This is a genomic window from Pseudomonas sp. 58 R 3, from assembly GCF_900006605.1.
In the GTDB taxonomy this organism is placed as follows: Bacteria; Pseudomonadota; Gammaproteobacteria; order Pseudomonadales; family Pseudomonadaceae; genus Aquipseudomonas; species Aquipseudomonas salomonii.
The window spans coordinates 1-56617 of the sequence record NZ_CVTT01000088.1; the positions used below are offsets into that span (position 1 = coordinate 1).

The 56617-nt window shown below is 59.9% G+C and carries 53 protein-coding genes and 1 pseudogene (1 of these 54 cut by a window edge); 31 read left to right on the forward strand and 23 right to left on the reverse strand.

The window, feature by feature from the left end; all coding sequences use genetic code 11:
- Positions 1-241: 241 nt before the first annotated feature.
- Positions 242-1141, reverse strand: a complete 900-nt coding sequence (gene lpxO, locus BFP92_RS29550; RefSeq protein ID WP_065911666.1) for a lipid A hydroxylase LpxO — start codon at positions 1139-1141, stop codon at positions 242-244.
- Between the two features lie 364 nt (positions 1142-1505).
- Between lpxO and BFP92_RS29555 the strand changes: the two genes are divergently transcribed.
- Positions 1506-1892, forward strand: a complete 387-nt coding sequence (locus tag BFP92_RS29555) for a TIGR03067 domain-containing protein (RefSeq protein WP_065911668.1) — start codon at positions 1506-1508, stop codon at positions 1890-1892.
- A 138-nt stretch (positions 1893-2030) separates the two neighbouring features.
- Here the strand turns inward: BFP92_RS29555 and BFP92_RS29560 are convergent, their stop codons facing one another.
- Positions 2031-2843, reverse strand: coding sequence for a class I SAM-dependent methyltransferase (locus tag BFP92_RS29560; RefSeq protein WP_065911669.1), 813 nt, complete (start codon positions 2841-2843; stop codon positions 2031-2033).
- Between the two features lie 154 nt (positions 2844-2997).
- Here BFP92_RS29560 and BFP92_RS29565 point away from each other — a divergent pair, with 154 nt between their 5' ends.
- The 3 genes from BFP92_RS29565 to BFP92_RS29575 all read left to right on the forward strand — a co-directional run bounded on the left by BFP92_RS29565 (position 2998) and on the right by BFP92_RS29575 (position 7429).
- Positions 2998-4236 carry an MFS transporter gene (locus BFP92_RS29565; protein WP_065911671.1) on the forward strand — a complete coding sequence of 413 codons (1239 nt, stop codon included), beginning with the start codon at positions 2998-3000 and terminating at the stop codon, positions 4234-4236.
- A 142-nt stretch (positions 4237-4378) separates the two neighbouring features.
- The gene (locus tag BFP92_RS29570) at positions 4379-5965 is read left to right on the forward strand and encodes an ABC-F family ATPase (protein ID WP_074854431.1); all 1587 of its coding nucleotides are present in this window, start codon (positions 4379-4381) and stop codon (positions 5963-5965) included.
- A gap of 288 nt (positions 5966-6253) precedes the next feature.
- Entirely contained in the window at positions 6254-7429 is a 1176-nt protein-coding gene (locus BFP92_RS29575; protein ID WP_065911673.1) for an MFS transporter, read from the forward strand.
- On the opposite strand, the gene BFP92_RS29580 is transcribed toward BFP92_RS29575, so the two are convergent.
- From BFP92_RS29580 to BFP92_RS29590, 3 genes are all read right to left on the reverse strand, one after another.
- Entirely contained in the window at positions 7423-8460 is a 1038-nt protein-coding gene (locus BFP92_RS29580; protein WP_065911674.1) for an alpha/beta hydrolase family protein, read from the reverse strand. The genes BFP92_RS29575 and BFP92_RS29580 overlap by 7 nt on opposite strands.
- Positions 8461-8701: 241 nt before the next feature.
- On the reverse strand, positions 8702-9313 hold the full coding sequence (locus BFP92_RS29585; RefSeq protein WP_065911675.1) for an FMN-dependent NADH-azoreductase: 612 nt from the start codon (positions 9311-9313) through the stop codon (positions 8702-8704).
- 129 nt (positions 9314-9442) lie between these two features.
- The gene (locus tag BFP92_RS29590; RefSeq protein WP_065911676.1) at positions 9443-10369 is read right to left on the reverse strand and encodes an AraC family transcriptional regulator; all 927 of its coding nucleotides are present in this window, start codon (positions 10367-10369) and stop codon (positions 9443-9445) included.
- A 157-nt stretch (positions 10370-10526) separates the two neighbouring features.
- Between BFP92_RS29590 and BFP92_RS29595 the strand changes: the two genes are divergently transcribed.
- From BFP92_RS29595 to BFP92_RS29605, 3 genes are all read left to right on the forward strand, one after another.
- Positions 10527-11906 (forward strand): NAD-dependent succinate-semialdehyde dehydrogenase, encoded by a 1380-nt coding sequence (locus tag BFP92_RS29595; RefSeq protein WP_065911677.1) that lies wholly within the window; start codon positions 10527-10529, stop codon positions 11904-11906.
- Positions 11907-12018: 112 nt separating this feature from the next.
- Complete coding sequence (locus BFP92_RS29600; protein WP_065911679.1) at positions 12019-12927, forward strand: LysR substrate-binding domain-containing protein; 909 nt, start codon at positions 12019-12021, stop codon at positions 12925-12927.
- Positions 12924-13280 (forward strand): MmcQ/YjbR family DNA-binding protein, encoded by a 357-nt coding sequence (locus tag BFP92_RS29605; protein ID WP_065911681.1) that lies wholly within the window; start codon positions 12924-12926, stop codon positions 13278-13280. The genes BFP92_RS29600 and BFP92_RS29605 overlap by 4 nt, the downstream gene beginning before the upstream one ends.
- Here the strand turns inward: BFP92_RS29605 and BFP92_RS29610 are convergent.
- Both BFP92_RS29610 and BFP92_RS29615 read right to left on the reverse strand, forming a co-directional pair.
- Positions 13269-13652, reverse strand: a complete 384-nt coding sequence (locus BFP92_RS29610) for a DUF1294 domain-containing protein (protein WP_065911685.1) — start codon at positions 13650-13652, stop codon at positions 13269-13271. The genes BFP92_RS29605 and BFP92_RS29610 overlap by 12 nt on opposite strands.
- Positions 13649-14479: an undecaprenyl-diphosphate phosphatase gene (locus BFP92_RS29615; protein WP_058419678.1), complete on the reverse strand. Its 831-nt coding sequence runs from the start codon at positions 14477-14479 to the stop codon at positions 13649-13651. The genes BFP92_RS29610 and BFP92_RS29615 overlap by 4 nt, the downstream gene beginning before the upstream one ends.
- Before the next feature lie 224 nt (positions 14480-14703).
- On the opposite strand from BFP92_RS29615, the gene BFP92_RS29620 reads away from it, so the two are divergent.
- From BFP92_RS29620 to BFP92_RS29630, 3 genes are all read left to right on the forward strand, one after another.
- Complete coding sequence (locus tag BFP92_RS29620) at positions 14704-16338, forward strand: methyl-accepting chemotaxis protein (protein ID WP_065911686.1); 1635 nt, start codon at positions 14704-14706, stop codon at positions 16336-16338.
- Positions 16339-16513: 175 nt separating this feature from the next.
- Positions 16514-17077 (forward strand): nicotinamide riboside transporter PnuC, encoded by a 564-nt coding sequence (pnuC, locus tag BFP92_RS29625; protein WP_056859884.1) that lies wholly within the window; start codon positions 16514-16516, stop codon positions 17075-17077.
- The gene (locus BFP92_RS29630) at positions 17074-17628 is read left to right on the forward strand and encodes an AAA family ATPase (RefSeq protein ID WP_065911688.1); all 555 of its coding nucleotides are present in this window, start codon (positions 17074-17076) and stop codon (positions 17626-17628) included. Before pnuC ends, BFP92_RS29630 begins: the two co-directional genes overlap by 4 nt.
- Here the strand turns inward: BFP92_RS29630 and ggt are convergent.
- Positions 17622-19346, reverse strand: coding sequence for a gamma-glutamyltransferase (gene ggt / locus BFP92_RS29635; RefSeq protein WP_065911690.1), 1725 nt, complete (start codon positions 19344-19346; stop codon positions 17622-17624). The genes BFP92_RS29630 and ggt overlap by 7 nt on opposite strands.
- Positions 19347-19505: 159 nt before the next feature.
- On the opposite strand from ggt, the gene BFP92_RS29640 reads away from it, so the two are divergent.
- Positions 19506-20153: a TetR/AcrR family transcriptional regulator gene (locus BFP92_RS29640; protein WP_065911692.1), complete on the forward strand. Its 648-nt coding sequence runs from the start codon at positions 19506-19508 to the stop codon at positions 20151-20153.
- 120 nt (positions 20154-20273) lie between these two features.
- Here BFP92_RS29640 and BFP92_RS29645 read toward each other — a convergent pair whose 3' ends face one another.
- From BFP92_RS29645 to BFP92_RS29660, 4 genes are all read right to left on the reverse strand, one after another.
- Entirely contained in the window at positions 20274-23792 is a 3519-nt protein-coding gene (locus BFP92_RS29645) for a molybdopterin cofactor-binding domain-containing protein (protein ID WP_065911694.1), read from the reverse strand.
- Positions 23789-24280, reverse strand: a complete 492-nt coding sequence (locus tag BFP92_RS29650) for a (2Fe-2S)-binding protein (protein ID WP_065911696.1) — start codon at positions 24278-24280, stop codon at positions 23789-23791. The genes BFP92_RS29645 and BFP92_RS29650 overlap by 4 nt, the downstream gene beginning before the upstream one ends.
- 143 nt (positions 24281-24423) lie before the next feature.
- Positions 24424-24858 carry a MarR family winged helix-turn-helix transcriptional regulator gene (locus BFP92_RS29655; protein ID WP_083221688.1) on the reverse strand — a complete coding sequence of 145 codons (435 nt, stop codon included), beginning with the start codon at positions 24856-24858 and terminating at the stop codon, positions 24424-24426.
- A gap of 190 nt (positions 24859-25048) precedes the next feature.
- Positions 25049-26101, reverse strand: coding sequence for a 2,5-dihydroxypyridine 5,6-dioxygenase (locus tag BFP92_RS29660; RefSeq protein WP_065911698.1), 1053 nt, complete (start codon positions 26099-26101; stop codon positions 25049-25051).
- A gap of 306 nt (positions 26102-26407) precedes the next feature.
- Here BFP92_RS29660 and BFP92_RS29665 point away from each other — a divergent pair, with 306 nt between their 5' ends.
- From BFP92_RS29665 to BFP92_RS29685, 5 genes are all read left to right on the forward strand, one after another.
- Complete coding sequence (locus BFP92_RS29665; RefSeq protein WP_065911699.1) at positions 26408-27541, forward strand: FAD-dependent monooxygenase; 1134 nt, start codon at positions 26408-26410, stop codon at positions 27539-27541.
- Complete coding sequence (locus BFP92_RS29670; protein ID WP_065911700.1) at positions 27538-28338, forward strand: alpha/beta fold hydrolase; 801 nt, start codon at positions 27538-27540, stop codon at positions 28336-28338. The genes BFP92_RS29665 and BFP92_RS29670 overlap by 4 nt, the downstream gene beginning before the upstream one ends.
- Positions 28339-28349: 11 nt before the next feature.
- On the forward strand, positions 28350-29102 hold the full coding sequence (locus tag BFP92_RS29675; RefSeq protein ID WP_058419668.1) for a maleate cis-trans isomerase family protein: 753 nt from the start codon (positions 28350-28352) through the stop codon (positions 29100-29102).
- A gap of 11 nt (positions 29103-29113) precedes the next feature.
- Positions 29114-29743 carry an N-carbamoylsarcosine amidohydrolase gene (locus BFP92_RS29680; RefSeq protein WP_065911701.1) on the forward strand — a complete coding sequence of 210 codons (630 nt, stop codon included), beginning with the start codon at positions 29114-29116 and terminating at the stop codon, positions 29741-29743.
- 294 nt (positions 29744-30037) lie between these two features.
- Positions 30038-31348, forward strand: a complete 1311-nt coding sequence (locus BFP92_RS29685; protein WP_065911703.1) for an MFS transporter — start codon at positions 30038-30040, stop codon at positions 31346-31348.
- Between the two features lie 187 nt (positions 31349-31535).
- Here BFP92_RS29685 and BFP92_RS29690 read toward each other — a convergent pair whose 3' ends face one another.
- Positions 31536-32903: a MocR-like pyridoxine biosynthesis transcription factor PdxR gene (locus tag BFP92_RS29690; RefSeq protein WP_065911725.1), complete on the reverse strand. Its 1368-nt coding sequence runs from the start codon at positions 32901-32903 to the stop codon at positions 31536-31538.
- Positions 32904-33036: 133 nt separating this feature from the next.
- Here BFP92_RS29690 and BFP92_RS29695 point away from each other — a divergent pair, with 133 nt between their 5' ends.
- The 3 genes from BFP92_RS29695 to BFP92_RS29705 are packed head-to-tail and all read left to right on the forward strand — an operon-like array spanning position 33037 to position 34533.
- Positions 33037-33513 carry a carboxymuconolactone decarboxylase family protein gene (locus BFP92_RS29695; RefSeq protein ID WP_065911705.1) on the forward strand — a complete coding sequence of 159 codons (477 nt, stop codon included), beginning with the start codon at positions 33037-33039 and terminating at the stop codon, positions 33511-33513.
- The gene (locus BFP92_RS29700) at positions 33503-33946 is read left to right on the forward strand and encodes a GNAT family N-acetyltransferase (protein ID WP_065911707.1); all 444 of its coding nucleotides are present in this window, start codon (positions 33503-33505) and stop codon (positions 33944-33946) included. The genes BFP92_RS29695 and BFP92_RS29700 overlap by 11 nt, the downstream gene beginning before the upstream one ends.
- Positions 33943-34533: an FMN-dependent NADH-azoreductase gene (locus BFP92_RS29705; RefSeq protein WP_065911709.1), complete on the forward strand. Its 591-nt coding sequence runs from the start codon at positions 33943-33945 to the stop codon at positions 34531-34533. Before BFP92_RS29700 ends, BFP92_RS29705 begins: the two co-directional genes overlap by 4 nt.
- A gap of 60 nt (positions 34534-34593) precedes the next feature.
- On the opposite strand, the gene BFP92_RS29710 is transcribed toward BFP92_RS29705, so the two are convergent.
- Positions 34594-38820: a hypothetical protein gene (locus tag BFP92_RS29710; protein WP_239694234.1), complete on the reverse strand. Its 4227-nt coding sequence runs from the start codon at positions 38818-38820 to the stop codon at positions 34594-34596.
- Positions 38821-39249: 429 nt separating this feature from the next.
- On the opposite strand from BFP92_RS29710, the gene BFP92_RS29715 reads away from it, so the two are divergent.
- Positions 39250-40395, forward strand: coding sequence for a MalY/PatB family protein (locus tag BFP92_RS29715; protein WP_065911710.1), 1146 nt, complete (start codon positions 39250-39252; stop codon positions 40393-40395).
- A gap of 102 nt (positions 40396-40497) precedes the next feature.
- Here the strand turns inward: BFP92_RS29715 and BFP92_RS29720 are convergent, their stop codons facing one another.
- Positions 40498-40713: a TOBE domain-containing protein gene (locus tag BFP92_RS29720; protein WP_003173733.1), complete on the reverse strand. Its 216-nt coding sequence runs from the start codon at positions 40711-40713 to the stop codon at positions 40498-40500.
- Between the two features lie 151 nt (positions 40714-40864).
- On the opposite strand from BFP92_RS29720, the pseudogene BFP92_RS30935 reads away from it, so the two are divergent.
- Positions 40865-41159, forward strand: a pseudogene (locus BFP92_RS30935) (ABC transporter ATP-binding protein); the annotation flags it as partial.
- On the opposite strand, the gene BFP92_RS29730 reads toward BFP92_RS30935, so the two are convergent.
- Together BFP92_RS29730 and BFP92_RS29735 are read right to left on the reverse strand one after the other, a co-directional pair.
- A complete protein-coding gene (locus BFP92_RS29730; RefSeq protein WP_065911714.1) occupies positions 41156-42076 on the reverse strand; it encodes a FecR domain-containing protein in 921 nt (306 codons plus the stop codon). The pseudogene BFP92_RS30935 and the gene BFP92_RS29730 sit on opposite strands and share 4 nt — an antisense overlap.
- Positions 42073-42591 (reverse strand): sigma-70 family RNA polymerase sigma factor, encoded by a 519-nt coding sequence (locus BFP92_RS29735; protein WP_065911716.1) that lies wholly within the window; start codon positions 42589-42591, stop codon positions 42073-42075. The genes BFP92_RS29730 and BFP92_RS29735 overlap by 4 nt, the downstream gene beginning before the upstream one ends.
- A gap of 173 nt (positions 42592-42764) precedes the next feature.
- Here BFP92_RS29735 and BFP92_RS29740 point away from each other — a divergent pair, with 173 nt between their 5' ends.
- Both BFP92_RS29740 and BFP92_RS29745 read left to right on the forward strand, forming a co-directional pair.
- On the forward strand, positions 42765-43730 hold the full coding sequence (locus BFP92_RS29740; protein WP_065911717.1) for a threo-3-hydroxy-L-aspartate ammonia-lyase: 966 nt from the start codon (positions 42765-42767) through the stop codon (positions 43728-43730).
- Entirely contained in the window at positions 43727-44107 is a 381-nt protein-coding gene (locus BFP92_RS29745) for a RidA family protein (RefSeq protein WP_065911719.1), read from the forward strand. Before BFP92_RS29740 ends, BFP92_RS29745 begins: the two co-directional genes overlap by 4 nt.
- Here the strand turns inward: BFP92_RS29745 and BFP92_RS29750 are convergent.
- The gene (locus BFP92_RS29750; RefSeq protein WP_065911721.1) at positions 44095-44721 is read right to left on the reverse strand and encodes a helix-turn-helix transcriptional regulator; all 627 of its coding nucleotides are present in this window, start codon (positions 44719-44721) and stop codon (positions 44095-44097) included. The two genes, BFP92_RS29745 and BFP92_RS29750, sit on opposite strands and share 13 nt — an antisense overlap.
- Positions 44722-44860: 139 nt before the next feature.
- The gene (locus BFP92_RS29755) at positions 44861-45328 is read right to left on the reverse strand and encodes a GNAT family N-acetyltransferase (protein ID WP_065911723.1); all 468 of its coding nucleotides are present in this window, start codon (positions 45326-45328) and stop codon (positions 44861-44863) included.
- Positions 45329-45576: 248 nt separating this feature from the next.
- Here BFP92_RS29755 and BFP92_RS29760 point away from each other — a divergent pair, with 248 nt between their 5' ends.
- The 3 genes from BFP92_RS29760 (at position 45577) to BFP92_RS30940 (ending at position 48536) form a co-directional block, all read left to right on the forward strand.
- The gene (locus BFP92_RS29760; protein ID WP_005788524.1) at positions 45577-46827 is read left to right on the forward strand and encodes a ribonucleotide-diphosphate reductase subunit beta; all 1251 of its coding nucleotides are present in this window, start codon (positions 45577-45579) and stop codon (positions 46825-46827) included.
- Between the two features lie 359 nt (positions 46828-47186).
- Positions 47187-47723, forward strand: coding sequence for a BRO-N domain-containing protein (locus BFP92_RS29765; protein WP_170875884.1), 537 nt, complete (start codon positions 47187-47189; stop codon positions 47721-47723).
- A gap of 99 nt (positions 47724-47822) precedes the next feature.
- Complete coding sequence (locus tag BFP92_RS30940) at positions 47823-48536, forward strand: HNH endonuclease (RefSeq protein ID WP_083221825.1); 714 nt, start codon at positions 47823-47825, stop codon at positions 48534-48536.
- A 119-nt stretch (positions 48537-48655) separates the two neighbouring features.
- Here BFP92_RS30940 and BFP92_RS29775 read toward each other — a convergent pair whose 3' ends face one another.
- The 3 genes from BFP92_RS29775 to BFP92_RS29785 are packed head-to-tail and all read right to left on the reverse strand — an operon-like array spanning position 48656 to position 50144.
- Positions 48656-48952 carry a hypothetical protein gene (locus BFP92_RS29775; RefSeq protein ID WP_065932203.1) on the reverse strand — a complete coding sequence of 99 codons (297 nt, stop codon included), beginning with the start codon at positions 48950-48952 and terminating at the stop codon, positions 48656-48658.
- Positions 48949-49662, reverse strand: a complete 714-nt coding sequence (locus BFP92_RS29780; RefSeq protein WP_065932204.1) for a DUF4225 domain-containing protein — start codon at positions 49660-49662, stop codon at positions 48949-48951. The genes BFP92_RS29775 and BFP92_RS29780 overlap by 4 nt, the downstream gene beginning before the upstream one ends.
- Positions 49659-50144 carry an Hcp family type VI secretion system effector gene (locus BFP92_RS29785; RefSeq protein WP_065932205.1) on the reverse strand — a complete coding sequence of 162 codons (486 nt, stop codon included), beginning with the start codon at positions 50142-50144 and terminating at the stop codon, positions 49659-49661. Before BFP92_RS29785 ends, BFP92_RS29780 begins: the two co-directional genes overlap by 4 nt.
- A gap of 378 nt (positions 50145-50522) precedes the next feature.
- Between BFP92_RS29785 and BFP92_RS29790 the strand changes: the two genes are divergently transcribed.
- A complete protein-coding gene (locus BFP92_RS29790; protein WP_065932206.1) occupies positions 50523-51167 on the forward strand; it encodes an HAD-IB family hydrolase in 645 nt (214 codons plus the stop codon).
- 579 nt (positions 51168-51746) lie between these two features.
- On the opposite strand, the gene BFP92_RS29795 is transcribed toward BFP92_RS29790, so the two are convergent.
- Positions 51747-52706 carry a LysR family transcriptional regulator gene (locus BFP92_RS29795; protein WP_065932207.1) on the reverse strand — a complete coding sequence of 320 codons (960 nt, stop codon included), beginning with the start codon at positions 52704-52706 and terminating at the stop codon, positions 51747-51749.
- Between the two features lie 193 nt (positions 52707-52899).
- On the opposite strand from BFP92_RS29795, the gene argH reads away from it, so the two are divergent.
- The 4 genes from argH to BFP92_RS29815 all read left to right on the forward strand — a co-directional run.
- Positions 52900-54327 (forward strand): argininosuccinate lyase, encoded by a 1428-nt coding sequence (argH, locus tag BFP92_RS29800; protein WP_065932208.1) that lies wholly within the window; start codon positions 52900-52902, stop codon positions 54325-54327.
- 258 nt (positions 54328-54585) lie between these two features.
- A complete protein-coding gene (locus BFP92_RS29805) occupies positions 54586-55464 on the forward strand; it encodes an amino acid ABC transporter permease (RefSeq protein ID WP_017134649.1) in 879 nt (292 codons plus the stop codon).
- A gap of 24 nt (positions 55465-55488) precedes the next feature.
- The gene (locus BFP92_RS29810; RefSeq protein ID WP_017134648.1) at positions 55489-56253 is read left to right on the forward strand and encodes an amino acid ABC transporter ATP-binding protein; all 765 of its coding nucleotides are present in this window, start codon (positions 55489-55491) and stop codon (positions 56251-56253) included.
- 25 nt (positions 56254-56278) lie between these two features.
- Positions 56279-56617, forward strand: the 5' end (the start) of a protein-coding gene (locus BFP92_RS29815) for an ABC transporter substrate-binding protein (protein WP_065932209.1). Its footprint extends 483 nt past the window's final position; only the first 339 of its 822 coding nucleotides appear in the window; it begins with the start codon at positions 56279-56281; the stop codon falls past the right edge of the window.

Consider the following 56617-nt stretch of genomic DNA (forward strand, 5'->3'; position numbering starts at 1 on the left):
AACAGCTCGGGTGCTCAAGGCTGCCAAGTCGGATAAACAGACTTAAACACTGCTTTAAATGAGTTCTTAAACGCAGACCTTGAAAGGCATGGCTCTTACAGCGGGTCACTTTTGCAAGGACGGCATTCCGGGCGTTTGCCAAAAGTGACCCGCTGTAAGAAGAGCGGAACCATAGGTAGCCGTTACCGCAGCAACGGATCTGTACACCAAAAAAACCGCAATAAAACACAAACCAGGCAAGTCAGATCAAAATAAAAATCACCGCCAACCCAGCAAAAATCGCCCACTTCTCCAGGTAATACCGCGCCCGATTACGCTTTTTCAGCTCCTTGCCACGCAAACGGATCTTGTACAACCGCGTAAACGCACGGTTCAACCCGCCCGTCTTGTCACCCTCATCATTAGGCGAACCCGCCGCCGCCATCACATTACGACTGAACCACCGGTTAAACGCCGCCGCCCAGCGGTACTTCATCGGGCGCTCAATGTCACAGAACAAGATGATGCGGTTCTGCTGCGTCGTGTTCTCAGCGTAATGAATGTAAGTCTCGTCAAACATCACCGGCTCACCGTCACGCCAGTAGTAACTCTCGCCATCCACATTGATATAGCAACCCGGATCGTTCGGCGTATCCAGCCCCAAGTGGTAACGATAGGAGCCTGCATAAGGATCACGGTGACGCACCAGCTTGGAACCCGGCGGCAACTCGGCAAACATCGCCGCCTTGATCGAGCCAATACCTTGCACCAGTTCAGTGGTGCGCGGGCACAACTTCATCGCCGACGGATGACTGTCGCCGTACCATTTAAGATAAAAGCGCTTCCAGCCCGACTTGAAGAACGAGTTGAAACCCACGTCATTGTATTGGTCCGAGCGCTTGATCTCACCCGCACGCATCAGGTTCTGGCCTTCCTGGCGGATTTCCTCCCAGTGCTCCTGCAGCGGGCTCAGGTCCGGAAAGTCGCTGGGCGACAGAAACGGACGGCTTGGCTGCTTGGAAAACAAGTAGAGGAAGCAGTTGATCGGCGCCAGGAACGTCGAGTGATCGCTAAGCTGGCGACCCAACTTGTGTCGCACTCTGCCACGCAGGTGAACATACGCAATGGAGGCAACGTAGAGAACAACAATGATGAGTTTCAAGGGATTCGTCACAAGTCAGAAGAGAACAGGCTGCTCCTGCGTGCACACAACGGCCGAGGATTAATAAGCAGCACCTGAAATCACAATTACACATTGGCGGCTGGCCGGACAAGTCTCTTCCGGAACCAGGCCATTGGCCTTTATTTAGCCACAGTTTGTAACCAAAGGTTAACTAAGAATTGTGAAAAGCTGTCTACGCAGCGTGTAGGACGCGCAACCACCTGTCTGGACGCAAGCCCGGAGTGGGGCTACTTACAGTGCAGGCGGTGGCGCTGCCAACGCAGAAAAAACTCGCCGTCCAACCAGGTTCCAGGCCCCTTTCAGTTACAATCGCGCCGATCAACCTCCCGCAAAAGGAACTTGCATGACACCTCAACCAGACCCCGACTTCACCGCGCTCCAGGGCGCCTGGGAGCAGATCTGCCTGGAAGACAGCGGCGTACACAACCCGCCCGACGCACACAGCGCGCCGGGTGCCATTACCACTATTCGTGGCGATCAGTTCGAAGTCCAAACCGTGAATGGCGACATATTGCTGGCTGGCCGGTTCACACTGGACAGCAGCACCACGCCCAAACGCATTACCTGGGTGGACTCCATGGGCGATGACGCCGACAAAGCCTTACCCGCCAGCTATCGCCTCGAAGGCGACGATTTTGTGTTTATCGCGGCGGATGAAGGCATGCCCCGCCCGACCGTCTTCAGCACCGGGCCAGGGCAAACCATGCGCACCTTTGTGCGTCGCCGGTAAAACCGCTGGCATCCGAAACGCCGACAGGGTTTTCACACAGCCTTCACCTTCAGGCCTTTAGCGTGAGGCCACCTACTCCAGTGATTCACTTGGCCCGCCGCTACTGTCGCGGGCCTTTTTTTGTGCGCCAAAACCGCTTTAAACCGAGCGTTTGATGGCCGTCAGGGTAAAACACAATGGCAATTGAGCCGGCTGGTGTTCGTACTGGTCATACAGCTCTTCCCGGTTGGAGTGCGGGTACTCCTGCAGATGCTCGATCTGCAGGTGCGCCGCAATCGCCCCGCTGACCACGCTGCCCAGGGTATGCACGTACCAATAGGACGTCGGCCCAGGAATCTGTGTCAGTCCTTCATACACAATCGACGATTGCAGCACGAACGGATCGCGTTGAAAGTACGAACTGGCGGGCAATAGCGGATTGCTGGCCTGAGGGTCGAAGACTTCCAGGAAAGGGTGAGTCTCATAGATCACCAGGGTGCCGCCGGGCTTGAGGGTACTGGCCACGTGCTGCATGAACAGCGCCACATCCGGCATCCAGCCCAGTACGCCAATGGTCACCAAGGCGATATCAAACCGGCCAAGCAGGTGCTCAGGCAGGTGATGAATATCGGCTTCGATGAACTGCGGGTTATGCGGTGAACATTCAGCCAGTTCCCGCGCTTGCGCCAGAAAAGCTGCCGATTGATCGACGCCCACCACCTCACGCGCGCCAAGGCCAAACAGCGACAGGCTTTCACGCCCGTTATTACAGCCGATTTGCACCACCGCCTTGCCGGCCACGCCGACCGTTTGCAACAGCGCGGTAATGGTCGGATCGAGGCGCGAAAAGGTCGGTTCAGCGACCGATTGCAGCAGTGTATTCCAGGTCGCGGTGTCTTTGTGCAGCGCGGCAGAAGCGTCCCAGGCGGCCTTGTTACTGGCGATAGCCTGTTGAGCTGAGGGCATGTCCATTGCGTCTCCAGAGAGTCATTTCAGCGGGCTACGGAAAATAATCCAAATACCTGCAAGATAAAACCCTCAGCAGCCGCGAAACTTCTGTTCAGGCCCATGCGTCACTAACCCAACGAGTGTCCAGCCCCTGAACACCCTTTGCGAAGACAGCGCCGTGGCCAATCACTCTGACCTGCGTAATACCTTGTCCCTGGACAGCCTCAACTTTTTCCTGGCGGATGTGCGCGACGGCCTAGGGCCATACCTGGCGATTTACCTGCTGGCCGTGCACCAATGGGACCCGGCCAGCATCGGCGTGGTCATGACCCTGGCGGGCATCGCCGCACTGGTCACCCAAGGCCCGGCGGGTGCGCTGATCGACCGCACACGCAGCAAGCGCGCCGTGATCGCCGTGGCTGCGATCCTGGTGACCGCCAGTTGCCTGCTGCTGCCGTTTGTCAGCACCTTCAGTTGGGTGGCCCTGACCCAGGCCGCCAGCGCCGTGGCCGCCTCGGTGTTTGCCCCGGCCATATCCGCCATTTCCCTCGGGATTACCGGACCACGCGCCTTCACCCGGCGTACGGGGCGCAATGAAACCTTCAACCACGCCGGCAATGCCGTGGCCGCGCTGCTGGCCGGCGGCCTGGCGTACCTGTATGGCCCGGTGGTGGTGTTTTACCTGATGGCCTTTATGGCGCTGGCCAGTATCGTGGCCGTGAGCTGCGTATCGGCCAAGGCGATTGACCATGAAGTCGCCAGAGGCTTTGACCCGGCCCACCACAGCGATCACGAACAACCGTCCGGCGTGAAAGTGCTGCTGGCCAACCGGCCGCTGCTGATATTCGCCATCTGCTGCGCCCTCTTCCACCTGGCCAATGCAGCGATGCTGCCACTGGTCAGCCAGAAGCTTGCGCAGATCAACCTGCAGATGGCCACGCCGCTGACTTCGGCGTGCATCGTCGCCGCGCAGCTGGTGATGGTGCCGATGGCCTGGCTGGTGGGGCTCAAGGCCGATCTGTGGGGGCGCAAACCGTTGCTGCTCGCAGGTTTCCTGATTCTGCCGCTGCGCGGCGTGCTCTACACCTTGTCCAGTGATCCGTACTGGCTGGTGGCGGTGCAGATGCTCGACGGCATCGGCGCGGGGATCTTTGGCGCGCTGTTCCCGGTGATCGTCAAGGACCTGACCCAGGGCACCGGGCGTTTTAATGTGAGCCTCGGCGCGTTGTCCACGGTGTTTGGCCTGGGTGCGGCGTTGAGTAGCAGCCTGGCCGGTTTCGTCGTACAACAAGCCGGCTACAACGCGGCATTCCTGACCCTGGCCGGCGTGGCTGCGGCAGCCTTGGCGCTGTTATGGCTGGCGATGCCGGAGACCTTGGAAAAACCATCGTTCGCCTGCCATACAACTGTCGCCTGACATATGCGACAATGCGCGCCAAATTCCAACACACAGCCAAAATATTCTGCTCAGCGACCGGGTTTCGCGCCTTGATGTCGCTGTTGACGCATGCCTGAAGGCTCCTGCCGCCACGCTCGCAACTCATTGATAGGTAAAGTAATTGATCTCCACAGCTAACATCACCATGCAGTTCGGCGCCAAGCCGCTCTTCGAGAACGTCTCGGTCAAATTCGGCGCCGGCAACCGTTATGGTTTGATCGGTGCCAACGGTTGCGGCAAGTCGACCTTCATGAAAATCCTCGGCGGCGACCTCGAGCCGTCCGGCGGCCAGGTCATGCTGGAGCCGAACGTGCGCCTGGGTAAACTGCGCCAGGACCAGTTCGCCTACGAAGAATTCACCGTACTCGACACCGTGATCATGGGCCACGAAGAGCTGTGGCGGGTCAAGGCTGAGCGTGACCGCATCTACTCGCTGCCGGAAATGAGCGAAGAAGACGGCATGGCCGTTGCCGAGCTGGAAACCGAATTTGCCGAAATGGACGGCTACACCGCCGAATCCCGCGCCGGTGAACTGCTGCTGGGCCTGGGTATTCCGCTGGAGCAGCACTTTGGCCCGATGAGCGAAGTCTCCCCAGGCTGGAAACTGCGGGTATTGCTGGCCCAGGCGCTGTTCTCCGACCCTGAAGTGCTATTGCTCGACGAACCGACCAACCACTTGGACATCAACACCATCCGCTGGCTGGAAAACATCCTGACCCAGCGCTCCAGCCTGATGATCATCATCTCTCACGACCGTCACTTCCTGAACAGCGTGTGCACCCACATGGCTGACCTGGACTACGGCGAGCTGCGCCTGTTCCCGGGCAACTACGACGAGTACATGACCGTGGCGACCCAGTCCCGCGAGCAACTGCTGTCGGACAACGCCAAGAAGAAGGCGCAGATCTCCGAACTGCAGTCCTTCGTCAGCCGCTTCTCGGCCAACGCCTCGAAAGCCAAGCAAGCCACGTCCCGTGCCAAGGCGATCGACAAGATCCAGCTGGCCGAGGTCAAGCCTTCGAGCCGTGTGAGCCCGTTCATCCGTTTCGAGCAGAACAAGAAGCTGCACCGCCAGGCGGTGATGGTCGAAAAAATGGCCAAGGGTTTCGACGGCAAGCCGTTGTTCAAGGACTTCAGCTTCCAGGTTGAAGCCGGCGAGCGCGTGGCGATCATTGGCCCGAACGGTATCGGCAAGACCACCCTACTGCGCACTCTGGTCAACGAACTGACCCCGGACGCCGGCAGCATCAAGTGGACCGACGCCGCAGAGCTGGGCTACTACGCCCAGGACCACGCCCATGACTTCGAAGACGACGTGACCCTGTTCGACTGGATGGGCCAGTGGACCCAAGGCGAGCAGATGATCCGTGGCACCCTGGGCCGCATGCTGTTCTCCAACGACGAGATCCAGAAGTCGGTGAAGGTGATTTCCGGTGGTGAGCAAGGCCGCATGCTGTTCGGCAAGCTGATCCTGCAAAAGCCGAACGTGCTGATCATGGACGAACCGACCAACCACCTGGACATGGAATCCATCGAAGCGCTGAACCTGGCGCTGGAAAACTACCCGGGCACGCTGATCTTCGTCAGCCACGACCGTGAGTTCGTATCGTCCCTGGCCACCCGCATTATCGAGTTGAGCGCCACCGGCGTGATCGACTTCAGCGGCACCTATGACGACTACCTGCGCAGCCAGGGCGTGGTGTTCTAAGCACCCGCTGTGGCAGGCCGGCTTACTGTTGCAGACCCGCTTCCCGTGGCGAGCAGGCTTGCCCTGCGCTGGGCTGCGAAGCGGCCCTAAAACCAAACACCGCGTTTTGCCTGGCAGAACGCGGTGTTTTTTATTGGGGCTGCTGCGCAGCCCAACGCAGGGCAAGCCTGCTCGCCACAATGAAGCCCTCGCCTCATGCGGCCCATTCAGCAAAACCCGTTAGCCAGCTTCCTTTTCCCCCACGCCCTTGCCATCATGCCCTCACCGCCCGCCCGCGAATGAGTGACCATGCCTGCCGTCGCCCCCAGTTCCCTGTCGATCACCCTGCAGATCGTCTCCATTGTTTTCTACACCTTTATTGCCTTTATCTGCATCGGCCTGCCGATCGCGGTGATACCCGGCTATGTGCATGAACAACTGGGCTTCAGCGCCGTAGTCGCCGGGGTCACCATCGGCGCGCAATACCTGGCCACCCTGCTCAGCCGGCCGATGGCGGGGAGGATGTCGGACAATGTGGGCACCAAACGCGCGATTGTGCTGGGCTTGGCGGGCATCCTGGTCAGCGGCGTGCTGACGTTTTTTGCCACCTTGCTTGAAAGCATGCCCGCCGTGAGCCTTGGGGTGTTGATCGTCGGCAGGCTGCTGCTCGGCGTGGCCCAAGGCCTGATCGGCGTTGGCACCATCAGTTGGTGCATGGGCGCGGTCGGTGCCGAACACACGGGGCGCTCGATCTCCTGGAACGGTATCGCGTCCTACGGCGCCATTGCCATAGGCGCGCCGCTGGGCGTGGTGATGGTGGCCGATTATGGCTACAACAGTCTCGGTATCGCGCTGTCGGTGCTGGCCGCTTTGGGCCTGGTGTTGATCCGCAATAAACCCTCAGTACCGGTAGTGCGTGGCGAACGCTTGCCGTTCTGGGCGGTGTTCGGGCGCATTGCGCCGTTTGGCGCCAGCCTGTGCCTGGCGTCGATCGGCTACGGCACGCTGACCACCTTTATCACCCTGTATTACCTCAACCGTGGCTGGGCCGGTGCGGCGTACTGCCTGACGGTGTTCGGCGTGTGTTTTATCTTGTCGCGCCTGGTGTTTATCTCGGCCATCAGCCGCTTCGGCGGGTTCAGCGCGGCGATTGCCTGCATGACCATCGAAACCGTCGGCCTGACCCTGTTGTGGCTGGCGCCGTCCACCGGTGTGGCGCTGATCGGCGCCGGGCTCACCGGCTTCGGCTTGTCGCTGGTGTACCCGGCGCTGGGCGTGGAAGCCATCAAGCAGGTGCCCAACAGCAGCCGTGGCGCGGGGCTGAGTGCGTATGCGGTGTTTTTTGACCTGGCCCTGGCGATTGCCGGGCCATTGATGGGCGCCGTGGCGCTGAACCTCGGCTATGGCTGGATTTTCTTCTGCGCTGCGCTGCTGTCGGTCACGGCGCTGTGCCTGACCGTGCAGCTCAAGCGCCGCGCTTACTGATCAGCAGTCTGCAAACCGGCGCGGGTCGACTGACCCAAAGTGTGCACGAAAAAGCGCCCCGCTTCCGAGATCAGGTCGCGGTGAATGCCTTCGCGGTCGACACCGTCGGCATCCGTGCAAATCGCCGGCATGGCCAGCAGTTGGTCGCTGTCACACGGTGCCATGAACACAAAGTGCCCGGCCCCGGCCAATAGTTTGAAATCCGGCGGTTGCGGCAGTTTACGCGCCAGGGCGGCGGCGTTCTTGTCCACGGCCACCAGCTTGTCGCCGTCGCCGCTGTAGAGCAGCACCGGCACGTGCACATCGGCCAGGGTGTGGCGGCCGAACATCAGGCTCAGCGGCGCCATCAGCATCAAGGCATGAATACGTGGGTCGGCTTGCGGCTGCAGGTCTTCACGGTCGACCACCAGCTCTCCTTTGGTGGTGCAGGCATCGCGGTCTTCCGGGCGTTCCTGGCAATAACGGCGCAGGCGGTCGAAATCCGGCTTGGCCCCGGCCAGGATCAGCGCGGTTTCACCGCCGGCTGAGTACCCGATAACCCCCACCTGGTCGATATTGACGAACGGCGACAGCATCGTATCCCCGAGCGTGGCGGTAATCGCTGCGGAAATCTGGATCGGCCGCCCGTACAGGTTGCTCACCGTGCCCAGGCGGCTGTGATCCTTGTAGTTGTCACCAGGATGCAAAACGGCCACCACTACAAAACCCTTGCGTGCCAGTGAAGTGGCCAGGTCGTGCAGCGCCAGCGGTGTACCGGTGTTGCCATGGGACAGCATCAGCATCGGGAAACGCCCGATAGCGACTTTGGAATCCTGGGTGGCGGCCACGTGGTAAGGGCCCAACTGCGTGGAATGTTCATCGTCGGTGGACGGGTAGAACGCGATGGCGTTCATCGGCTGCTGATCCAGCGGGTCGAGAAAACTCATGCGATGAAAGCCCACACTCCAATGCGGGTGCGGCGCCGGGGCGGCGTGCACTGAAATCAGGCCGCCGAACAGGGAAAGAACCAAAACAGCACAAAGACGCATCATGGGGATGTCCACCTTTGCTGCGCGACCACGTTCAACACCCGCGGCATGTCGGTTTGAAAAGTCCATGGGCCAAGGCACTCGCTGCGGGTGATAAACCCATGTGTGCATAACCTGGGCCAAAGTAATGACAGCGGGCAAACGAAAAAACTCCGTACTCCGGTCGCGTTCAGGCGATCAGAATACAGAGTTTAGGCGCCCCGGTTCAGATTGGAACCGAACAGAGGCGAACTTTACACAAGCCTTACGCGGCGGCGAACAGTTGTTCGTTGATTACGACGTTGGCATCGCTCAAGGCTTTGCTGCGAACTTCTTCACCGTAGGCCAGGCCCTGGGCGCGGACAAATTCGATATCCGTGATGCCCAGGAAGCCAAATACCAGTTTCAAGTAGTCCTCGTGGCCCACATTGCTTGCCTGGCCCGCGTGCAGACCGCCAGCGGTGGAAACAATGATCAGCTTCTTGCCGCCGCACAGGCCTTCAGGGCCGGCTTCGGTGTAACGGAAGGTTTGACCGGCGACCGCAATACGGTCGATCCAGGCCTTGAGCTGGGACGGCACCGAAAAGTTGTACATCGGCGCACCGATCACTACAGCGTCAGCGGCGATGAATTCAGCCAGGGACGTGGCGCTCAGTTCAGCCTCGTGTTTTTGGACGGCGTCGCGCAATTCGGCAGCGGTGCCCAGGGCGCCCAGGGTCAGGCCGGAAAAGTGGCTGATGCCTTCGCCAGCCAGGTCACGATAGGTCACTTCCACACCCGGCTGAGCCGCTTGCCAGGCCTTGACCACACCAGCGCTGAGCTGACGGGAAGCCGAGTTGTCGCCGAGGATGCTGGAATCGATATGCAACAGTTTCATGCGGGTTCTCCAAGTGAGGATCGCGGCTGGGCGATCGAATGAGGTTAATCCTACACATGAACCCAATAGTCGATTAGACGGCACAAATGTGATTGTTTGTCCCGCCAGCAGGACAATCGATCTAAATTCTCAATGCGACGACACATAAATAGACGCCGACGAGGGCGCCGGCAGCGCGTAAGTGCGCTTCATCCACTGAATCTCTTGCTGGGGCGTGCGCCCGAACAAGCGCTTGAACTCTCGGCTGAACTGCGAAGCGCTTTCATAGCCCACCTGAGCGCTCGCCGTGGCGGCGCTGATGTCGTTGCGCAGCATCAACAAGCGCGCCTGGTGCAGGCGCGTGGACTTGAGGTATTGCATCGGCGAGGTGTCGGTGACGGTGCGAAAGTGCGCATGAAAACTCGGCACGCTCATCATCGCCTCCCGCGCCAGCACTTCCACGTCCAGGTGCTGGTGGTAAAACCCATGAATCTTGCGAATCGCCCGCGCCACCTTGCCGAACTGGCCCTGGCGGTTAAGCGCGGCACGCATCGACCCGCCCTGCTCGCCCGTGAGGATGCGGTAGTAGAGCTCGCGCATCAGCGCGGGGCCGAGGACCTGTGCCTCCATCGGCGCACTCATGGCTTCGAGAAACCGCAGCAGCGACTCACTGAGTTTGTCGTCCATGGGCGAGGAATACATGCCGCGCGGCTTGGCTTCGCGCAACTCGGGAAACCCATCCAAAGCCAACATCAATTCGGCGGCAAGGGTGAAATCCAGGCGCACGTACACCGCCAGCATCGGCTCTGCTTCGCTGGCCTCGGTTTCCATGGTGAACGGCACCGGCACCGACACCACCAGGTAATGCTGGGCGTCGTACAGGTAAACCTCTTCGCCCAGATAACCGCGCTTGCGCCCCTGGCAGACAATCACAATGCCTGGGTCATACAACACCGGCACGCGGTGCAGCGGCTGATTTGAGCGAAGAAAGCGCACGTCCTCCAGAGCGCTCAGGTTATAGCCTTCGACAGGCGCCAAGCGGCCCATCAGCGCGATGATTCGTTGGGTGCGGCCCATGGCACGTGGTTCCTGGCGAAAACAGCACGGTACTGCGCAAATACCGCCATGGCTATGCACTCATAGGAATAGGCAATCAGCACATTGGAATGGATATTCGCTCAAGCCGCCGTGTTCCGTAGCCTGAACCTGTACTTTCAGCCTTCGGAGTTTGCCCATGCTTATCGTCTACAACCCCGCCACCGGTGAAGAAATCGGCCGTGTGGCCAAACACACCTCAGCCCAGGTCAAGGCTGCCGTTGACCGCACCTGCGCAGCCTTTCCCGATTGGTCCGGCAAACTCGCCAAAGAGCGCAGCGACATCCTGCGCCGCTGGCACGACAGCGTTAAGGCCGACAAGGAAGCCTTCGCCGAACTGCTCTGCCGTGAAAACGGCAAGTGCCTGAGCGAAGCCCGAGGTGAAATCGACTACGGCCTGGGCTTTATCGAGTGGTACGCCGAAGAGGCCAAACGCGTCTACGGCGACACCATCCCCACCCACGACCGCAATGCCAATGTAGTGGTGACCAAGGAAGCCATCGGCCCGGTCGCAGCCATCACGCCGTGGAACTTCCCGTTCATGATGATCACCCGCAAAGTCGCCACAGCCCTGGCCGCCGGCTGCACCATGGTGATCAAACCCGCTGAAGACACGCCGCTCACCGCCCTCAAGCTGCTGGACTACGCACGCAGGGCCGGTATCGAAGCCGGCGTGCTCGAAGTGGTGGTCGGTGACCCGCAGGAAATCGGCCTGATCCTTACCGGTGACCCACGCATCCGCAAGATCTCGTTTACCGGCTCCACCGGCGTGGGCAAATTGCTCGCATCGCAATGCGCGGCAACCATCAAGAAGATGACCCTGGAACTGGGCGGCAATGCGCCGTTTATTGTATTTGCGGACGCCAACCTGGATGCGGCGGTACAAGGGTTGGTCAGCGCCAAACTGCGCAACTCGGGCCAGGTGTGCATCTCGCCGAACCGGATCTTTGTGCAGCACAGCATTTTCGAAGCTTTTATGGAACGCGTGAAGGCTGCGGTCGCCAACATCGAAGTAGACCAGGGCCTGCGCGAAGGCTTTGTGGTCGGGCCGCTGGTCAATCAACGGGGTTTCGACAAAGTCGTGCGCCTGGTCGACGAGGCCAGGGCGGCGGGCGCCAAGGTGCTGATGGGCGGCAAACCCCACGCCAAGGGTGGGCTGTTCTATGAACCGACCGTTTTGACCGGCTTGCAGGACGATTCACCACTGGCCACCGAAGAGATCTTCGGCCCGGTGTTCGCCCTCTATTCGTTCAAGGATGAAGAAGAGGTCATCGCCCGCGCCAACCAGACCGAGTTCGGCCTGGTGGCCTACGCCTACACCAGCGCACTCGGCCGGTCGTTGCGCCTGTCACGTCAGTTGGAGGCTGGCATGGTGATCCTCAACTCGGGTTCAGTGGGCACGGCGTCGGTTCCGTTTGGTGGCATCAAGCAGTCCGGCTATGGGCGTGAAGGCAGCTATTACGGGATCGAGGAGTACGTGCATGTGAAGTATGTGTTGATGGCGGGGGCGCAGTTCTAAGCCCTCTGCCCTCCAAAAGCCAGTGCCTGCAAGGTGCTGGTTGTTTTTCAGGCTGGATTTGTGCAGGCCAGGCGCGGATAGTTCGTCCCACTGACAGGACAATAGGTTGACCATGCAAGACCTCAACGACCTCTACTATTTCGCCAAAGTCGTCGAAGCCAGCGGCTTTGCGGCGGCCGGCCGGCTGCTGGGGATTCCCAAGTCACGGCTGTCACGACGCATTGCCGAACTGGAAGAACGCCTCGGCGCGCGCCTGTTGCAGCGCACCACGCGGCAATTGACCCTCACCGCCGTCGGCGAGCGCTACCTGCGCCATTGCCAGGCGATGCTGCTGGAGGCGGAAATGGCCGACGAGGCCGTGGCCAGCATGTCCAGCGAACCGCGCGGGCGCCTGCGGGTGAGTTGCCCGGTGGGCATGGCCCAACACATGTTGCCGGGGATGGTTGCCGGCTTTCTCGCCGCTCACCCACTGGTGCAGCTTGAGATGATGTTGGTCAACCGACGCGTCGACCTGGTGGCTGAAGGCATCGACGTGGCCCTGCGCGTGCGCGAACTGGGCGATGAAGACCCGTTGCTGGTGACCAAGCGCCTGCGCCAGGCCCAGACCGTGTTGGTGGCCAGCCCACAGTTCCTGCAAGGCAAGCAAATCAAGACCCCGGACGATCTCAAGCAATTGCCGGTACTCGCTGCGCTTGAGGCTGACCGCCTGGTGCACTTGCGGTTGATCGACCCGCAGGGCAATACCGAAAACTTATCCATGGAAGCGCGCCTGGGCATCGATGACTTTATCGTGCGCAAAGCCTGCGCCTTGCAGGGCCTGGGCTTTACCCTGCTGCCGATGATGTATTGCGAAGAAGAATTGGCCAGCGGCCAATTGGTGCAGTTGCTGCCCCAATGGTCCTCGCCGGGCGGCTGGCTGCAGGCGGTCTACCCGCATCGCCGTGGTGTTTTACCGGCGATTCGGGCCTGGATCGACTATCTGGAAGAAGCCTTCAAGGGTTGCGGAGACCGTTTGCTATGAAGATGAGCGAAGCACAAGTCGCGGCGTTCTGCCTGGGCCTGCCCGGCGCACGTGAAGACTACAAATGGGGCGGCGTGCGCGTGTTCTCGATTGCCGGCAACAAGATGTTCGCCGTGCAGAACCTGCGCGCAGACTCGCTGGCGTTCAAGGTCGACAAGGAACTGTTCCTCGGCCACGTGGACCGCCCCGGCATTCACCCGGCGCCCTACCTGGCGCGGGCGCAGTGGGTGATCATGAACACGCCCTACCCGCTCGGCGCCGAGGAACTGCGTGGCCTGTTGCAGCGCTCGCACCAATTGGTGGTGAGCAAACTGCCCAAGCGCACGCAGGTTGGCTTGTTGCTAGAGGACTGACAGCAGCGTGCCGCCGAGGAACAACTGGTCGAGCCAGAACACCTCGTGCAGCACCACAATCACCCAGAACAGCACCTGATACGGCACCTTGCGCGTCTTGTGGCGAAACACCTGTTGGGCAATCAACGCCCCGGGCCAACCACCGGCCAGTTCCACGGCATGCAGGATATTTTCGCGCACGCGCGGGCCTTCGGTTTGGGCCTTGCGTTTGTCGCCCCAGTACAGGAAAAACGCCACCACGCTGACCACGCCATAGGCGGCCAGCGGAATCAGCGTTTCGCCGCGATACCACAGCAGCGCCGAGCCGATCAGTGGCGCGGCGCACAGCAACACAAAAATCAGCGCCTTCAGGCGCGGGTATTGAATGCTCATGGCTTGACCGCCGTCCAGTCGATCCAGCCGAATTGCCAGGTGGCCAGGATCACCAGGCCGAACGCGATCCGATACCAGGCAAACGCCGCGTAACTGTGGCTGGCGATGAACTTGAGCAACGCCTTGACCGCAATCATCGCGAAGATGAACGAGGTGACAAAGCCGATGGCAAACACCGGCAAGTCATCGGGCTGGAACAGGTGACGGTATTTGTAGCCCGAATACACCGCCGCGCCGACCATGGTCGGCATGGCCAGGAAGAACGAGAACTCGGTGGCGGTTTTACGCGACAGGCCGAACAACAGGCCGCCGATAATGGTCGCGCCCGAGCGCGAAGTGCCCGGAATCATGGCCAGGCACTGGGCCACGCCGACCTTGAGCGCGTCTTTCCAGGTGATCTCATCCACCGTTTCAGCGTGCACCGCATGTTGGCGACGCTCGGCCCACAGCATGATCACCCCGCCCACTACCAACGCGGTGGCCACCGTGATCGGGTTAAACAGGTAATGCTTGATCAGGTCGGCAAAAATCACCCCCAGCACCACCGCCGGCAGCACCGCAATGATCAGGTTGACGGTAAAGCGCTGGGCCTTGGGCTGGGTCGGCAAGCCCATCACCACGTCGAGGATCTTGCGCCGAAACGCCCAGACCACCGCGAGGATCGCGCCCAGTTGGATAATGATGTTGAACGCTTCAAAGCGTTCGCCGCCGAAGCCGATCAGGTCGGCGACGATGATCTGGTGCCCGGTGCTGGAGATCGGCAGGAACTCGGTCAGCCCCTCCACCACGCCAAGAATCAATGCCTGTATGGCGGTCCAAAAATCCATGTATCCCCCAAAGGTCATGCGCTGCGGCACGCCTTGTCTGTCTTTTTAATGTTCACTGACCACGTGCAATCGTGATGCGCTGCGGATTTTCACCAGCCGAGCGCAAAAATTTCGTGAAAAATCAGGGAGTACTCAGGTTTTTCGGTTACAGGCCGAAAGCCTATCAGACAAGATGGAATTGTCGATGCAGCACACAATTATAAAAAGCACGGAGTGACAGGACGATGAACAGTTTGCGCAGCATGTCGATCAGCCGCCGTCTTTGGCTGATCCTGATAGTCGCCGTGTTGATGCTGCTGACCCTCGGGTTGCTGATGCTCAAGCAGATCCATGGCGACCTCTACCAGGCAAAACGCCAGCAGACCCAGCACGTGGTGCAAACCGCCAGCGGCGTGCTGGCTTACTATCAAAACCTTGAAAAAACCGGCGTACTGACCCGCGAGGCCGCGCAACAGCAAGCCCTCAGCGCAGTCCGCGGCCTGCGCTACGACCACGATGATTACTTCTGGATCAACGACCTGACGCCCGTGATGATCATGCACGCGGCCAACCCCAAGCTCGACGGCCAGAACCTCTCGGCCATCCGCGACCCGGACGGTTTTGCGGTGTTCAATGAATTTGTGCTCCTGGCCAAGGCCAAGGGCGCGGGGATCGTCAACTATCGCTGGCCCAAACCGGGCGCCGACGCGCCGGTGGAGAAAACCTCGTACATCCAACTGTTCGAGCCGTGGGGCTGGATTATCGGTTCCGGCGTGTATGTGGATGATGTGCAGGCTGAATTCAACGGCCAGGTTTGGAAAGCCTCGCTGATCGGCCTGGGCATTGCGCTGGTGATGGCGCTGCTGGTGATCCTGATCGCGCGCAGCATCGTGCACCCATTGCAGGCGGCAGTGAACGCCATGGGCAATATTGCCAGCGGCGAAAGCGACCTGACCCGCACCCTCGACACCCACGGGCGCGACGAGGTCACTCAACTGTCGCTGCACTTCAATAGCTTCACCGCCAAGCTGCGCCAGGTGGTCGGCCAATTGCAGGCGTGTGCCAACGCGCTGGGCCAGTCGTCCACGGAGCTGGGCACCAATGCCAGCCAGGCCCACGACCGCAGCCAGCAACAGTCCCAGCAGATGGAGCTGGTGGCCACGGCGATCAATGAAGTGACCTATGGCGTGCAGGACGTGGCAAAAAACGCCGAGCATGCCGCCAGCGAAATGCGCGACGCCCAGGCCCAGGCGCAGCAGGGCCAGGTGAATATCGACGGCAGCCTGCAACAGATCGACCAGCTCTCCAGCACCATCAGCCAGGCCGTGGAGGTGATCCGCACGCTCTCCAGTGAAAGCACCCAGATTGGTGGCGTGCTGGAAGTGATCCGTTCAATTGCCGACCAGACCAACTTGCTCGCGCTCAACGCCGCCATCGAGGCGGCGCGTGCCGGTGAGCAGGGTCGTGGGTTTGCCGTGGTCGCCGATGAAGTGCGGCTGCTGGCCCAGCGCACGCAAAAATCCACGGCCGAAATCCAGGTGATGATCGAGCGCCTGCAAGGTCATTCGGAAGCGGCGGTTAAAGTGATCAGCGACAGCCACAGCGCCTCGCAACTAACCATTGAGCAAGCGGGACAGGCAGGGGCGAGCCTCACCGCCATCGGCCAGGCATTGCGCAACCTCAACGGGCTGAATGCCTCGATTGCCAGCGCGACCTTGCAACAGGCGCATGTGGTGGAGGACATCAACCAGAACGTCACCCAGGCGGCAGGCTTGTCCCACAGCACGGCCCTGGCGGCAGAGCAATCCAGCGTGGCGAGTGCGCATTTGCGCGGGTTGAGTGAGCAGCTTGAGGGGTTGTTGCGCCAGTTCAAGATCTAGTACTCATGATCGTTCCCACGCTCCGCGTGGCAACGCCGCCACGGACGCTCTGCGTCCAGGCCTGACGCGGAGCGTCAGGGGATGCATTCCCACGCAGAGCGTGGGAACGAGCATTCCTACGACCCACCATCTTGGTTACAATCACCGCCCTCACCCACTCTCCCAAGGAACCACCATGTCCGGGCTTGAACTGTTCGCCGCCGCCCTGGGGGTGATCGCTGTCTGGCTGACGGTCAAACAAAACCCTTGGTGCTGGCCCATCGGCCTGGTGATGGTGCTGCTCTACACCTGGGTGTTCTTCGACGTAAAACTCTACTCCGACATGCTCCTGCAAGTGGTCTACGCCGGCCTGCAACTCTATGGCTGGTGGCAATGGACCCGCGCAGGTGAGGTCAAGCAGGGCCGCCAGGTCACAAGCCTGGGCTGGCCCGCGATCATGGTCAGCCTCGCCGTCGGCGCCGTGTTCAGCGCGCTGCTCGGCGCCGCCATGGCCCACTGGACCGATGCCGCGCAACCCTGGCTGGATGCCGCCCTCACCGGTTTCAGCCTGGTGGCGCAAATGTGGATGGCGCAAAAACGCGTGCAATGCTGGGCGCTGTGGATCGCCGTGGACGTGATCTTTGTCGGCCTGTTTCTCTACAAAGGCCTGTACCTCACCGCCGCGCTGTATGCACTGTTCACCGTGATCGCCGTGCAGGGCTGGCGTGAATGGCGCGCCGACCCGGCGTTGCACGCATGAAAGTGGTGGTACTGGCCGGCCCCGAATCCAGCGGCAAAAGCTGGCTGGCCACGCAACTGCACGCCCGCTTCGGTGGGCTGATGGTGGGTGAATACGTGCGCTATTTCATCGACCATCACCAGCGCGACACCACCCTGGCGGACATCCCGGCCATCGCCCGTGGCCAACTGGCCTGGGAAGACGCCGCCCGCGCCGCGCAGCCTCACCTGCTGATCCTCGACACGAACCTGCTGACCAACAAGCTCTGGAGCCAGACCCTGTTCGGTGACTACCCGGCGTGGCTGGATGACGAGCTGCTGGCCCGCCATTACGACCTGCACCTGCTGCTGTCCCCCGAGGACGTGGAATGGAGCGCCGACGGCCAGCGCTGCCAGCCTGAACTGGCCGATCGCCGGGTGTTTTTCCAAGGCAGCCTGGACTGGATCGAACAGCACCAACAACCCGCCCTGGTGATACGTGGCGACTGGGAAGCACGCCGCGCCACAGCCCTTGAGGCGGTCGAGCAACTGCTTGCCCAGCCGCGTCAAGGGCAATGTCTAACGCCTCAGTAGCCCAAGGACAAACCGGTGTTACGACGCGGGTCGTTCGCCCCGTAGAAACGGTTGTTGCCCACCGGCTTGCCGCCCAGCGAAGGCGCGCCCACCAGGATCGCCGCCAAGTGGTTGGCATCCTGGGGACCGGCAAACTTATGGCCCCAGCTTTCCAGAATCTTCTGGGTGTCCGGGCTCACCGCGAAGGTTTCCAGGTTGGTGGTCTCAGGCATCCACTGCTGGTGGAAACGCGGCGCGTCCACGGCTTCCTGGATGTTCATTTTGTAGTCGATGACATTAAGGATGGTCAGCAACGTCGCGGTGATAATCCGGCTGCCGCCCGGTGTACCGACCACCATCACTGCCTTGCCATCCTTGGTGACGATGGTCGGGCTCATTGATGACAACGGCGCCTTGCCCGGTGCGATAGCGTTGGCTTCGCCCTGCACCAGCCCGTACATGTTCGGCACGCCGACCTTGACGGTGAAGTCGTCCATTTCATCGTTGAGGATCACCCCGGTTTTGCTCGCCATCACGCCGGCACCGAACCAGTCGTTGAGCGTGTAGGTCACGGACACCGCGTTGCCCCACTTGTCGACGATGGAATAGTGGGTGGTGTTGTTGCCTTCATGGGGCGACACACCTGGCTTGATCGCCTGGGAATCCCCGGCTTTCTGCGGTTCGATGGCGGCGCGCAGCTTGGCGGCGTAGTCCTTGTCCAACAGGTGCGCGATGGGGTTCTTGACGAAATCCGGGTCGCCCAGGTAGCTGTTGCGGTCCACGTAGGCGTGACGCATGGCTTCGATCTGGTAGTGCAGGCCCTGGGCCGAGTGATAACCCAGGTCGGCCATCGGGTAGCCTTCGAGGATGTTCATGATCTGGCAGATCACCACGCCGCCGGAGCTTGGCGGTGGCGCCGAGACCACGTGGTAGCCACGGTAGTCGCACTCGATGGGCGCCAGCTCGCGGGTCTTGTACTTGTCGAGGTCGGCCTGGGTGATGATGCCCTTGCCGGCCTGGCTGGAGTCCACCAGCGCCTTGGCGACCCAGCCTTTATAGAAGCCGTCGGTGCCCTTGGCGGAGATTTCCTTGAGGGTCTTGGCCAGGTCTTTCTGCACCAGCTTCTGGCCGACCTGCATCGGCTGGCCGTTGTGCAGGAAGATCCCGCGCAGGTCCTTGTCTTTTTCAAACTCGCCGGTGGCGGTGTGCAGCAGGTCGATATCGCCCTGCTCCAGTTCAAAGCCGTTTTCGGCCAGTTTGATCGCCGGGGCAATCACCTGGGCGCGCTTGAGGGTGCCGTATTTGTTCAGCGCGGTTTCCATGCCGGACACGGTGCCGGGTACGCCGACGGCCAAGTGGCCCTTGGCGCTGAGGCCGTCGATGACCTTGCCGTCTTTGTCCAGGTACATGTCGGCGGTGGCTGCCAACGGGGCTTTTTCACGGAAGTCGAGGAAGGTCTTGCGCCCATCTGCCAGTTGCACGGTCATAAAGCCGCCGCCGCCGAGGTTGCCCGCTGCCGGGTACACCACGGCCAGCGCATAGCCCACGGCAACCGCCGCATCCACCGCGTTGCCGCCGGCCTTGAGCACCTCCACGCCGACATGAGTGGCCAAATGCTGGGCGGTCACCACCATGCCATTTTCACCGGCCACCGGGGCCTGTGACGCGGCTTGCACACCGCTGACCGTCAGCACCAGCGCAGTGGCAATCAGGGTACGGCTGAAGGGTTGGTATTTCATCCATGGCTACTCTATTTATTGAGGTGCACCAAAATAGCCCGACTCGAATCCAATCCCCAGCGCAATGGCGTTTTTATTACAGAACTTGTCGGTCATAGAACGGGCTCGAAAAAGCCCATGCTATATTTCGCGCCCAGACTGGCGGCAAGGCGCTTTGTGATGGCGATCAAAAAGACCGGGATTCGGGCGCAACAGGCCGACCAGACACGTGCGCGCATCTTGCAGGCGGCGGTCAAGGTGTTCACCCGCGACGGCTATTCCGGTGGGCGCGTCGACACCATTTCCAAGGCCGCGGACTCCAACGACCGCATGCTTTATTACTATTTCGGCAGCAAGGAACACTTGTTCGTCTGTGTGCTGGAACAGGTCTACGAACAGTTCAATAAAGCCGAAAGCACGCTCAAGCTGGACCTGGGCGACCCCGTGCAAGCCTTGCGTGAACTGGTGGCCTTTATCTGGAGCTACTACGTCAAGCACCCCGAGTTCGTGGCGATCCTGAGCATCGAGAACCTGCACCAGGGCAAACATGCCCGGCAGTCGGGTGAGATGCGCAGGCTGTCGGGCGAAGCGGTTGGCGTGTTACGCCCGATCATCGAAGCCGGCCAGACCCAGGGTGTGTTTCGCCAGGACATCGACCTCAAACACGTGTATTTGATGATTGCCTCGCTGTGCTACTTCTATAACTCCAACCGCCACACCCTCAGTTCATTCCTCGGTGAAGATTTGGCGGACAAGGGACAGCAGCAGGATTGGCTGGGGTTTATCAGTGACTTGGTGCTGCGGGGTGTAACGCCGATTTCCCGGTAGAAACCGGTTCATCCTGTGGGAGCGGGCTTGCTCGCGAATGCGGTGGGCCAGTGACAGATAAATTGACTGACCCACCGCATTCGCGAGCAAGCCAGCTCCCACAGTTTTAACCGCGTCCTGTCAGTGAGTGCCAGGGTTGGCGCGCAGGTGCGCGACCTTTTGTTCCAGGCCCTTCCACTGCGGCGCATTGGGTGCAAAGCGCGTGCGCAGGTAGGCCACCAGATCCGCTACCTGGTTATTCGACAGGCTGTCCTTGAACCCCGGCATATACCCCAGGTCCTGGGTCGCCGGGTTACTGATGCCTTGCAAAATCACCTGGATCAAATTATCCGGCTGATCGCTGAACACGTTGGTATTGCTCGCCAATGACGGGCTCACCCCAAACAGCTTCGGCCCCAGGCCATCGGCGTGACAGGCCTTGCACGAACCTTCGAATACACGTCGGCCATTGGGGTTCGCAACAGTCGCAACCTGGACCTGCGCCTCGGCAGTTGCCTCGCCCTTGAGCGACGCCAGGTACACCGCCATCGCACGAATATCGGCCTTGGGCAGCTTTGACAACTCACTCACCACCGGCCCCATCGGGCCTGCCGCCACGCCGTGGGCATCGGAGTAGCCAGTGCTCAGGTAAGTAAATAATTGATCTTCGGTCCACGGCGTCGGTGCCTTGGACAGGCCCGTCAACGCCGGTGCCTCCCAGCCATCGACCACGCCCCCGGCAAGGAAGGATTTGCCGCCCTTCTGCGCCCCCATCAGGTTGCGCGGCGAGTGGCACGCGGCGCAGTGCCCCAGGCCATTGACAAGGTAATTGCCGCGATTCCACTGCGCGCTGCGCTCAGGCTGTGGGGTGATTTCACCCCGCCGCAGGTTCAGTGCATTCCAGCCCGCCATTAACGGCCGGATATTGAACGGAAAGCGCATGGCATTCGGCGTCGGCGCCTGGCTCACCGGCGCCTGGGACATCAGGTAGGCATACAGCGCCTGCATGTCCGCCTCATTGATATTGCGAAACGCGGTATAGGGAAACGCCGGGTACAGGTTGCGCCCATCGCGGCCAATGCCGTCACGCATCGCCCGCTCGAATGCCGGGTACGACCAGGCGCCGATGCCGGTTTTCACGTCTGGGGTGATATTGCTGCTGTACAGCGTGCCGAACGGCGTTTGCATGGCCAGGCCGCCGGCATTCGCGGCGCCACCCGGCGCGGTATGGCACACCGCGCAATCGCCCACCGCCGCCAGCAAGCGCCCGCGTTCGAGGGTAGCCTTGGACCAGGTGCCCGCGCCGGGCGGCGCGATCGGTGCGATTTCGTTGTGAAACGGCCAGGCCGTCGCCATCAGCGCCCCCAAGGTGGCAAACAACGCACCGAACCACCACTTCCTGCGTTTTTCCGGCGACTTGGCAGGCTCACCAAGGGTGCCGGCGTTCAGCGCCGCCAACACCCGCTCGGGCGTTATCGGCAACTCGCGAAAACGAATACCGGTGGCGTCATAGATCGCATTGGCAATCGCCGCCGCACTCGGCACCGAGGCCGACTCACCGGCGCCCATGGGCGGCTGGTCCTGGCGCGGCATCATCAGCACGTCGATCTGCGGCACTTCGGGGAAGGTCAGGATCGGGTAGCCGCCCCACTCCTTGCTCGCCACCGTCGACTCTTCAAAGGTCACCCGCTCCTTGAGCACACGGCTGGTGGACTGGATCACATTGCCGTGGATCTGATGCTGCACGCCCGCCGGGTTGATCATCATCCCCGAGTCATGGCCGATCACCACCCGCGTCACCGACACATCGCCGGTGTGTTTGTCGATCGCCACGTCCGCCACCCATGCCGCCCACGCCGCGCCGAAGCCGGGGAACTTGCTGTGGATATAGCGCGCATAGGCAAAGCCGCGACCGCGCAACAGGTGGTCATCGCTGGCGGTTTGCATCGGCGCCGTGCGCGGCGCCCAATTGGCCCGTTCGGCGGTGGATTTGACCAGGTCGATGGCGCGCTCGTCCTTGAGGTAGCGCAGGCGGTATTCCACCGGGTCGACGCCCGCAGCGAAGGCCAACTCATCGATATAGGATTCGTGCGCAAAGGTGTTGGGCAACGCCGATACGCCGCGCATCCACGAGGCGCGCACGATGGGCGCCATGTCGTTGATGGTCACGCGCATATTGTCGATGGCGTAGGGCGGGATCGAGGTGCGGTCGCCCATCTCGAACATCGCCGCCACCGGCTCCACGCGGCCAGTGAGCAACAGCGCCAGGGTCGGCGCGCCGTTGGACGGGTAGCTGGTTTCAAAATCATAGGCGGCAATGCTGCCGTCGGCGTTGAGCCCGCCGTCCACGTCCATCAACTGCGCGGTGCCCTTGGGTTCCCACAGGTGTTCCTGTTCGCGGGTCAGTTGCACCCGCACCGGCTTGCCCACGGCGCGCGACAACAGCAACGCATCGGCGCACACATCGTCCGCGCAGTTACGCCCGTAACAGCCGGCGGCTTCCATGCGGATCACGTCGATCAGCGCTTCGTCGCATTCCAGCAACCACGCAAGGTCGGCGCGCAGCAGGTGCGGGTTCTGGCTGCCCGACCACACGCGGCTGCCGGTTGCTTGATAGTCCGCCACGCCACACGAAGGCCCGATCGAGCCATGCATCTGGTACGGCCACAAATAGCTGCGCGGCATGCGCTGGCTGGCGCCCGCCAGGGCTTCGTCGACATTGCCCTGGTCGAGCACCGTGCGGCGTACCCGTGGGTTGTCGCGGATGGCTTGCTCGACATCGCTCATGTCCGGCAAAGCGTTGCGCCAAGGCTTCCAGTGCACCTGGAGTGCGTGGGCGGCCTTGATCGCCTGTTCTTCGCGCAACGCCACCACACCGACAAAATCGCGAATCACCACCACCGCGACAATGCCGGGGATATGCGCGATGGACGCCTCATCCACACTCAGCAGGCTGTTGCCGACAAAATCGCCGCAGTCGAGCCCGGCATACGGTGGGCGGACCACGCGGCCATGGAGCATGTCCGGCACACGCATGTCGTGCACATAGGTCAGCTCGCCGGTGGCCTTGCCGGGGATATCCACGCGCGCGGCGTCCTTGCCGACCAGGCGGTAATCTTCGACAGGTTTTAACGGCGCGTCACCACTGATGCGCAACTGGTCATGCTGGCCGCTGACCAACTCGCCGTAGGTGGTGGTGCGCCCGTCGGCGGCATGCACAACCCCGGCTTCAACCTTGAGGCTGCCGGTGCTCACGCCCCAGCGCCCCGCTGCGCGCGCGAGCAAAAAGCGCCGTGCTTCGGCAGCCGCGTTACGCAGCGGGACCGCCGAAATCTGCAAGGTCGCACTGGCGATGGTGGCGCCCTGGTTGGGCGCGCGCTCGGTATCGCCCAGCACCATCTTGACCTGCTGCAGGTTCAGGTCCAACTCCTCGGCCACAATCTGCGCCAGCGAGGTGCGAATGCCGGTGCCCAGGTCCACATGGCCGTTGAAGGCATACACCAGGCCGTCATCGTTTACCGCTATGAACAATCCCAGTTCCTTCGGTTTAACGGTGGGTGTGCCGCCCTTGGCCACCGGGCCTGAAGGTGGCAGCACATCATCGACAATCAATAACACGCCAGCCTTGGCCAGCCATTGCTCACGGGACATAACCGTCATGGTCGGCCCTCCACGCTAATAAGGCGCGCGGCACGCAGCACGGCGCGCAGGATTTCGATATGGGTGCCGCAACGGCACAGGTTCCCCGACAGCTCATTGCGCACCTGGGCTTCGCTGGGGTTGGGGTTGCGGTCGAGCAACGCCTTGGCGGTCATGATCATGCCGTTGAGGCAATAGCCGCACTGCGCCGCCTGCTCATCGATAAAGGCTTGCTGCACCGGGTGCGGCGCCTGGCGAGTGCCGAGGCCTTCGAGGGTGACAATCTCGCGCCCGGTTGCACCCGCCAGTGGAAACACGCACGACCGCGCCGCCACGCCATCAATGATCACGGTGCAGGCACCGCACTCGCCCAGGCCGCAGCCGTACTTGGGGCCGTTGAGTTGCAGGTCATTGCGCAGCACCAGCAGCAGCGGCGTATCCGCCATGGCACTGACTTCGCGGGTGTGGCCGTTGACCTTGAGACCAACGGTGATGGGTGGACTGATCATTCGCTTCGCCTGTATCAGTTGATGAAGCAACCACTACACGAAACAGTCAAAAAAAAGCGTCGCGGATGTGGGGCCTCGCGACACACTTGACACGTGAAGTGACTACTACATGAACTCAGAGCAAAAACGATGCCAGCGCCGTTTTATTCCTGCGGGTCGTCGATCATCTTGCGCAGCAGGAACAGCACCGCCACCCGCTCTGCGGGGTTGAGGTTGCTCATGGTCAGCTCGCTGATCTGCGCGGCGCGCGGCGCGGTTTGCGTGACCAGTTCGGCGCCGGCTGGCGACAGGTCGACCACCACTTTGCGTTTGTCCTGGGGATCCGGCTCCAGGGTAATCAGCGCCTTGCTCTTGAGCCGCTCGACGATACCGCGAATGGTCGCCTGGTCGACGGCCGTGGCCTTGACCAGCTCGGTGAGGGAACTTGCACCCTGATCGCGCAGCGCACACAGGGTGACGAACTGCACGGCGGTGAGCTGCGAGTCGCCGACATTCTGCTGAAAGATCGCCAAGTGGCGCTGGTAGGCCTTGCGCAGCAGATGGCCAACTTGTTCAGAGAAAACGTAGGAATCAGGCACGGCGTGGCTCGGTGGGTGATTGGCGATGGTGGGCATGATGGCGGGGATGTGCGAATCACTCAAGGATCTAGCTGAAGAAACACATTCACATTGTGGGAGCGGGCTTGCTCGCGAATGCGTCTATTCAGTCAACATCTTCGGTGACTGACACACCGCATTCGCGAGCAAGCCCGCTCCCACATTTGGCTCTTTAGTGTGCCAGGGAGGCTGATGGTGCAACGACATCGCCGCCGATCACCACCGCCTCATCATCCAGGTACACATCACAATTTCGCAGTGGAATATCCATATGGCACGGCGTCTTGCGCGTGCCGCCCACTTCGGTATTCGGCCCGGTGGAGAACAGGAAGTTGCCGTAGAACGCCCGTGCATCCATGCACATGCCGTCGTTTTTGTCGTGCAGGCCCATGGCCGTCCACTGCGCCTTGGGCTGCAAGCCCCAGCCGATATGGGAGATGCCGTACACCTCCGGGTCATTGAAATACTTCATGTAATCGCGCAGGTACTCGGCCTCGAAACCACCGTGGATTTCAGTGATAAATCCCTTCTCGATCTCCAGGGTGATCTTCTCGCGGGTGTAGGTCTTGAACGGCAGCAGGATGTCGCCGATATCCAGCACCAGCACGCCCTCGGCGGTTTCTTCGTTGGGCCACGAAAACAGGAAACCACTCGGCCAATGGTCCCAGCGCCCAGGCTCATCGGCAAACCCGTACTCGGTGACCGACGGGTATTGGCCCAGTGCGGCGCGAAAATCACTGCCGGCGCGGGATTTGACGTGGATCGAGCGGGCCTTTTTCAGCAACTGCTCGGCCGCCAGCACACGCACCTTGTCGGCTTCGGTGGGCAACATGCGCGCCAGCACTTCCGGCGGTTCCACGGCCAGCAGGATGCGCGTGCCGGTCTTGAGGATCTGCTCCTGCTCCGGCGAGTGCAGCAGCATCATGGTGTCGACGATCAGGTCGGCGGCCTCCAACGCGCGCTGGGCGGCGATATTGCCGGTGAGCGCGGTGTCGCCGCAATAGGCGGTCATGTCGTTGCCCATGGCCTTGGGATGGTTGAACGACGGCAATTCCACCGCATACACCTTGGCCCCCAGGCGCTGCGCCGCGTCCATCGCAGCACGCACGGTGCGCGGGTCGGAGTAATGGCTCTTGAGCACGGCGACGCTCTGGGTCGGGTCAACCTTCGACAGTTTCAACACGTGCTCAAACATCTGGGTGAGTTCGCAATCGCTTACCGGCATTTTCCTGTCTCCTGTGGGGCTGCACCAAGTTCAAGCATCACGCTTCACTCCGGTGCATTTTTATAGTGTGTACACCAATTAAAAACGATAAGACCCGAATTTAAGACGAACTGCAAGTGGTGCACCAAAACGTTACCAATCCACACAAACCCTACAGATAAAGGCCAAAAACCGTTACAGAGGATAAATACGGTCAAACAATAAAATTTTAAATGCAGGCTTCCCATTTCAAAAAATGAGCGTATACACTTTAAAAACCTTGCGGACAGATGCCGCCAAAATCAAAAAGAGAGAGGTTTACGCCCCATGGGAAGCACACAGAAAATCGCCATCGTCGGTGCCGGCCTGGGCGGCGCGGCGGCGGCCACCCTGCTGCAGCAAGCCGGTTTCGACGTCGATATCTACGAACAGGCGCCGGAGTTTTCCCGCTTGGGTGCAGGCATCCACATGGGGCCCAACATCATGAAAATCTTCCGCCGCATGGGCATCGAAAAACAGCTGGACCTGATGGGCTCGCACCCCGAGCACTGGTTCAGCCGTTGCGGCGAAAGCGGTGACTACCTCTCGCGCATCCCACTCACCGGCTATGGCGCCTCCTACATCACCGTGCACCGTGGCGACTTGCACGCATTGCAAATGTCGACCCTCAAACCCGGCACCCTGCACTTCAACAAGCGTCTGGAAAGCCTCGAAGAAACCGATACCCAAGTGCGCCTGACCTTCGCCGACGGCGAAGTGACCTACGCCGACATCGTGATCGGCGCCGACGGCATCAACTCCAGGATCCGCGAAGAGCTGCTCGGCGTGGAAAAACCGTTGTACAGCGGCTGGGTCGCGCACCGTGCGCTGATCCGTGGCGACCAGTTGGCCAAGTACGACTTGAAGTTCGAAGACTGCATCAAGTGGTGGACCGAGGACCGCCACATGATGGTCTACTACACCACCGGCAAGCGCGACGAGTACTACTACGTGACCGGCGTGCCCCATGCCGAATGGGACTTCCAGGGCGCGTTCGTGGACAGCAGCCGCGAAGAGATGTTCGACGCGTTCAAGGGCTACCACCCCACCGTGCAGGCGCTGATCGAGTCCACCGAAAGCGTGACCAAATGGCCGCTGCGCAACCGTAACCCGTTGCCGCTGTGGAGCCGTGGCCGCCTGGTGTTGCTGGGCGACGCCTGCCACCCGATGAAACCGCACATGGCCCAGGGCGCCGGCATGGCCATCGAAGACGCGGCCATGCTCACCCGCTGCCTGCAGGAAACCGGCATCAGCGACTACCGCACGGCGTTCCAGCTCTACGAAGCCAACCGCAAGGAACGCGCGTCCCGCGTACAAGCGGTGTCCAACGCCAACACCTGGCTGCGCACCCAGGAAGACCCGGCCTGGGTCTACGGTTATGACCTGTACGCCCAGGAGCTGAAATCGGGGGTGGCCGCGTGAGTACCTTTCTATTCGGCGCCCATGTGCAAGCCAATGGCATTCGCCAGCACTACCTGCGCTACGGCGGCAAAGGCCCGGCGCTGATTTTGATCCCAGGCATCACCAGCCCGGCGATTACCTGGGGTTTTGTGGCTGAGCGCCTTGGCGCCCGGTTCGACACTTACGTGCTGGATGTGCGCGGGCGCGGTTTGTCGTCCACCGGGCCGCAATTGGACTACAGCGCAGACACCTGCGCCGAGGACATCGGCGCGTTTGCCGATGCGCTTGGGCTCGATAGCTACGACCTGGTCGGCCACTCCATGGGCGCGCGGTTTGCCGCGCACAGCGCGGTCATGCACCCCCAGGGCGTCAACCGCGTGGTGCTGATCGACCCGCCTGTGTCCGGCCCCGGCCGGCGTGAATACCCCAGCAAGCTGCCATGGTACGTCGACTCGATCCGCCAATCGCTGGTCGGCATGGACGCTGATGCGATGCGCGCCTTCTGCGCCACCTGGACCGTCGAGCAACTGCAGCTGCGCGCCGAGTGGCTGCACACCTGTTATGAGCCGGCCATCGTGCGTGCCTTCAACGACTTCCACACGGTCGACTTCCACCAGCACCTGCCCAAGCTCAAGGCCCCTGCCCTGTTGATGGTGGCCGGGCGCGGCGGCGTGATCCTCGACGAAGACATCGCCGAAATCCAGAACCTGCAGCCCGCGCTCCAGGTCGCCCACGTGCCGAACGCCGGGCACATGATTCCGTGGGATGACCTTGAGGGCTTTTTTGCCGCCCTCGACGGCTTCCTCACACAACAATAAGGACGCCACCCATGCTTAAGCCTTACCGCATCGGCCAGATCGTGCCGAGCTCCAACACCACCATGGAAACCGAGATCCCGGCGATGCTTAATGCGCGCCAGGCAATCCGCCCCGAACGCTTTACCTTTCACTCCAGCCGCATGCGCATGAAGCAGGTGCGCAAGGAAGAACTGGCGGCCATGGACGGCGAGTCCGACCGTTGTGCCATCGAGCTGTCCGACGCCAAGGTCGACGTGCTGGGTTATGCGTGCCTGGTGGCAATCATGGCCATGGGTCTGGGTTATCACCGCAATTCCGAACAGCGCTTGCGTAAAGCCACCGCAGACAACGATGCCAACGCGCCGGTGATCACCAGCGCCGGCGCCTTGATCGAAGGCTTGAAAGTGATGGGCGCCAAGCGCATCGCCATCGTCGCGCCGTACATGAAGCCGCTGACCGAGCTGGTGGTGAACTACATCCGCGAAGAAGGCTTTGACGTGGTGGACTGGCGCGCCCTGGAGATCCCCGACAACCTCGAAGTGGCGCGCCACGACCCGGCCAACTTGCCGGCGATCGTCGCCGGCATGAACCTGGAAGGCGTGGACGTGATCGTGCTTTCGGCCTGCGTGCAGATGCAGTCGCTGCCGGTGGTGGCCAAGGTTGAAGCGCAAACCGGCAAACCGGTGCTCACCGCCGCCATCGCCACCACTTACGCGATGCTCAAGGCCTTGGACCTGGAGCCTGTCGTGCCCGGCGCCGGCGCCTTGCTGTCCGGCGCTTACTGAGGAGTTTTACGATGAGCGAACAATCCGCCGACGCCAACTACCAGGGCGTCTGGGGCAATCGCATCGGCTTCGGCAAAAAATCCGCGCTGCTGATGATCGACTTTATGCAGGGCTACACCACCGAAGGCGCGCCGTTGTATGCCCCTGAAGTGGTGGTGGCCGTGGCTGAAAGCGTCGAGCTGCTGGCCACTGCTCGCCAGCACGGGATTACGGTGGTGCACACCAATATCCGCTACCATCCCGGCCATTTCGCCGATGGCGGTATCTGGGTCAAGAAAGCCCCGGTGATGAAAGACATGGTCGAGGGCAACCCGCTCGCCGCGTTCTGTATCGAGGTGTTGCCCCAGGCAAATGAAGTGGTGATCACCAAGCAGTACGCCAGCGCCTTCTTCGGCAGCAGCCTGGCCCCGATGCTGCACGCCCAAGGCATCGACACCGTGGTGCTGGCCGGCTGTTCCACCAGCGGCTGCATCCGCGCCACCGCCGTGGATGCGGTACAGCATGGGTTTCGCACCATCGTCGTACGCGAATGCGTCGGCGACCGACACCCGGCGCCCCATGCAGCCAATCTGTTCGACATCGACAGTAAGTATGGCGATGTGGTGAGCAAGCAGGAGGCGATGAGCAAGTTCAAGGAGTAATAAGGATTCAACAGGAACCACGACAAAGAGCGTGGTCCGGAAAAACTGAGCGCCCCACCTTGGAATGCAATTGAATGTGGGAGCGGGCTTTCTCGCGAAGGCAATGTGTCAGTCATAGAGATGACACCTGATACACCGCTTTCGCGAGCAAGCCCGCTCCCACACTTGATCACCTCCAACAGGGACACCTCAATCTTCTGTCACTGCCTTTGGACGTCGCTTCTACAGCACTCCAAAGTGCTGGAAAAAAGCGGCTGTATAAAAACCATAAGTCACCGCCAGGAGACACCCACAATGCCCATTGCGAATGCAGCACCCGCGACTACGGTCGCCGAACCCGTTACCACGCTCTACCACAAGATCACCTGGAAGCTGATTCCGTTCCTGTGTTTCTGCTACCTGGCCGCCTACCTGGACCGTATCAACATCGGCTTCGCCAAGTTGCAGATGCTCGACCAGCTGCACTTCAGCGAAACCGCGTTCGGCCTGGGAGCCGGCTTGTTTTTCGTCGGCTATATCATCTTTGAAGTGCCCAGCAACCTGGTACTTGAACGGGTCGGCGCGAAGATCTGGATCGCACGCATCATGATCACCTGGGGCCTGCTCTCGGCCTGCACCATGCTGGTTACTTCCACCACCCAGTTCTACATCCTGCGCTTTCTGCTCGGCGCCGCCGAAGCGGGCTTTTTGCCGGGCGTTTTGTATTACCTGACCACCTGGTTCCCGACGCACCGACGCGGGCGCATCATCGCGCTGTTCATGATCGGCCTGCCGTTGTCCAGCGTCATCGGCGGCCCGCTGTCAGGCTGGATCATGGGCCACTTCGACAACCTGGGCGGCCTGCGTGGCTGGCAGTGGCTGTTCCTGATCGAGGCGGTGCCCAGCGTCCTGCTCGGCGTGCTGACCTTCTGGGCATTGCCCAATTCCTTTCAGCAGGCCAAATGGCTGTCGGACGAAGAAAAAGCCTTGCTGGAAAGCGAACTGCGCAAGGACGACGCCGACGCCACCGGCAGCAAGCACAGCTTCCGTGACGGTTTCTTCAACCTCAAGGTGTGGATGCTCGGCGGCATCGACTTTTCGATCCTGCTCAGCGCCTACGCCATGGGGTTCTGGATGCCGACCTTCATCCGCAACGCCGGGGTGACCGACACCTTCCACATCGGCGTGCTGACTGCATTGCCCAGCGTTGCGGCGCTGCTGGGCATGCTGCTGATCGGCGCCAGCTCCGACAAACACCGCGAACGCCGCTGGCACATCATCGTGCCGTTCTTCATCGGCGCAGCGGCGATGGCCACCAGTACGTTCTTTACCCACAGTGTGGTTGCCACCGTGTTGCTGTTCGCCATCGCGTCAGCCGCCATCATCGGCGCCGTGCCGGTGTTTTTCAGCCTGCCGGCAACCTTCCTCAAAGGCACCGCAGCGGCCACCGGCTTTGCCCTGGCCTGTTCGCTGGCGAATATCGCAGGCCTGGTCAGCAACTCGTTGATGGGGGTTGCGATCGACGTCACCGGCAGCAGTGCGGGTGCCTTGTGGTTTTTCGCCGGCTGCCTGATTCTCAGCAGCTTCCTGGTCATCGCCTTGCCGGCGAAACTGGTGAACCGTTAATAACAACAATGTTTTGCGGATGAATCATCCTGCCTACGAAGCAGTAGCAGAAGCAGAAATTCCGGGATGGCTATGTCAACCTGGTGACGCTGCCAACACCCGTAAAACCCTGACGGTTTGAAGCAGAACATGATCTAAATGTGGGAGCGGCGGTGCGACGATTCGCGAGCAAGCCCGCTCCCACCTTTTACGGGTGACATGCCTGCAGTATCTGCCGAAGCTTCACCGCCAGCTCAGTGGCCTGTTCCGCCGTCGCCACATTGGTAAAGCCCATCAACACACCCTGTGCACCTCCCGGCTCAAGGGTCCAAGACGACAAGGCGTTAACCGCCAACCCCGCCTCATTGGCGGCCTTGGCAACCACACGATCCGGCACGGGCACCCGCAACCGCGCCAACAGGTTAATCCCCCCGGCCTGTTCATCCACGCGTAAAAAATCCGCGCAATGCAGTTGCAACGCCACCACCAAAAAGCCCCTTCGCAACGCATACAACTGACGCATCTTTTTCAAGTGCCGGGTGAAGTGGCCCTGCTCGAGAAAATCCGCCGCCGTCAACTGCAACAACTGCGCACCGCGCTGCTGCAAGGCCTCGGCGCTGCGCCCGAACACCTCCACCAAGGCCGCCGGCACCACCAGATAGCCCAAGCGCAAGCCCGGAAACAGCATCTTGCTGAAGCTCCCGGCATGGATCACCCGGTCGTGCACGTCCTGGCTCTTGAGCGCCGCCAATGGCTGGCCCTGGTAGCGAAACTCACTGTCGTAATCATCCTCCAGCACCCAACTGCCCTGCGCTTGCGCCCAGGCCAGCAACGCCTGGCGCCGCGCCAGGCTCAACGCCACACCCAGCGGGCTCTGGTGGGCCGGCGTGACAATCGCCAATCGCGCCTGCGGCTCACGCTGAATGCCCTGCGCCACATCCAGGCCATCACGGTCGACCGGTACCGGCACCAGCTCAACCCCTTGATGGAGCAACAACTGCCGCGCATGCACATACCCCGGGTCTTCGTACCAGCAGCGCTGCCCGGCCATCTGCAGCGCGTCGCACATCAGGGTCAGGGAGCCGGCATACCCCGAACAGATAAATACCTGTTGGGGGGTGCATTCCACGCCCCGGTACAGCGCGAGATAACTGGCAATCGCGACGCGCAACGCCTGGGCGCCGCGCACGTCGCCCATGGCCAGGCTGTCGGCGTCGGTGCGGCGTACCTGCTGGGTGACCAGCCGCGCCCAGAGCTTGCGCGGGAAGGCATCCAGCGCCGGCTGGCCCATTTGCAAGGCTGGCGGCGCCGATGTCGGCGGCGGTGCGGCAGGCTGGGGCTTCATCGCCACCTGCGGCAATGTCCGCGCAATCACAGTGCCCGCCTGCCCACGCGCCTCGAAAAAACCCTCGCTGACCAGCAATTGGTAAGCCGCCTCCACGGTCCCACGGGCGATCTTGAGTTCCAGCGCCAGGCTGCGCACCGACGGCACCCGATCACCGGGGCCGAGTTGGCCCTGGTCGATGGCCAGGCGGAAGCGCCGGTAGATTTCCTGATATTTGGGCAATGACGACATCACAAGGAGGCTCGGCAGGACGACAAGGTGGAGTCTGATCATGTCCCAACCCACTTGTCCAATCATGCCCCTGTCGAGCGACCCGGCCACCACCGAAAATGGCGCATCTCTTAACGCAACCCGAGGATCACCCATGAAACACCGTCTCGATTACGGCCACGCCGCCCCTGTTGGTTACAAGGCCCTGGGCGCCGTGCACAGCTATGTGCATGGCTGTGGCCTGGAGAAAGAACTGATTGAACTGGTGTACCTGCGGGTTTCGCAGCTCAATGGCTGCGCCTATTGCCTGGACTCCCATTCCCGCGACCTGCTCAAGCAAGGCGTAAGCCTGGAAAAGATCATGCTGCTGGCCGCCTGGCATGAAGCCTTGCCGTTGTTCACGGTGCGTGAACAAGCCGCCCTGGCCTGGGCCGAAGTGGTCACCCAGGTGGCGCAAACCCACGTGCCGGACGCCGATTACGCCGCCGTGGCCACGGTGTTCAACGACAAGGAAGTCGCCGACCTGACCCTGGCCATTTCCTTGATGAACGCCTTGAACCGCGTGGCCATCAGTTTTCGTAAGGCACCGGAGGCGATCAAGGCCCACCTGGTGAACCTCAATGACCAATGAGCACGTCGAGTTCGCCCTCATGGAAACCGAGGCCGACTGCGTTGCAAGCTTTGCCGTGATGCAGCAACTGCGCCCGCACCTGACCGACGCCGCCCGTTTCGCCGCCCAGGTTCAGCGCCAGCGCCAGCACGGCTATCACCTGCTGGCCGCGCGTGAACACGGCAAGGTCATTGGCCTGGCCGGCTATCGCCTGACGGAAAACACCCTGTACGGTGAGTTTATCTACGTCGATGACCTGGTGGTGGACGCCACCTTGCAGCGCCGTCGCCTGGGCGAGCAGTTGCTCGACCGGGTCCGCGCAGAAACCCGCGCCCGCGGTTATCGTTACCTGGTGCTGGACACCGGCCTGCATATGGCCCTGGCCCAGCGTTTCTACTTTCGCCAAGGCCTGCTGCCGCGAGGCATGCACTTTTCCCAGGACCTGAGCCAATGACCCGCGCCCTGCTCCTCAGTTTCAGCCCCCACGGCAAGGCCGCGCAGACCTTCAAGCTGGCCCGTGCCCTGCTCAACGACCTGGTGCCTGGCGCCGACGTCATCGAGCGCGACTACGGCAGCCAGGCGCTGGCGCCGCTGAGCCGGGAATACGCGAACGCACTCACCACCCCGGGCGGTTTGAGTGGCAGCGCCACGGCGTTGTCGGAACAGTTGATCGTCGAACTGGAAGCCTGCGACCTGTTGATCATCTGCACGCCGGTGCACAACTTCACCGTGCCGGCGGCGCTTAAGGTCTGGATCGACCATGTGGTGCGCATCCATCGCAGCTTTACCATCAATGCGCAGTTTGAAAAGGTCGGCCTGCTTGAGGATCGACGCACCTTTGTGCTGGTCAGCAGCGGCAATGCGCGCAAGGGTCATGAGCCGGACTTTCTCACGCCCTATATGACCACCATCCTGTCTACGGTGGGTATCCATTCGGTGGACTTCGTTTACCTGGGCGCCATGGTGCGCGGCGAAGAAGCGGTGGCCCGCGCCGTGGAACAGGCACACCGGCAGCTGTACGAAGCGATCCGCCCCAGCTGAATGCGGGGCACGCTTGAGTGCGCAGCTCGACTGGCCCCTCCATGGGCCAGTCAGCGTTCGTCATGCCTTGGGGGTATCGACTTTCAAACGGTTTACCTGCACGACCCGGTCATCCGAACCCGCCTTGCGTGGGGCATTGATCGTTATCATTACGCCATCATTGGTGAGGAAAGTGGGCTTGGCCTTATCCTCCGTCCCGCCCATGGGGTAGGCATTCTTGATAAACAACGTCCGGTATTCCCCAGGCTCGTCGCCCTTGAGCGTGGCCACCAGGTCACCCTCACGCGTAACGCCCCAATCGAAAACCTGCGAGGCGCTGTAGTCCAGTTTGATAACACTTTCGACCGGATCATTGATGGTCACAGCCTGATAACCCTTGTTGATTTCGTAGGTATTAAACCCACCCTGGCCGACAATGTCGGCGCCACCATTGATAACAATCACGTTGGCGCCTTTGCCCGTCAGCACCACGTCCTTTTTGCCGTTCAACGTCAGGTGATTGTCTTGATCATTCCCCTGGATATAACTTTCTCCATTTTCAACCGTGACGGCATTGGAGAAAGCATGGAAATACGCAATTGGCGTGACACCATTGGTTTTGGAGTCCTGGGCGTTGACCGAAACCGCACCGGTTTTAAAGTCGATGACGTGCCCTAAATAGGCCGCTGTTTTCGACTCGCCATCGACGCTGTAAGTGGTACGCAGCTCACCCGAAAAGCTCAGCGTATTGGTGCCCTCGCCGCCCCAGAGTTCTGAGGCCTTTGGGCTGAACCCGTTTTTCTCGGTGTCCTGCACCTGCCGCATTTGCTCGAGTGTCTGGCGTGCATCGGCATTGAAGTTAAAGGTATCGTCGGCGTCTCCGCCGGTGATCAGCTTTTTGCCGCCCTCGAAAGAAAAATAATTGTGTTTTTTCCTTGAGCCCGCCACCACGTCATCTCCGTCACCCAACACCCAGAACGTGCCTCTTCCACCGCCCGGTACACCTTCGACAGGCTTGATCGACATGCCATCCCAGGAGTCTTCAGGTGCGGTAATGCGATCATTACCGCCGCGCAAGTGCGCGGCCGGGACTTTGCCATCCACTTTAATCAGGTTCAGCAGCAAACTCGGAATGTTCCACCAGAGTGCGGGAGTCAGCGGAACCTTCCCCGGGACCTGTGTGACCTCGACCTTGGTGTCGCCATACACAACACGTTCATAAAGATCCTTGCCTGGCCCTTCCAGAAACGCCTTGTAGAGAGCCCGGATGTTGTCATCGTGTTCATGGGAGTATTTCGCTTGCAAGTAGGGCTTCATCACATCAAACCCCGGTGCAAAGCCCAGGAATGACTTCAAGCCAAGCGTAAACTTCTGGTTGCCTGTCAACGGTGTGTATTTATCAATGTCTTGCACAGTACGCACGGCTGAATAAATTGACTGTGCAACCATCAAGCCCGCTGCTACCACCAGCCCAGCCGGCCCGGCGCTGCTGGCTCCGGCGAGAAACGCTGCCCCCAGGGCGATCGACGTAGCGGCATTGGCAACGGCGAATGCACCATTGACATAGTGATCCTGAGCTTCTTTATCGGTGCTACGCCCCGCTTTTTTAAACGAATCGACAGCCGTGTAAATATCAAACGGCATACTGATAACTAAACCGGCCCCTCCTGCCACTTTACCGATCATCTTGCCCACGGAGGACGATTGAAAACTGAGTATCGTCGGTGCGGCCCGGTTGACTACCTTCTGCGCCACTTTATTGAGCCCCGTCTCCACGCCAATTCCGACGTAGTCAGCCCCTACAGCGCCCAGCCCTATGGCGCCCGCCGTGGTGTCACCACGTTGAATGCTCTCAATGGAACTGCGCAACCCTTGAAAGGTACTGAAGGCCCGAAAACCCAGGCCTCCCGAGTCAGTCGCGCCTGTTTTACCGGGTGTGCCCGCAGAAAAAAAGTCCGCGGGAAGCGGTTTATTGCTGCGCCGCATATCGCGGATGGCGGCAGCATGCCGCGACATGTCATTAACGGATTGTTGCAGCGCCTCCGGGATAGTGCCGCCGTCCCGCCTGCTCAGCAGCGGTACAGTGGATTCACGCAGGGAGGCGATCTCAGCAAGCACATTACTTGCACGCTCGCTGACAGCATCCGACCCGGATTTGATAAATGCTTCCAGACGCAGATAGTCAATGTCCATCGCGCCGACCATCTTTCTGCCGTCTGGATCATCGGGCATCTGCGTCTCGATCGGCGCGCCATTGAGGTTTACGCCCATTTTGTAAAGCTCGACGCGGCTGACCTCGATTTCACCGAACTTAATGGGCGGCTGGCTGGCATCAAGCTTTTTCAGGCGTTCCATTACCGCTGGGTCAATCGCGGGTACCGTCTTTGGCGGTGTGACTGCAGTGACCGTCGGCGATGCTTGCGCGGGTGTTTTGGGCGGCGTCACTGCCTGGCCCGGTGGCGTAGCGATCGGAGCCGAGGGGCTGGTTACTGTAGGAAACAGTTTGTCGTGCGCTGCCTTGGTCTGTGGGTTGAGCTTGCCTTCATAGAGACGCGACGTATAAGTCTCTTCCAAGAAATCCCGTGGGCTTTTACCTGCACGCTGACTGTCTTGAGGGCCGGCCTCGCGAAATGGTTCCTTGCTGGCGATCACTTCCAGGAACCCTTTGGCATCGGCTTTGTAATAGCCAAGCATACCGAGCTTGCCGGCGATCAACGCGGCTTGCTTCTTGGTGACGGAGTCAAGGCCTTCGACCCCAGCCCGATAGCCAACGCGATCGGCGACGGTAGTGTCCGCCGAAGCGGCAGGCGCGAAAAAGTCGTCGCCGATAATCAACGTGGGCGGATTGCTGAACAGCAGCTTCGTTTGCGGATGATCGCCCGGTTTGGCAATAACCACGTCGATGTCACCGGCCACCGCCAAGGCTTTTTTCGGGGTTTTGGACTGAATGCGTTGCAGCGCTGCGTCCACCGCCTTGGCTACCTGCTCAGACCTGACGGGGTCACTGCCGGCTGGGCTGACGATATCAAACGTCGTCCCTCGAACAACCTCGGTACGCGAATTGAATGGCGTGCCGATTTGTTTGTTGGCCAGAGAGGATCGCTGTTGCTCTATACGCTCGAAGGCATAGGGATATCCAACAGGCGCAGCGGCCGCCTTGATGGCGTTGATCAAACTGTGCTCGAGCTCCCTCATGGGCGACAACAGTGGGGAGTCCGGGTATTTCCCGATATAGTCCTGAACGGACTTTAATGTCTCTTTCGCATGATCAAATTGTGACATCCCCTGGCAATCATGCAGCTTGCCCAAGCCTTGCGTAATTTTCTCATAGTCCGCCGCCCCCTGTGCGGCCGGGGCCGGCGCCTGTTTACCGAATGCCTCTTTGGTTGGCACACGCGTGGCGTCGATCACCTTAACGTTATCAAGGCCGTTCAAGGGCGCGTCGAACATGAAACGTATAGCGTTATTGTCGCTGGAAACCTCAGGCACATGGTCAGGTTTGAACACACTGATCAGATATTCGGGTTTAGCGCTGTCTTTGTTATACGGCTGATGTAAATGTTTCAATTCGGAGCTGGTAAATATCCTTTTCAAGCCTTTTTCAAACGCTTCCTTAGAAGAAAACGTCGTAAACCCGATATTCGGGTCATTGTAATAGTAGGTTCGAGCGCCTGTAGCGTCGACGATAACCCCTGCCGTCAGGCGATGCTCGTCAGCGCTGATCAACAGGGTTGTGGTCTCAGTCGCGGTGTAAAGTCGCGGCGCAATCTGTGTATAGGCTTGAACCTTTCTGGTCGCCGGGTCATGCGCAACGCTACGATCATCAACCTTGCCATGCACCTCGGCCAGCTTGCGAAAAAACACTTGGGATTCGGGATCATCCGGATGCGCCAGCGCCTGGTAAACATTGCTCAAAAACGTATCCTGCTTGCCCTCTGCCACGGCCAACGACAAAAGATGGCAAAACCCCGAACATTGCCCGTCCGATAACTTATTGATTAAAGACAGGTAATAACCCTGTGGCAGGGGCGTGACCTTCACCCCGTTGTCCGTGATCACCTTGGTAAATATTCTCGCATCGTCATGCGGGCCACTGATCAGGCGTTGCTCAACCCTGTATCGCAGTGCTCCCAGTTGCTGCGGGCTCAATGGCTGATTCAGTGCCAACCGCATCAGCGCCAAGTCGCTCATTTTTGCTGAATACCCCGGCAGCGTGACGGCCGAGGGAGTGTCATAGCCTTGTTTAAAATCGGCATGCCCTGGCCCCACAGCGGCGTCGCTCATCTTGCTGACAAAATGCTCAAGCACTTTGTTATCCGGTAGGGAGGCAGGCGGTGTTACCCGGCCCCGAACCTCGACCGTAGAGGTATCCCTGCGGGTTCGGCTGTGCTCAGCGGGTTGTACAGGCGGCGATGTGTCGGTAAGCGCAGGTTGAACATAGCCAGAGAACCGTTGAGTCGTAGCCGAGGAGACGTGCGACATGAAGACTTCCAAGTATAAATAAAGTGAAGCGCTACCCGTGTAACAGGCATGCCGTAGAGGGCTAACCTACAAACACACACCGTGTGTAACTATCAGATTTATCTGCGAACTTTCTGTTAGAAGCGTTGCTTTTCAGCCCCCCGTCTCAAGGTGTTTTCGTCCTCGCTTATACCCAAAAACACTTGTTCCTTATCACCGGGGCTGGGGCTAGAATCAGCGCCATTCCTGCACCTGCCTCCCTGATACGAGCGCCCCATGAGCTTTGATTTCGACACGATCCACCCCCGCCAAGGCACCGGCAGCACCAAGTGGAACCGATACCCGCAAGACGTTCTGCCGATGTGGATCGCCGACATGGATATCGCCGCGCCACCGGCCGTTCTGCAAGCCCTGCACGCACGCCTCGACCAGCAGGTCCTGGGCTACAGCGTGGCTGGCCCGGATGTGCGCGAAGCCATCATCGCGGACCTGTGGGCCAAGTACGCCTGGCGCGTACAGCCTGAAGAGTTGCTGTTCCTGCCCGGTGTCGAGCCTGGTTTCAATATGGCCCTGCACGCGTTCGTACAACCGGGCCAGCCCGTGGTGCTGCAAACCCCGAACTACCGGCCGATCCGCCTGGCACCGGGCCACTGGAACCTGCCGCGTATCGAAGTGCCGCTTGAATTGATCAATGGCGAGTACATCACCCCCATGCCCGCCATGCGCCAGGCGCTGAACGGCGCCGGTGCGCTGCTGCTGAGCAACCCGCACAACCCAGTGGGCAAGGTCTTTGCGCGTGAAGAATTGCTGGCCGTGGCCAATGCCTGCATGGACAACGGTGCACTGATCATCAGTGACGAAATCCATGCCGAGCTGTGCTTTGACGGCCGTCGCCATATTCCCACCGCCAGCCTCGGCCCCGAGATCGCCCAACGCACCATTACCCTGATGTCGGCGAGCAAGGCCTATAACGTCGCCGGCCTGAAGACCTGCTTTGCCGTGGTGCAAAATGCCGAGGTGCGCGAGCGCTTCAACAATGCCCGCTGCGGCATGGTCGACAGCGTCAGCCCGCTGGGCCTGGAAGCCACCCGCGCCGCCTATAGCCAATGCAGCGAATGGCTGGACGCACTGGTGCCGTACCTGCAAGCCAACCGTGATTATCTGCTGCACGCCGTGCAAAACCGCTTGCCTGGCGTGGTGATGCACGCGCCCCAGGGCACCTACCTGGCCTGGCTGGATTGCAGCGCCCTGGGCCTCGCCGACCCGCAGCAGTTCTTTCTGGAACAGGCCAAGGTCGGACTGAGCGCAGGCATCGAATTCGGTGATGACAGCCAGCAGTTCGTGCGCCTGAACTTCGGCTGCCCACGGGTGATGCTCGAAGAGGGTTTGCAACGCATGGAACGTGCACTGCGTCAGCGCTAAAACGCAGACGCATCAGTCGGGCGGCGGTGGCCCACGAACTATCTGAAGAGACATCGCACAATGTGGGAGCTGGCTTGCCAGTGCCCACACTTGCGAACACATTTACAGCTTGGCGATCGACACTTCAGTCGACTTCACAAAGGCAATCACTTCACTGCCCACTTTCAATTCCAGGTCACGCACCGAGCGGGTGGTGATCACTGAGGTGACGATGCCGGACGCGGTTTGCACGTCGATTTCAGACACCACTTCGCCCAGCAGAATTTCCTTGATCACGCCCTTGAACTGGTTGCGCACGTTGATCGCTTTGATGGTCATGTCGGCTTTCCTTTTGGCTGTTGGGTCAATCCGCACGAATGCGCAGGCCCTCAAAATGCGTTATCGGCATCGATATTAAAAGGAATATATAAGTCTTTATTTATACGATATAGATATATAAAAGGTGATCGCCTGCCAACGGCCGTTCAACGCCCAGGCGCTGCCCAAGGCCTTGCCCGGCGGCATGGCGCAACGCGTGACCATTGCACGCGGGCTGTATTCACGCCCGCAGGTGTTATTGCTCGATTGCCTTGCTGCTGGTGACCCATGATGTCGACGAAGTGCTGTACTTGAGTGAGCGGGTGCGGGTGATGGACAACCGGCCGAGCAGTATCCGCCAGGAACTGGCAGTCGACCTGCCACACCCACGGGGCCGGCGTGACCCGGCGCTGGCGCAGCTCAAGGCACAGGCATTGACCGAGTTGCAGCGCGCGCATGTGATCTAGGCCAGGGTTCGACTGAGTGTCACCCAATACCGCGTGCGCGCTCGCACTTCGAACCCCAGGGTCTGGGCCAGCAGCGTGAGGATGCGATCGGTGTCATCCAGGCGAAAGCTGCCGGTGACCCGCAGCGTTTCCAGGCTCGGGTCCCAGCGCAACACACCAGGGCGGTAACGTTCCAGCTCGCGCAGGAAATCCCCAAAGGGTTGGTTCTGCGCGGTCAATACGCCGTCACGCCAGCCCAGTTGCTGCACATCAAACACCGCCCCGGCACTCAGCCCGCGAGGCCTTAACCAGGCTTGCTCACCGCTGTTCAACGTCGTCAATTGCCCGGTCAGATCACGCACCTGCACTGCGCCCTTGAACACCGACACCCGGCAGCCGGACGCCAATTGCCGCACGCACACGTCGGCCTGGCGCACTGCTACCTGGCCATAGCGCGTGTGCACACTGATCGCCGCTGCGCCCGGAACCGTCAGCGCGAGTTCGCCGTCCACCAGCGTGATGCGCCGCTGTGCCAGGTCGACATCCACCGCCGTCGCCGTATTGAGTTGCAGGCTGCTGCCATCGGCCAATGGCAGGCGCTTGCGCTCGCCGGTGGCGGTGTGCAAATCAGCCCGCCACGCCTCGATGGGCAACTGGCGGCTGATCAACCAAGCGGTCGGCACCAGCGCCGCCACGCCCAGGGCCCGTTTGAGCAGCGCACGCCGCCCCGGTTGCGGGCGGTCGAGGCTGGCCATTGCCACGGCCTGGGGCAAGTCACTAAAGCGCCGGCGCAGTGATTGGGCCTTCTGCCAGGTCTGTTCGTGCTGAGGATGGCTGTCGCGCCAAGCCTGCAAATTGGCATGGTCACGCTCGGTGGCCGCGCCGGATTCCAGCAGCGCCAACCAGTGGGCGGCGGCGCGCGCAACCTCGCGGCTCACATGTCCACCAGCAAGCAATGTTCATAAGCCTGGGCCATATAGCGCTTGACCGTGCGCTCAGAAACGTCGAGCCGCTCGGCAATCTCGCGATAGCCCAGGCCCTCCAACTGGCTCCACAGAAAGGCGCGGCGCACCACTTGCGGCAAACCGTCAAGCAACTCATCCAGGGCGTGCAGGGTTTCCAGTACCAGCCAGCGTTGCTCGGGTGACGGCACGCAGGTCTCGGGCAAACTCGCCAGCGCCGTCAGATAGGCTTGCTCAAGGCTGCGGCGCTGATGAAAGTTGGCCAGCAAGCGCTTGCCGACCGTCACCAGATACGCCCGTGGCTCCTGCATGTGTGCAATCGGCTGGGCACTGGCCAGCACCCGCACGAAGGTGTCCTGGGTCAGGTCCGCTGCATCCCAGGCGTTGCCCAGGCGCCGTCGCAACCAGCTTTCGAGCCAGCTGCGATGATCACGGTACAAACTCGACAAGGTCAGTTCGCCAGTGTGGGACGGGGCAACAGCATCAGTCATGGCAAGCAACCTGCGCGGCGCGAGTGAGTCTCAAATGAGATTCATTCTATTTAATATCGCGCGGGTGCACCATGCTCTTTTCAACATCGTGTTTATGCCCTGGGTGACAAACCAGTCTTTACTATTTGTCTTTATGTGGATATTTTATCCAGATACGCCCATGAGGTCTGCCCATGCAATTGCCCGACTATTCCGATGTCGTCGCCGCCGCCCAACGCCTTGAAGGCTTCGCCCATCAAACACCGGTGTTCACCTCACGCACCCTTGACGCCGAAACCGGCGCCCAGGTGTTTATCAAATGTGAAAACCTGCAACGCACCGGCTCGTTCAAGTTTCGCGGTGCGTTTAACGCCCTTTCGCAGTTCGACGCGCAGCAGCGCAAGGCCGGGGTGGTGGCGTTCTCCTCCGGCAACCATGCCCAGGGCATTGCGTTGGCCGCCCAATTGCTGGGCATGCCGGCGACCATCGTGATGCCCACCGACGCGCCCGCCGCCAAGGTCGCCGCCACCCGGGAATATGGCGCCAGCGTGGTGCTGTATGACCGCTTCAACGAGGACCGTGAGCAAATCGGTCGCACCTTGGCGGTTGAGCATGGCATGACGTTGATCCCGCCTTACGACCACCCACACATCCTCGCCGGCCAAGGCACGGCCGCCAAGGAACTGTTGGAATTCAGCGGCCCCCTCGACGCCCTGTTCGTCGGTCTGGGGGGTGGCGGCATGCTCTCGGGCACCGCGTTGTCGACCCGTGCGCTGGCCCCCGATTGCCAGCTGTTGGGTGTTGAGCCCCAAGCAGGCAATGACGGCCAGCGTTCATTCCAGACCGGCAGCATCGTGCACATCGACACCCCGGCGACCATCGCCGACGGTGCGCAAACCCAACACCTGGGCGACTACACCTTCCCGATCATCCGCGACAAGGTCAGCGACATCCTCACCGTCTCCGACGCGCAGTTGGTGGCCGCGATGAAGTTCTTTATGCAACGCATGAAAATGGTGGTCGAACCCACCGGCTGCCTGGGCCTGGCCGCGTTGCGCCAGCTGGGCGAGCGGTTCAAGGGCCGGCGCGTGGGCATTATCGTCACCGGCGGCAACGTCGACATCGCGCGCTACGCCGCGCTGCTCAGCGAGGCGCCATGAACATCATCCACACCGAGACCGCCTCGGCGCCTGCCGGGCACTACTCCCAGGCCGTCAGCCACGGCGACACGCTGTATATCTCCGGGCAATTGCCGGTCAGCCCTGACGGGCGCCACAACCTTGAAGCATCGTTTGCCGAACAGGCCCGGCTTGCGCTGGCTAATCTGCTGGCCATCCTGAAAGCCGCCGGTGGCACGCCGCAGGATCTGGTGAAAGTCACGGTGTATGTGGCCGGGGTGCAGCATTGGGCGCAATTCGACCGTATTTACGCCGCCGCGCTGGGCGAGCACCGCCCTGCCCGCGCGGTGGTGCCGGTGCCCGAGTTGCACCACGGTTACCGGGTGGAGATTGAAGCTGTGGCGCGCTACCTGGCGTAGGTGTAGACCGCCGCCCGTGACACGCCCAGGTGCGCAGCCACGGTTTCCATGGCCCGGCGAATGTCCATGCAGCCCGAGTCTTTGAGCTCTTGCAGCAACAGCCGTCGATCCGCCGCCTTGAGCGCGCGCGGCGTGGTGGCCAGGCGTGCGGCGAACTGGTCGATACGGGTGCGAATCACATCGGCGCCGGACGGCTCCAGGGATTCAATCAGGGTGTCGCCGGTGACCGAGCCAAATTGCTCGAGCATGCCCTGCAGGCCACGGAACAATGAGAGATCGACGTTCATGCACAAGGCCGCGACGTACTTGCCGCTGGTGTCCTTGATGCCGATCGAGGTGCTTTTGACCTGGCGCCCATCGGCGAACTGATTGCGGTAATTGGCAATGATCTGCGGGTAGTCGGGGTCGGCAATCCGCGCCAGGCCCAACTCGGTGGTCGGGTCGCCCGGCGAGCGCCCGGAGAGGTTGTTATGGATCGCCAGGATCGCCTGCTGCGGGTCGCGCAAATCGTGCAGCACCACTTCGCAGAACGGGCTGAAGGTTTTGCTCAAGCCTTCGGCAATCTGTTCGAGCTGGCTGATGAGGGTGGTTTCTTCAGGAGCGGTCTTTTTCATGCAAGACAACATATCCAGTTCTGGACAGGCCGTCAATTTGGCCGCTGTCCCCTGAGCGTGCCGAGCACAGTGACAACGCGGTGTTGCACAACGGTGACGTGCAGGTCCGGGAGCGACTGCGTGGTTGGTAGACCCACCGCTACAGGGCGAGCTCCATCTTGATGATCTCGATGGACACCGGGCTGTTGCCCCGACTGAAAGTGCCCTCGCCGACCTTTTCAAAGCCGAATGCGGCATAGAACATTTCGGCGTTGAGGGTCGCTTCCAGGCAGGCCTTGGCATGGCCGGCGTTCTTGATGCGCTGCAAGGCTTCATTCAATAAGCGTGCGCCAATGCCCTGCCCGGCGGCAGCGCCGCGCACGAACAGCTTGCTGATTTCATTGCCATCGATCTCGATAAACCCCTGCAGCCTGTCGGTGTACGCCAGCCACAGGTTGCCGGCGGCGATGGCCTCGCGGTAGGTCGCGGGTGAGCGGCCGTTGAGCCACATGGCGATCTGCTCGGGGCCATAGTCGCCCGTGCAGAGGTTTTCGACAGAGTTCTTATGCACCTCGAAGACACTTTGCGCGTCTTCCAGCAGGGCGGATCGAATCAGTACTTTTTTCATTCCCTTGAAATTCCACCGGCAGCCAATGAACCCAGGTTTTATAGCTCAACCGGCGCTGCGCCGCGACCCAAGACCGCACATCTTGTGCGTTGACCTGTTTTGTTACACACCATATAGTGTGCCCACAAACACAAACCACCACTACATAGTGTGCAGTACCGGTATTTACCGACCACACTCTGCGCAGTATTTCAATGCCTTGAAGCCTGCAAAAACCTATTTTTCGAGTACCAGGAAGGAGAATTTCAATGTTGAGTTGGGATGAAGTCGACAACGAAGACACCGGTGCAGCGGTGATCAAAGGCGCCAACGCCGGCCACGCCAGCGAAGCCAACATGGACCGCCTCGACGGTGCCGGTGCTGCCGCCGCCCTGGAAGCGCGCAACGTCACCGCCAACGACTCGGCTGCGATCATCCGCGCCAAGGCCGCCCTAGACAAACTCGACGTCGCCGAAGGCCTCGCCGAACTCGAAGGCTCCGCCGCCCGCGTCGCCGTCGACGAAAAGCGCATGATCAACTGCCGCGCCGACCTCAACCAACTCGTGCCCTTCAAGTACGACTGGGCCTGGCAGAAGTACCTCGACGGCTGCGCCAACCACTGGATGCCGCAAGAGGTCAACATGACCGCCGACATCGCCCTGTGGAAAAACCCTGAAGGCCTCACCGACGACGAACGCCGCATCGTCATGCGTAACCTGGGCTTCTTCTCCACCGCCGACTCCCTGGTCGCCAACAACCTGGTACTGGCCGTGTACCGCCTGATCACCAACCCGGAGTGCCGCCAGTACATCCTGCGCCAGGCCTTCGAAGAAGCGATCCACACCCACGCCTACCAGTACTGCATCGAATCGTTGGCCATGGATGAAGGCGAGATCTTCAACATGTACCACGAGATTCCATCGGTGGCTAAAAAAGCCGCCTGGGGCCTCAAATACACCCGTTCGATCTCCGATCCGAAGTTCGAAACCGGCACCGTCGAAACCGACAAAGAACTGCTGCGCAACCTGGTCGCCTACTACTGCGTCCTGGAAGGCATCTTCTTCTACTGCGGCTTCACCCAGATTTTGTCCATGGGCCGTCGCAACAAAATGACCGGCGTGGCGGAACAGTTCCAGTACATCCTGCGTGACGAGTCGATGCACCTGAACTTCGGTATCGATGTGATCAACCAGATCAAAATCGAAAACCCGCATTTGTGGGATGCCGAGATGAAAGAAGAAGCGACCCAGATGATTTTGCAGGGGACGCAGCTGGAGATTGAATATGCGCGCGATACCATGCCGCGTGGGGTGTTGGGGATGAATGCGGCGATGATGGAGGATTACCTGAAGTTTATTGCTAATCGTCGGTTGTCGCAGATTGGTCTTAAAGAAGAATACCCAGGGACGACGAATCCGTTCCCGTGGATGAGCGAGATTATGGACTTGAAGAAGGAGAAAAACTTCTTTGAGACTCGTGTGATCGAGTATCAGACTGGTGGTGCGCTGAGCTGGGATTGATTCTTAAGCCTCGCAACATCAAGAAGCCCTGAATTGTTCAGGGCTTTTTTATGCCCCCCTTGATCTGTATAGGAGCCTTCTTACACCAAAATCATCCATAGAAAGGTTGATACGAATTTCGATGCTGAATAGTCTCGTCTGCCGGTGCCTAAGAAACGCCCAACGTAGCTGCTAGCCTCACTCACACAGTCAAGAAATCGCATGGCTAATCATGCGGAATGAATACTGTATCGAGGCCAAGCAAGTTGGAGTTTCTTAAAACCCGCTCTCTACGTTGGGTTCCCACCCTTCTGTAAATCACGTAGAGGTCATAGGAAGTGTCTAGCCAATATCTACTCAACTTGCCTAACGCTGAAGGTATGCTCACATCCGAGCTTTCAATCGCCTTAGTTTTTACTCGTCATAATCTTCAATTACATGCGCTCCTTTTAGAAAACCAAGCGTGGTTCTGTGCGCGTGACCTTGGACGTTTGATGGGGTGGTTCTTAGATGAGCGCACGACTCGCAAGCTCGATGAAGACCAACGAAGAACCGTCAAGCTGCTATTCCATGGCCAACCGGAAGAAATGCTGATGATTAGCGAATCCGGTGCTTACGCGTTGTTGGTCTATCACTACACACCAGGAAATCGCCTGCTACGTAGCTGGCTCACTCATGAAGTGGTTCCAACGTTGAGGGACGAGCGTCAGCCACGATCGGTGGAGCGACCGCTGCTGAGTATGCTGGACTGGCCGGAGATGTCGTTGAACCTGCTGCATTGGCAAGATGAAGGCTGGATAAGGCTTCGGGATATGCCGTATCTACTGGTTAACCGAACGTACCGGAGGGAGTCCGTCAAGACTCCATGGTGGCGAAAGCTCACCCAACCTTTCCGAATAAAGCAGCGAATGTACTGACGCAAGCGAACGGCAAGCCTCACCGACTCGTAGGAAATTTCGTAGACGCAATAATGGCTACTCAGTATCGTCCGAGGGTTTTCTACCCTCGGCGGCTGTATGGATACGAAAAAAAGTAATACCGGATGGAGCGATCAGGAGCTTGAAGCGTCCGTCGATGGCTATCTGAAAATGTTGAAGCTTGAACGAAGTGGGCAAGCCTTCAAAAAGTCAGATGAGAACCGGCTACTGCGAGAGGGTCAACTCAACCTGCGCAGCGCTTCGTCAATTGAATATCGCATGCAGAATATCTCTGCGGTATTTGAACAGCTGGGTTTGCAACGTATCACTGGCTATATGCCTGCGAAAAACATCGGTGCCGGAGTGAGTGAACGTATTCGCAAGGTGCTAGCAACAAAACCTGGCCTGCACGCTGAGCTTGGTCTGACAGTCGTAGATAAGCCACTGCCCGGCGAACGCCCGACTTTTTCGAAGCCTTTGCTTGTAATTGAGCCACAAGGCATTCTGAATCCACGGCAGTTGTTTACTGTCAGCCTTTCTTACGCACGCGCCGATCATGTGCGTAAGCTGGTTCGACAGTTTGCGAATGGGGTCTGCGAAGGTTGCGATTCGCCAGCGCCTTTCGCTGGGATTGATGGCCAGCCATTTCTTGAAGTCCATCACGTCAAGCACCTCGCCCTGAAGGGTTCGGATCGCACCACCAATGCTGTAGCCTTGTGCCCCAATTGCCATCAGCGTTGTCATCGGTCGAGTGATCGGGACGCTTTCACCGAAGGGCTTTACGCCAAAATCGGAAGGTTGGCACGGGAGTAGGATCTTGCTGTTACAGCTGATGCACACTTAAAACTATTAGAATAGGACCGATGCAAACCCGTGAACCCAGACATGCTCGAAGCCGGCCTCCGACAAGCCTAGGTTCTCTCTTTTTTCGTTCAAAACCAGCGCCTGACCTTCCACTTCATCGGAAGTGCAAATCCGTGAGCCAATATGCCGAAAAAGGCAAACCACCCGATGATTGGATATTGAATAATAAAATCAGTTCTAACCCCAAAAAAAGGAAACTCGCCATACTTAATCACCTCAATATAGGACACCGCAAAATAGCCGTTAAATATCAAACACAAAAACAACTTCAAGCTATTAAGTCTTTCCCCCGAAAGCCTAGCCCTTAAGGTATACGCGCTGACCACGCCAAAAACCAAAAATAAAAAAGCATAGAGAACAATCAATCTACCATCCCCTGATACACCTGCTTCCCTGTCTCATAATCAATATATACCTCAACACCTAATGGAAACATCCCCATTCGTTTGTAAGCCCTCTCCTTATCGGACCTTATATATCTGAACAACCGCCAAGCATCCGGCTTCAATACAAGCCTACGAAGACTGTAAAAAGACATAATCATATCTGTGCCACCGTAGACTAAGTCACCTCCACTTTCGCCATACCCGAGGGACTGTGCAGCGCCGCGATACCCAGTCCTGACCGGTCCAACTGTATCGGAATGCCCCTCAACCATATTCCTACCATTTTCATACATGTTATTAGCGCCGTGCGCCATAATCGGGATGCCCGCCAGCAAACACAGCGTACCGACTGAGGCGTAGCAAATTCCTGCCCCCGTCGCAAACTGAAGTGCGCCCGCGATAACCCCGATGCCTTTCCTCCCCACCTCAAGGGATTGGTTTAGGAGGCTTTCTTGTTCGTGCTTTATTTCTTTCAATCCCAGCTCAACAGTTTTTCTGCCCTCCTCAACTTCCCTAACTATACTCCGCGCGTAATAAGCCACCTCCCGATTGAATTGCAGCCGAACAATCCCATCGTTGATATGCCGAGCACTTATCGTACAAGCCTGGTTAGTCAGATACGCCGCAGCCTGATTAACCACCCAAAGGTCTTGAAACGTCGGTTTCTGTTTTTCATCTTTTTTATTCACCGGCCAGTCTCCCAAGTACTGAAGCCACTTGTTCCCGCCTTATGGTGAGTCCAGATTATTTCGCGATATTTAAGCGCAACATGCTCTTGTGCCTCGGCATCAATATGCAAAACAGCGTGGGGTACGTCGACGGTGAGATCGGTGATGATGCAGCCTCGAATATCGACGCTGTAGTACTTTTCGTGCCAGCCTGATTGGGCGATGCGGTAAAAATTAATGACACAGTTGAGTTCTTCCCTGTTGGAAAGCGCTACCGCCAGTAAGGGTGACGATTTATCGATATTTTTAGTAATGGCAATCGGCCCATGACTCGACGCCCTGACGTTGCCCCTATTAGCGATATTGTGGTGGAAGGACAGCACCATTATCTCGTCGCAGTGCCCCTCTTGCCACTTGTTGCCTATAGAGTCGTGAGTCGAACACTTTGCAGAAATAAGACCTTGGGATTTGCCGTTGATAGTCATATAGCCGTGGTTTGCCATAGGGTAAACGCCTTGTGTTTTTTGGCATTTACCATACAAAAAATAGCAAATAGGAAATATCGGAAAGTTCGCTTTAAGTGGTACGAGCTTTAGGTAGGAAATTTAACCGCAGCGCTACCAGTCAGCCAAATCAGGTGTACGAACCCTCTGCATTCGCGCTCATGTAGCGTACCGAAATCTCAGAAATCCCCTTCCTGGCTCTGGGGTAGTAAACTCGTATCGCCCTGAGCGCGTGGGCTGTCGTACGCAACACAAAGCGTGCAGATGCTGACCCGCAGCGACCCGGCTGAACCATCAACCTGAACCCCGGCAGGCAAGCGCCAGTCAGAACGCTATGAAATCGCCCCACCTGATCAAGGACCACCCGTGAACCCAGACATGCTCGAAGCCGGCCCCATCGACGCCAAAGTACTCTCCGTCTTTGACTTCGACGGCACCCTCACCCACCACGACAGTTTCGTGCCCTTCCTCAAATTCGCCTTCGGCCCCTTTGAGTTCTATGGCCGGATGGTCAAACTCGCCGTGCCTGGGCTGCGTTTTTTGCTGCAGCAGATCAGCCGGGATGAGTTGAAGGCGCAGTTGATCCGCACCTTTATGACGGGCGTGGAGAAGGCGTGGGTGCAGCAGCAGGCTGAGGCGTATTGCCAGCGCACCTGGGGCAAGTTGATGCGCCCGAGTGGTTTGCAGTCGGTGGCGGATGAGGTGAAGTCGGGAGCGGTGGTGACGCTGTGTTCGGCGTCGCCGGCGTTGGTGTTGCAGCCGTTTGCGAATCGGCTCGGCATCAAGTTGATCGGCACTGAGCTTGAGGTGGTCGACGGGGTGTTGACGGGCAAGCTCACGGGGAATAATTGCCGCTGTGAGAACAAGGTGCTGCGCCTTGAGGCGGTGTATGGGGATTTGGGCGAGTATCGGCTACGGGCCTGGGGCGATACGCGTGGGGATCGGGAGTTGCTGGCGGCGGCGCAGGATGCGCATTTTCGGCATTTTCATTCGAAGAAGAAGCGCGCCAAGTTGCAGCGGTGATGCGGGTGGATGGGGTCGACGGGGAACCCGAGTCGATCCCATCGCTGCCTCGCTGGGGCTCGTGAGCTCCCACAGTGGGTCGATGTGAGGCTGGATGGCGAACTGCATCGGTGCCTGATGCTGTAATCCACGATCCAGCCATTAACACGTTTGAACTCGCCTTCATTAGAGAGGGAGAAAACTCCCCCTCTGATTTTTACCGTGTACTAACGCTTTCTTATGGGGACGATCAGCATCGTTATTGCTTGGTACAACTGAAGGCGCGGCCGCTATACATTTCGGAAGCCTTTTTCTCTGCATCCGCTTGAGAGCTTGCCGTCACCGTAGTGAGAGGCCCTTTCGTCGAGACGGACCTGCAAGAATACGTAGCATCTGCGGCATACGCTGCACACGTAAACATCATCAGACAGGTTGCAACGCAACTGCTGAGTTTACGAACTGGCATTTTCATAATGGCGCTTCCTCGACTGAAATAATGGACCTCCATGATTGAGCCAAGAGAAACCGCCCTGGAACTGTCAGATCTGACAGTTTTTTAGAGCCGTTAGAAATCAATCCAATTTCAAATCAATAAACGGATTACACGGGAGATTTCAGGTCCACGCCCAGCGCCGTCGCAAACGCTTTCACCATCGGGCTTCTCGGCGCGTTATGGCGCAGGATCAGGTTGAATGCCGTGCTCAGGTGAACCTGTTCCGGGCACATTGGGCGCAGGCGCCCTTCCCTGACCAGTGGCGCTGCGTAGTGTTCCGGCAGGAAGCCCAGGAAGCGGCCGGTGAGGATCAGGATGGCCACGGCTTCCACCTGGGAGGCCGAGGCGGACTGGCTGTCGTAGGTGACGAAGTTGGCTTTGTCGCTATGGATCGCGTACCGGTGGTTGACCACTTCGTATTGGCGCAGCACCTCTGGGGTGATGTCGCTCGCGTTGAACAGCGGGTGTCCTACGGCGCAGTAGGCGTGGGCTTTTTCTTCGTAGAGGGGGAAGTAGTCGAATTCTTCTCGGCGCTGGTACACCGGCACGATGCCGACAATCAGCCGCCCTTCCACCACGCCGCGTTCAACTTCGTCCAACTGCGAGGCATGCAGGCGCAATCTAATTTTTGGCGATTCGCTGTGTAGTTTCCCTAATGCGTTAATTAGCGGCGAATTAACGTCGGACACGGTGTTATCAATAACGCCGACACTAAGGTCGCCAATCAGCTCGTTTTGCGCCGAACTAAGCTTGTCGCGAAAACTGTCTACCGAGGTAAATAACTCGATGGACGCTTGATACACCAACTTGCCTTCTTCGGTCAGGCCGAACCCTTCGCGGCCCCGTGTGCACAGGCGCATGCCGATGCGAATTTCGAGGTCGGAGATCTGTTTGCTGATGGCCGCCAGGCCCACATTCAGCTCGTTTTGTGCGGCGCTGAAGCCGCCGGCTTCGACCACGGCCATGAACACACGCAGCAATTTGAAGTCCAGCCCGCTCAGTTGCAGGGGCGGTCGTGTGCCGGGTTTTGGCGGCACGTTTCCAGAAGTGGAAAGTGGGGTTTCCATAATACGCGTTGACCTCAAGTGCCATATTCAACAGGCTTCAACCCAATCCTTGAACATAGCCAGGCGGCGATAATGAACATAAACATCCGCCCTTGGCAACCTTGAATACGGCGCGTCAGACGCTGGTTCAGTCTAGTTGAAATCTTATTTTTACTGCCTCCGACTCTTCTAAAAACAAGCGTGAGGAATACCGATGTCCCAGCCCACCGATCGTCTTTGGGGCGCGCGTTTCAAGACCGGTCCGTCTGCTGCCTTGGCGGCGTTGTCGCGCTGCCCCGAGCGCTATTTCCGCCTGACGCCCTACGACCTGGCCGGCTCCCGTGCCCATGCCCGTGAGTTGCAGCGCGCCGGTTTGCTGGATGAGTCGGAGACCTTGCGCACCCTCGAAGCCCTGGACCGTATCGGTGACGATTTCGCCGCCGGGCGCCTGCATCCGACCCTGGATGACGAGGACGTACACACTTTTATCGAACGCGTATTGACCGAGCGCCTGGGCGCCCTGGGCGGCAAGTTGCGCGCCGGGCGTTCGCGTAACGACCAAACCGCCAATGACCTGCGTCTGTTCCTGCGCGACCATGCGCGCACCCTCACCAGCGAGGTGTTGGGTTTGCAGCAGGCGCTGGTGGAGCAGGCCGAGCAGCACATCGACAGCATTTGCCCAGGGTTTACCCATTTGCAGCAGGCGCAACCGATTGTGTTTGCCCATCACTTGTTGGCCCACGCCCAGTCGATGCTGCGTGATGTGCAACGGTTGGTGGATTGGGATGCGCGCACGGCATTGTCGCCGTTGGGTGCCGCGGCGATGGCCGGTTCTGCCATTGCACGCCAGCCTGGGCATTCGGCCAAGGAAATGGGCTACACCGGGCCGTGCGAAAACTCCATCGATGCTGTCGCCAGCCGTGACCATGTGGCGGAATTCCTGTTTGTGGCGGGCATGCTCGGGGTGAATATTTCGCGGCTGTCGGAGGAGTTTTGCCTGTGGTCGTCGCGCCAGTTTCGCTGGGTGGTGCTGGACGATGCCTACGCCACCGGCAGCTCGATCATGCCGCAGAAAAAGAACCCGGACATCGCCGAATTGGCGCGGGGCAAGGCTGGGCGTTTGATTGGCAACCTGACCGGGTTGATGTCGACACTCAAATCCTTGCCGCTGTCGTACAACCGCGATTTGAGTGAAGACAAACACAGTGTGCTGGACAGCGTCGACACCTTGCTGCTGGTGCTGCCGGCGATGGCCGGGATGGTGGCAACCATGCAGGTGCAGGTGGAAGAACTGCGACGCCAGGCACCGATGGGCTTCACCTTGGCGACCGAGGTGGCGGATTGGTTGGCCACTCGCGGTGTGCCGTTTAAAGAGGCGCATGAGATTACCGGCGCGTTGGTGCAGGCCTGTGAGCAGCATGAGATTGAGCTGTGGGAAGCCTCGCCGGCGATGTTGGCGCAGGTGGACGCGAGGTTGCTGCCTGAGGTGCGTGAGTGCCTGACCCTGGAGGCGGCGATTGCGGCGCGCAGTGGGTGGGGTGGCACGGCGCCGGAGCGGGTGAGAGAGCAGATTGGGCGGTTGAAGGTGGCGTTGGCTGAGCAGCAGAAGTGGGTTGAGGGTTATCAAGGGTTTCGGATTTAGGCCTGGGCCGGTGTGGTGAGCTGACTGGCGCTTTCGCAGGCAAGCCAGCTCCCACATTGGATCGGGTTTCAACCGTGGGACCGAGTACAGCGGTAGTCGTTTTTTGACGATCGTTCCCACGCTCTGCGTGGGAATGCATCCTGTGACGCTCCGCGTCGCCAAGCCACGCACTAACAGCGGGACGCGGAGCGTCCGAGGCGGCATTCCCACGCAGAGCGTGGGAACGATCAAGCAACACGTATTTTTTGGAGAATCACCATGAACCAAACCCCGGCGGAGCGCTTGGAAGCCGAGCGCAAGTTGTCCGAGAACCAGTTCGATATCACGCAGTACGAGCACGTGCCGAGGCGGTATTACGGGCGGATGTTTTTTGCCACCTTGATCGTGATCGCCCTGGCCGCGCTGTTGCGCGCATTTGCCAATGGCCAGATCGAATGGTCCTACATCGGCCAGTTCCTCACGTCTGAAGCCATCCTCTGGGGCCTGGTCAACACCATCGTCATGTCGATCCTGGCGATGGCGCTCGGCGTGGTGATCGGGGTGATCACAGCGATCATGCGCATGTCGGCCAACCCGATCCTGCGTTATGTGGCCATCACTTACACCTGGCTGTTCCGCGGTACGCCGCTGATTTTGCAGCTGCTGCTGTGGTTCAACCTGGCGCTGATTTTCCCGGTGATCGCGATTCCCGGCCTGTTCAGCATCGACACCGTCGACCTGATGACGCCGTTCGTGGCCGCCCTGCTCGGCCTCAGCATCAACCAGGGCGCGTACACCGCCGAAGTGGTGCGTGCCGGTTTGCTCTCGGTCGACACGGGCCAGTATGAAGCCGCCAAGTCCATCGGCATGCCGAGCCTGCAAGCACTGCGTAGGGTGATTCTGCCGCAGGCCATGCGGGTGATCATTCCGCCTGTAGGCAACGAGTTCATCAGCATGGTGAAAATGACCAGCCTGGCCAGTGTGATCCAGTACTCGGAACTGCTGCACAACGCGCAAAACATCTACTACGCCAACGCGCGGGTCATGGAGCTGCTGATTGTGGCCGGCATCTGGTACCTGGCGGTGGTGACTGTTCTTTCATTTGGTCAGAGCCGCCTCGAGCGTCGTTTTGCCCGCGGCGCCGGCAAGCGTTCGTAAGTTTGGGTTGAGGAGATTTGCCCCATGAGAAGCATCGTCAAGGCCGTCAACCTGAACAAGTATTACGACCAGTATCACGCGCTGCGCGACATCAATATCGAGGTCGAGCAAGGCGAAGTGATGTGCATCATCGGCCCGTCCGGCTCGGGCAAAAGCACCCTGCTGCGTTGCGTCAACCAGCTGGAAAAAATCGACAAGGGCGGCCTGTGGGTCGACGGCGAGCTGGTCGGTTACCGGGTGGTCGGCAACAAACTGCATGAGATGAATGAATCGCAGATCGCCCGCCAGCGCCTGGCCACCGGCATGGTGTTTCAGCGCTTCAATTTGTTCCCGCATATGACCGTGTTGCAGAACATCATCGAAGGCCCGGTGCAGGTGCTCAAGCGCTCGCCCAAGGAAGCCATCGAAGACGCGCTGGAGTTGCTGGCCCGCGTGGGGCTGGCGGACAAGCGCAATGCTTACCCGGTGGAATTGTCGGGCGGCCAGCAACAGCGTGTGGCCATTGCCCGTGCGTTGGCGATGCGCCCCAAGCTGATGCTGTTTGACGAACCCACGTCAGCCCTCGACCCGGAGCTGGTCGGCGAAGTGCTGTCGGTGATGCGCGATTTGGCCACCACCGGCATGACCATGATCGTGGTCACCCATGAGCTGGGCTTCGCCCGCGAAGTGTCCAACCGCATGGTGTTTATGGATGCCGGCCAGATTGTGGAAGCCGGCAGCCCTGAAGAAATTCTAATAAGCCCACAAAACCCGCGTACCCAAAGCTTTATTTCTGCCGTTCGCACTTAACTAAAAAACTAACGAGAACGCCCCCATGAAAAAATTGTTTATCCCCACGTTGCTCGCAGGCCTGATGGCCTCCACGTTTGTGTTCGCGGCATTGCCGGCGGCAATCAAGGACAAGGGTGAGATCAGCGCGGCCATCGTGCCGAACTACCCGCCGATGGACTTCAAGGACACCGCCACCAACAAACTTACCGGCCTGGATTTCGACCTGGGCAATGCCCTGGCCGAGCGCCTGGGTGTGAAGATCAAGTGGCAGGAAACCGGCTTCGAGCAGATGCTCAGCGGCCTGACCACCAAGCGCGTCGACATTGTGCTGTCGGGCATGAGCGACACCGCCGAACGCCAGAAGTCCGTGACCTTCATCGAC

Excerpts from the sequence above, each read along its gene's own strand:
- BFP92_RS29555 (WP_065911668.1), top strand. The coding sequence starts at position 1,506 with ATGACACCTCAACCAGACCCCGACTTCACCGCGCTCCAGGGCGCCTGG.
- BFP92_RS29560 (WP_065911669.1), bottom strand. The coding sequence starts at position 2,843 with ATGGACATGCCCTCAGCTCAACAGGCTATCGCCAGTAACAAGGCCGCC.
- BFP92_RS29575 (WP_065911673.1), top strand. The coding sequence starts at position 6,254 with ATGCCTGCCGTCGCCCCCAGTTCCCTGTCGATCACCCTGCAGATCGTC.
- BFP92_RS29580 (WP_065911674.1), bottom strand. The coding sequence starts at position 8,460 with ATGATGCGTCTTTGTGCTGTTTTGGTTCTTTCCCTGTTCGGCGGCCTG.
- BFP92_RS29585 (WP_065911675.1), bottom strand. The coding sequence starts at position 9,313 with ATGAAACTGTTGCATATCGATTCCAGCATCCTCGGCGACAACTCGGCT.
- BFP92_RS29590 (WP_065911676.1), bottom strand. The coding sequence starts at position 10,369 with ATGGGCCGCACCCAACGAATCATCGCGCTGATGGGCCGCTTGGCGCCT.
- BFP92_RS29595 (WP_065911677.1), top strand. The coding sequence starts at position 10,527 with ATGCTTATCGTCTACAACCCCGCCACCGGTGAAGAAATCGGCCGTGTG.
- BFP92_RS29600 (WP_065911679.1), top strand. The coding sequence starts at position 12,019 with ATGCAAGACCTCAACGACCTCTACTATTTCGCCAAAGTCGTCGAAGCC.
- BFP92_RS29605 (WP_065911681.1), top strand. The coding sequence starts at position 12,924 with ATGAAGATGAGCGAAGCACAAGTCGCGGCGTTCTGCCTGGGCCTGCCC.
- BFP92_RS29610 (WP_065911685.1), bottom strand. The coding sequence starts at position 13,652 with ATGAGCATTCAATACCCGCGCCTGAAGGCGCTGATTTTTGTGTTGCTG.
- BFP92_RS29615 (WP_058419678.1), bottom strand. The coding sequence starts at position 14,479 with ATGGATTTTTGGACCGCCATACAGGCATTGATTCTTGGCGTGGTGGAG.
- BFP92_RS29620 (WP_065911686.1), top strand. The coding sequence starts at position 14,704 with ATGAACAGTTTGCGCAGCATGTCGATCAGCCGCCGTCTTTGGCTGATC.
- pnuC (WP_056859884.1), top strand. The coding sequence starts at position 16,514 with ATGTCCGGGCTTGAACTGTTCGCCGCCGCCCTGGGGGTGATCGCTGTC.
- BFP92_RS29630 (WP_065911688.1), top strand. The coding sequence starts at position 17,074 with ATGAAAGTGGTGGTACTGGCCGGCCCCGAATCCAGCGGCAAAAGCTGG.
- ggt (WP_065911690.1), bottom strand. The coding sequence starts at position 19,346 with ATGAAATACCAACCCTTCAGCCGTACCCTGATTGCCACTGCGCTGGTG.
- BFP92_RS29640 (WP_065911692.1), top strand. The coding sequence starts at position 19,506 with ATGGCGATCAAAAAGACCGGGATTCGGGCGCAACAGGCCGACCAGACA.
- BFP92_RS29645 (WP_065911694.1), bottom strand. The coding sequence starts at position 23,792 with ATGACGGTTATGTCCCGTGAGCAATGGCTGGCCAAGGCTGGCGTGTTA.
- BFP92_RS29650 (WP_065911696.1), bottom strand. The coding sequence starts at position 24,280 with ATGATCAGTCCACCCATCACCGTTGGTCTCAAGGTCAACGGCCACACC.
- BFP92_RS29660 (WP_065911698.1), bottom strand. The coding sequence starts at position 26,101 with ATGCCGGTAAGCGATTGCGAACTCACCCAGATGTTTGAGCACGTGTTG.
- BFP92_RS29665 (WP_065911699.1), top strand. The coding sequence starts at position 26,408 with ATGGGAAGCACACAGAAAATCGCCATCGTCGGTGCCGGCCTGGGCGGC.
- BFP92_RS29675 (WP_058419668.1), top strand. The coding sequence starts at position 28,350 with ATGCTTAAGCCTTACCGCATCGGCCAGATCGTGCCGAGCTCCAACACC.
- BFP92_RS29680 (WP_065911701.1), top strand. The coding sequence starts at position 29,114 with ATGAGCGAACAATCCGCCGACGCCAACTACCAGGGCGTCTGGGGCAAT.
- BFP92_RS29685 (WP_065911703.1), top strand. The coding sequence starts at position 30,038 with ATGCCCATTGCGAATGCAGCACCCGCGACTACGGTCGCCGAACCCGTT.
- BFP92_RS29690 (WP_065911725.1), bottom strand. The coding sequence starts at position 32,903 with ATGTCGTCATTGCCCAAATATCAGGAAATCTACCGGCGCTTCCGCCTG.
- BFP92_RS29695 (WP_065911705.1), top strand. The coding sequence starts at position 33,037 with ATGAAACACCGTCTCGATTACGGCCACGCCGCCCCTGTTGGTTACAAG.
- BFP92_RS29700 (WP_065911707.1), top strand. The coding sequence starts at position 33,503 with ATGACCAATGAGCACGTCGAGTTCGCCCTCATGGAAACCGAGGCCGAC.
- BFP92_RS29705 (WP_065911709.1), top strand. The coding sequence starts at position 33,943 with ATGACCCGCGCCCTGCTCCTCAGTTTCAGCCCCCACGGCAAGGCCGCG.
- BFP92_RS29715 (WP_065911710.1), top strand. The coding sequence starts at position 39,250 with ATGAGCTTTGATTTCGACACGATCCACCCCCGCCAAGGCACCGGCAGC.
- BFP92_RS29720 (WP_003173733.1), bottom strand. The coding sequence starts at position 40,713 with ATGACCATCAAAGCGATCAACGTGCGCAACCAGTTCAAGGGCGTGATC.
- BFP92_RS29735 (WP_065911716.1), bottom strand. The coding sequence starts at position 42,591 with ATGACTGATGCTGTTGCCCCGTCCCACACTGGCGAACTGACCTTGTCG.
- BFP92_RS29740 (WP_065911717.1), top strand. The coding sequence starts at position 42,765 with ATGCAATTGCCCGACTATTCCGATGTCGTCGCCGCCGCCCAACGCCTT.
- BFP92_RS29745 (WP_065911719.1), top strand. The coding sequence starts at position 43,727 with ATGAACATCATCCACACCGAGACCGCCTCGGCGCCTGCCGGGCACTAC.
- BFP92_RS29750 (WP_065911721.1), bottom strand. The coding sequence starts at position 44,721 with ATGAAAAAGACCGCTCCTGAAGAAACCACCCTCATCAGCCAGCTCGAA.
- BFP92_RS29755 (WP_065911723.1), bottom strand. The coding sequence starts at position 45,328 with ATGAAAAAAGTACTGATTCGATCCGCCCTGCTGGAAGACGCGCAAAGT.
- BFP92_RS29760 (WP_005788524.1), top strand. The coding sequence starts at position 45,577 with ATGTTGAGTTGGGATGAAGTCGACAACGAAGACACCGGTGCAGCGGTG.
- BFP92_RS29765 (WP_170875884.1), top strand. The coding sequence starts at position 47,187 with ATGCTCACATCCGAGCTTTCAATCGCCTTAGTTTTTACTCGTCATAAT.
- BFP92_RS30940 (WP_083221825.1), top strand. The coding sequence starts at position 47,823 with ATGGATACGAAAAAAAGTAATACCGGATGGAGCGATCAGGAGCTTGAA.
- BFP92_RS29785 (WP_065932205.1), bottom strand. The coding sequence starts at position 50,144 with ATGGCAAACCACGGCTATATGACTATCAACGGCAAATCCCAAGGTCTT.
- BFP92_RS29790 (WP_065932206.1), top strand. The coding sequence starts at position 50,523 with ATGCTCGAAGCCGGCCCCATCGACGCCAAAGTACTCTCCGTCTTTGAC.
- BFP92_RS29795 (WP_065932207.1), bottom strand. The coding sequence starts at position 52,706 with ATGGAAACCCCACTTTCCACTTCTGGAAACGTGCCGCCAAAACCCGGC.
- argH (WP_065932208.1), top strand. The coding sequence starts at position 52,900 with ATGTCCCAGCCCACCGATCGTCTTTGGGGCGCGCGTTTCAAGACCGGT.
- BFP92_RS29805 (WP_017134649.1), top strand. The coding sequence starts at position 54,586 with ATGAACCAAACCCCGGCGGAGCGCTTGGAAGCCGAGCGCAAGTTGTCC.
- BFP92_RS29810 (WP_017134648.1), top strand. The coding sequence starts at position 55,489 with ATGAGAAGCATCGTCAAGGCCGTCAACCTGAACAAGTATTACGACCAG.